42 protein-coding genes, 4 tRNA genes and 3 pseudogenes (1 of these 49 running past the window's edge) are annotated in these 57671 nt (G+C 42.1%); 29 read left to right on the top strand and 20 right to left on the bottom strand.

Translation table 11 applies throughout. The annotated features are described in order from the left end of the window. Positions 1-863, bottom strand: partial view of a bifunctional diaminohydroxyphosphoribosylaminopyrimidine deaminase/5-amino-6-(5-phosphoribosylamino)uracil reductase RibD gene (ribD, locus tag HMPREF1534_RS03335; RefSeq protein ID WP_005943775.1) — the 5' portion only. 199 nt of this gene lie to the left of the window's left edge; only the first 863 of its 1062 coding nucleotides appear in the window; the start codon lies at positions 861-863; the stop codon falls past the left edge of the window. A gap of 46 nt (positions 864-909) precedes the next feature. Here ribD and prmC point away from each other — a divergent pair, with 46 nt between their 5' ends. From prmC to HMPREF1534_RS03380, 9 genes are all read left to right on the top strand, one after another. After that, entirely contained in the window at positions 910-1746 is an 837-nt protein-coding gene (gene prmC, locus HMPREF1534_RS03340; RefSeq protein WP_005943773.1) for a peptide chain release factor N(5)-glutamine methyltransferase, read from the top strand. Then, positions 1743-2228 (top strand): regulatory protein RecX, encoded by a 486-nt coding sequence (locus HMPREF1534_RS03345; RefSeq protein ID WP_005943771.1) that lies wholly within the window; start codon positions 1743-1745, stop codon positions 2226-2228. Before prmC ends, HMPREF1534_RS03345 begins: the two co-directional genes overlap by 4 nt. Further along, positions 2209-2904, top strand: coding sequence for a ComF family protein (locus HMPREF1534_RS03350; protein ID WP_018452221.1), 696 nt, complete (start codon positions 2209-2211; stop codon positions 2902-2904). Before HMPREF1534_RS03345 ends, HMPREF1534_RS03350 begins: the two co-directional genes overlap by 20 nt. A 161-nt stretch (positions 2905-3065) precedes the next feature. Next, entirely contained in the window at positions 3066-3704 is a 639-nt protein-coding gene (pyrE, locus tag HMPREF1534_RS03355) for an orotate phosphoribosyltransferase (protein WP_005943767.1), read from the top strand. A gap of 92 nt (positions 3705-3796) precedes the next feature. After that, complete coding sequence (locus tag HMPREF1534_RS03360; protein WP_005943765.1) at positions 3797-4222, top strand: SRPBCC family protein; 426 nt, start codon at positions 3797-3799, stop codon at positions 4220-4222. A 12-nt stretch (positions 4223-4234) separates the two neighbouring features. Beyond that, positions 4235-5575, top strand: a complete 1341-nt coding sequence (gene argH, locus HMPREF1534_RS03365) for an argininosuccinate lyase (protein ID WP_005943761.1) — start codon at positions 4235-4237, stop codon at positions 5573-5575. Positions 5576-5586: 11 nt separating this feature from the next. Continuing rightward, positions 5587-6579, top strand: a complete 993-nt coding sequence (locus HMPREF1534_RS03370) for an aldo/keto reductase (RefSeq protein WP_005943758.1) — start codon at positions 5587-5589, stop codon at positions 6577-6579. A gap of 70 nt (positions 6580-6649) precedes the next feature. Next, positions 6650-6722, top strand: a tRNA-Gly gene (locus HMPREF1534_RS03375). 16 nt (positions 6723-6738) lie between these two features. Further along, a tRNA-Leu gene (locus tag HMPREF1534_RS03380) sits at positions 6739-6823 on the top strand. Between the two features lie 367 nt (positions 6824-7190). Here HMPREF1534_RS03380 and rhuM read toward each other — a convergent pair. The 4 genes from rhuM to HMPREF1534_RS03390 all read right to left on the bottom strand — a co-directional run bounded on the left by rhuM (position 7191) and on the right by HMPREF1534_RS03390 (position 11332). After that, a complete protein-coding gene (rhuM, locus tag HMPREF1534_RS03385; RefSeq protein ID WP_005943755.1) occupies positions 7191-8132 on the bottom strand; it encodes a virulence protein RhuM/Fic/DOC family protein in 942 nt (313 codons plus the stop codon). Between the two features lies 1 nt (position 8133). After that, a complete protein-coding gene (locus tag HMPREF1534_RS21060) occupies positions 8134-8541 on the bottom strand; it encodes a hypothetical protein (RefSeq protein WP_229031854.1) in 408 nt (135 codons plus the stop codon). After that, positions 8538-9452 (bottom strand): hypothetical protein, encoded by a 915-nt coding sequence (locus HMPREF1534_RS0119245; RefSeq protein ID WP_005943749.1) that lies wholly within the window; start codon positions 9450-9452, stop codon positions 8538-8540. The genes HMPREF1534_RS21060 and HMPREF1534_RS0119245 overlap by 4 nt, the downstream gene beginning before the upstream one ends. Before the next feature lie 134 nt (positions 9453-9586). Continuing rightward, positions 9587-11332 carry a VapE domain-containing protein gene (locus HMPREF1534_RS03390; RefSeq protein ID WP_005943747.1) on the bottom strand — a complete coding sequence of 582 codons (1746 nt, stop codon included), beginning with the start codon at positions 11330-11332 and terminating at the stop codon, positions 9587-9589. 1323 nt (positions 11333-12655) lie between these two features. Between HMPREF1534_RS03390 and HMPREF1534_RS03395 the strand changes: the two genes are divergently transcribed. The 6 genes from HMPREF1534_RS03395 to HMPREF1534_RS03420 all read left to right on the top strand — a co-directional run bounded on the left by HMPREF1534_RS03395 (position 12656) and on the right by HMPREF1534_RS03420 (position 23087). Next, positions 12656-13201, top strand: a complete 546-nt coding sequence (locus HMPREF1534_RS03395) for an RNA polymerase sigma factor (protein ID WP_005943742.1) — start codon at positions 12656-12658, stop codon at positions 13199-13201. A gap of 117 nt (positions 13202-13318) precedes the next feature. Continuing rightward, a complete protein-coding gene (locus HMPREF1534_RS03400) occupies positions 13319-14281 on the top strand; it encodes a FecR family protein (protein WP_005943739.1) in 963 nt (320 codons plus the stop codon). A gap of 144 nt (positions 14282-14425) precedes the next feature. Further along, positions 14426-17866: a TonB-dependent receptor gene (locus HMPREF1534_RS03405; protein ID WP_005943736.1), complete on the top strand. Its 3441-nt coding sequence runs from the start codon at positions 14426-14428 to the stop codon at positions 17864-17866. A 28-nt stretch (positions 17867-17894) separates the two neighbouring features. Beyond that, on the top strand, positions 17895-19643 hold the full coding sequence (locus tag HMPREF1534_RS03410) for a RagB/SusD family nutrient uptake outer membrane protein (protein ID WP_005943733.1): 1749 nt from the start codon (positions 17895-17897) through the stop codon (positions 19641-19643). Between the two features lie 179 nt (positions 19644-19822). Then, on the top strand, positions 19823-21607 hold the full coding sequence (locus tag HMPREF1534_RS03415; protein WP_005943731.1) for an alpha-1,3-galactosidase-related protein: 1785 nt from the start codon (positions 19823-19825) through the stop codon (positions 21605-21607). A 61-nt stretch (positions 21608-21668) separates the two neighbouring features. Continuing rightward, complete coding sequence (locus tag HMPREF1534_RS03420) at positions 21669-23087, top strand: Gfo/Idh/MocA family protein (RefSeq protein WP_005943728.1); 1419 nt, start codon at positions 21669-21671, stop codon at positions 23085-23087. A 96-nt stretch (positions 23088-23183) separates the two neighbouring features. Here HMPREF1534_RS03420 and HMPREF1534_RS03425 read toward each other — a convergent pair whose 3' ends face one another. Continuing rightward, positions 23184-24623, bottom strand: coding sequence for a bifunctional metallophosphatase/5'-nucleotidase (locus tag HMPREF1534_RS03425; protein ID WP_005943726.1), 1440 nt, complete (start codon positions 24621-24623; stop codon positions 23184-23186). Between the two features lie 269 nt (positions 24624-24892). Between HMPREF1534_RS03425 and HMPREF1534_RS03430 the strand changes: the two genes are divergently transcribed. From HMPREF1534_RS03430 to HMPREF1534_RS03440, 3 genes are read left to right on the top strand one after another with little or no spacing between them, the layout of a single operon-like run. Then, entirely contained in the window at positions 24893-27289 is a 2397-nt protein-coding gene (locus HMPREF1534_RS03430) for a TonB-dependent receptor (protein ID WP_005943723.1), read from the top strand. Between the two features lie 33 nt (positions 27290-27322). Continuing rightward, positions 27323-28708 carry a DUF4374 domain-containing protein gene (locus HMPREF1534_RS03435; RefSeq protein WP_005943720.1) on the top strand — a complete coding sequence of 462 codons (1386 nt, stop codon included), beginning with the start codon at positions 27323-27325 and terminating at the stop codon, positions 28706-28708. Beyond that, positions 28705-29820 (top strand): PepSY-associated TM helix domain-containing protein, encoded by a 1116-nt coding sequence (locus tag HMPREF1534_RS03440; RefSeq protein ID WP_005943717.1) that lies wholly within the window; start codon positions 28705-28707, stop codon positions 29818-29820. The genes HMPREF1534_RS03435 and HMPREF1534_RS03440 overlap by 4 nt, the downstream gene beginning before the upstream one ends. Before the next feature lie 83 nt (positions 29821-29903). Here the strand turns inward: HMPREF1534_RS03440 and HMPREF1534_RS03445 are convergent, their stop codons facing one another. Then, positions 29904-30827, bottom strand: a complete 924-nt coding sequence (locus HMPREF1534_RS03445; protein ID WP_005943714.1) for a magnesium transporter CorA family protein — start codon at positions 30825-30827, stop codon at positions 29904-29906. Between the two features lie 317 nt (positions 30828-31144). Here HMPREF1534_RS03445 and ahpC point away from each other — a divergent pair, with 317 nt between their 5' ends. After that, entirely contained in the window at positions 31145-31711 is a 567-nt protein-coding gene (gene ahpC, locus HMPREF1534_RS03450; RefSeq protein ID WP_005943710.1) for an alkyl hydroperoxide reductase subunit C, read from the top strand. Between the two features lie 16 nt (positions 31712-31727). Continuing rightward, positions 31728-31922 (top strand): annotated as a pseudogene (locus HMPREF1534_RS21055) (hypothetical protein); the annotation flags it as partial. A 169-nt stretch (positions 31923-32091) separates the two neighbouring features. Here the strand turns inward: HMPREF1534_RS21055 and HMPREF1534_RS03460 are convergent. Both HMPREF1534_RS03460 and HMPREF1534_RS20485 read right to left on the bottom strand, forming a co-directional pair. Next, complete coding sequence (locus HMPREF1534_RS03460; RefSeq protein WP_005936349.1) at positions 32092-33378, bottom strand: IS1380 family transposase; 1287 nt, start codon at positions 33376-33378, stop codon at positions 32092-32094. Between the two features lie 135 nt (positions 33379-33513). Further along, positions 33514-34011 (bottom strand): annotated as a pseudogene (locus HMPREF1534_RS20485) (transposase family protein); the annotation flags it as partial. A gap of 137 nt (positions 34012-34148) precedes the next feature. Between HMPREF1534_RS20485 and ahpF the strand changes: the two are divergent. Further along, positions 34149-35507: pseudogene (ahpF, locus tag HMPREF1534_RS03470) on the top strand (alkyl hydroperoxide reductase subunit F); the annotation flags it as partial. A 73-nt stretch (positions 35508-35580) separates the two neighbouring features. Here the strand turns inward: ahpF and HMPREF1534_RS03475 are convergent. Together HMPREF1534_RS03475 and HMPREF1534_RS03480 are read right to left on the bottom strand one after the other, a co-directional pair. After that, positions 35581-35654 (bottom strand) — tRNA-Asn (locus HMPREF1534_RS03475). Positions 35655-35674: 20 nt separating this feature from the next. Next, positions 35675-35748 (bottom strand) — tRNA-Asn (locus HMPREF1534_RS03480). Positions 35749-35828: 80 nt separating this feature from the next. Between HMPREF1534_RS03480 and HMPREF1534_RS03485 the strand changes: the two genes are divergently transcribed. The 5 genes from HMPREF1534_RS03485 to HMPREF1534_RS20480 all read left to right on the top strand — a co-directional run bounded on the left by HMPREF1534_RS03485 (position 35829) and on the right by HMPREF1534_RS20480 (position 43521). Beyond that, complete coding sequence (locus HMPREF1534_RS03485) at positions 35829-36815, top strand: adenosine kinase (protein WP_005943701.1); 987 nt, start codon at positions 35829-35831, stop codon at positions 36813-36815. 43 nt (positions 36816-36858) lie between these two features. Further along, a complete protein-coding gene (locus tag HMPREF1534_RS03490; protein ID WP_005943697.1) occupies positions 36859-38559 on the top strand; it encodes a S41 family peptidase in 1701 nt (566 codons plus the stop codon). A gap of 797 nt (positions 38560-39356) precedes the next feature. After that, the gene (locus tag HMPREF1534_RS03495) at positions 39357-39854 is read left to right on the top strand and encodes a helix-turn-helix domain-containing protein (protein WP_005943692.1); all 498 of its coding nucleotides are present in this window, start codon (positions 39357-39359) and stop codon (positions 39852-39854) included. A 44-nt stretch (positions 39855-39898) separates the two neighbouring features. Then, positions 39899-43156, top strand: a complete 3258-nt coding sequence (locus HMPREF1534_RS03500; RefSeq protein WP_005943687.1) for a coiled-coil domain-containing protein — start codon at positions 39899-39901, stop codon at positions 43154-43156. A 194-nt stretch (positions 43157-43350) separates the two neighbouring features. Further along, a complete protein-coding gene (locus HMPREF1534_RS20480) occupies positions 43351-43521 on the top strand; it encodes a hypothetical protein (RefSeq protein ID WP_154653395.1) in 171 nt (56 codons plus the stop codon). A gap of 268 nt (positions 43522-43789) precedes the next feature. Here the strand turns inward: HMPREF1534_RS20480 and HMPREF1534_RS03505 are convergent, their stop codons facing one another. The 7 genes from HMPREF1534_RS03505 to HMPREF1534_RS03535 form a co-directional block, all read right to left on the bottom strand. Beyond that, positions 43790-44704, bottom strand: a complete 915-nt coding sequence (locus tag HMPREF1534_RS03505; RefSeq protein WP_005943682.1) for a glutaminase — start codon at positions 44702-44704, stop codon at positions 43790-43792. Between the two features lie 12 nt (positions 44705-44716). Continuing rightward, positions 44717-46564 carry a 4-hydroxy-3-methylbut-2-en-1-yl diphosphate synthase gene (locus tag HMPREF1534_RS03510; protein ID WP_005943679.1) on the bottom strand — a complete coding sequence of 616 codons (1848 nt, stop codon included), beginning with the start codon at positions 46562-46564 and terminating at the stop codon, positions 44717-44719. Between the two features lie 143 nt (positions 46565-46707). Then, entirely contained in the window at positions 46708-47217 is a 510-nt protein-coding gene (purE, locus tag HMPREF1534_RS03515) for a 5-(carboxyamino)imidazole ribonucleotide mutase (protein ID WP_005943677.1), read from the bottom strand. Positions 47218-47236: 19 nt separating this feature from the next. Then, positions 47237-47617 carry a glycine cleavage system protein GcvH gene (gene gcvH / locus HMPREF1534_RS03520; protein ID WP_005943674.1) on the bottom strand — a complete coding sequence of 127 codons (381 nt, stop codon included), beginning with the start codon at positions 47615-47617 and terminating at the stop codon, positions 47237-47239. 40 nt (positions 47618-47657) lie between these two features. Further along, on the bottom strand, positions 47658-48314 hold the full coding sequence (locus tag HMPREF1534_RS03525) for a phosphatase PAP2 family protein (protein WP_005943671.1): 657 nt from the start codon (positions 48312-48314) through the stop codon (positions 47658-47660). Positions 48315-48318: 4 nt separating this feature from the next. Continuing rightward, positions 48319-49794 carry an RNA polymerase factor sigma-54 gene (gene rpoN / locus HMPREF1534_RS03530; protein ID WP_005943668.1) on the bottom strand — a complete coding sequence of 492 codons (1476 nt, stop codon included), beginning with the start codon at positions 49792-49794 and terminating at the stop codon, positions 48319-48321. A gap of 95 nt (positions 49795-49889) precedes the next feature. Next, positions 49890-51563 (bottom strand): nucleoside kinase, encoded by a 1674-nt coding sequence (locus HMPREF1534_RS03535; RefSeq protein ID WP_085929512.1) that lies wholly within the window; start codon positions 51561-51563, stop codon positions 49890-49892. Between the two features lie 82 nt (positions 51564-51645). On the opposite strand from HMPREF1534_RS03535, the gene HMPREF1534_RS03540 reads away from it, so the two are divergent. Beyond that, positions 51646-53337: a Na/Pi cotransporter family protein gene (locus tag HMPREF1534_RS03540; protein ID WP_005943662.1), complete on the top strand. Its 1692-nt coding sequence runs from the start codon at positions 51646-51648 to the stop codon at positions 53335-53337. Positions 53338-53422: 85 nt separating this feature from the next. After that, positions 53423-55111 carry a Na/Pi cotransporter family protein gene (locus HMPREF1534_RS03545; RefSeq protein WP_005943660.1) on the top strand — a complete coding sequence of 563 codons (1689 nt, stop codon included), beginning with the start codon at positions 53423-53425 and terminating at the stop codon, positions 55109-55111. 90 nt (positions 55112-55201) lie between these two features. Here the strand turns inward: HMPREF1534_RS03545 and HMPREF1534_RS03550 are convergent, their stop codons facing one another. After that, positions 55202-56062 carry an FKBP-type peptidyl-prolyl cis-trans isomerase N-terminal domain-containing protein gene (locus HMPREF1534_RS03550; protein WP_005943657.1) on the bottom strand — a complete coding sequence of 287 codons (861 nt, stop codon included), beginning with the start codon at positions 56060-56062 and terminating at the stop codon, positions 55202-55204. A gap of 20 nt (positions 56063-56082) precedes the next feature. Next, entirely contained in the window at positions 56083-56667 is a 585-nt protein-coding gene (locus HMPREF1534_RS03555; protein ID WP_005943654.1) for an FKBP-type peptidyl-prolyl cis-trans isomerase, read from the bottom strand. A gap of 127 nt (positions 56668-56794) precedes the next feature. On the opposite strand from HMPREF1534_RS03555, the gene HMPREF1534_RS03560 reads away from it, so the two are divergent. Then, on the top strand, positions 56795-57493 hold the full coding sequence (locus HMPREF1534_RS03560; RefSeq protein ID WP_005943652.1) for an SIR2 family NAD-dependent protein deacylase: 699 nt from the start codon (positions 56795-56797) through the stop codon (positions 57491-57493). Positions 57494-57671 lie beyond the last annotated feature (178 nt).

Genomic DNA, 57671 nt, shown 5'->3' with positions numbered 1-57671 from the left:
CCTCCTTCAACCAGTAGGGACTGGAGCTTTTTTTCGTATAGAAACTCCATTATTTGTGGCAGGATGTCGCACCCGAAGTTCAGGCATACGAATCCGGCATCGGAGTGGAGAGGCTCTTTTTGTGTGAATATGTAAGTCGGAGCTTCTTCATTGAACAATGAGAGATGGGAGGGAAGGGTTAAATCCTTGTCTATTACCAGACGGACGGGATTCTTGCCATACCAGTTGCGGGTAGTCAGAGAAGGATTGTCCAGCAGGGCTGTCCGGCGTCCTACCAAAATAGCATCATGTTCGGCTCTTTTTTTATGTACGACCATGCCGGTGAGGGGGCTTGACAAAACTATCGGCTTTCCTTCTGTACGGTTGATGTCGATAAAACCATCTGCAGACTCTGCCCATTTCAGGGTGATATAAGGACGTCTTTGCGTATTGAAAATAATAAAATGCTTGATGAGCCGGCGGCATTCTTCTTCTAAAACTCCGACTGTCACTTCTATTCCGGCTTGGCGCAATTTATCGATACCTCGTCCGGCAACTAAAGAGAAGGGGTCCATACATCCTACAACGACTTTGGGAATGCCTTTCTCTATAATAAGGTCGGCGCAAGGCGGTGTTTTCCCGTAATGAGAGCAAGGCTCGAGGCTCACATAAAGGGTTGATTCCTTTAAAAGACTTTCGTCTTTTACCGAACGGATGGCGTTTACTTCAGCATGGGATTCTCCGCACCGGATGTGGTAACCTTCACCTATAATAGTATCTTTGCGCACAATTACAGCTCCGACCATGGGGTTGGGGGCGGTAGTGCACAAACCATTGCGTGCCAGTTGTAGGCATCTGGATATATATTTTTCGTCTTTTGTCATAACCATACGGTTTAAATTTCTACTTTTGCATATAATTAAACAATCAATGAATCCTATTACATATTATATAAAGCAAGCTCTGGCAGATTATTATCCCGACTCCGAGGCTGCGTCTTTGGCAAAATTGTTGTTGACGCAAGTATTCGGATTCACTGTGATTGAACTGTATGGGGGCAAAGATAGAAGTTTTTCGGAATATGAGCAGAAACAATTGGATGATATTCTGATTCGTTTGCAAAAACACGAACCGGTTCAATATATTATCGGTATGGAAATGTTTTACGGGCTTTCATTTGAGGTTGATGAAAATGTGCTGATACCTCGTCCCGAAACAGAAGAATTGGTTGAGTGGATTCTGAAAGATAATAAGGAGGGCGGGCTTCGGGTGCTTGATATTGGCACAGGAAGCGGATGTATACCGATTACTCTCGCTAAGTTTTTGCTACATGCCGATATTGCTTCATGGGATATTTCTGATGGAGCTCTGGAGGTTGCGCGGCGTAATTGCAGACGAAACGATGTAAAGGTGAGGCTGGAACGAAAGGATGTCTTGCAAACCTCTTCTTCGGAAGAGCAGTTTGATATCATTGTCAGTAATCCACCTTATATTACAGAAAAAGAAAAGGCTGCTATGGAGGCCAATGTTTTAGAGTGGGAGCCTTCTGTCGCCTTGTTTGTCCCCGATGAACAGCCATTGTTATTTTATACAAAAATAGCTGAACTGGGACTTGAAATGTTGGTGTCGGGAGGCAGGCTTTATTTTGAAATCAATCGGGATTATGGTGCTGCTACGGTAGGTATGCTTGAAAGGTTGGGGTATCACCATGTAGAATTAAGAAAAGATTTATCCGGCAATGACCGGATGATAAAAGCAATAAGATGAAGAAAGAATGTAGCGAAAACGAAGTTCGCAATAAGGCGGAAGCCTATTGCTCGTCTGTGGAACGGTGCGTGTCCGAAGTAGAGGCAAAACTTGAACAATGGGGGGCGGATAATGGCATAAAAGAAAGAGTGATTGAACACTTGATAAAAGAAAAATATATCGACCAACAGCGCTATTGTGCAGCTTTTGTGCGCGATAAGTATCGGTTTAATCAATGGGGACGGATGAAAATAGTGCAGGCTTTACGCTTGAAGAAAATACCGGCAAATATGATAAGTCTAGGTTTGGAAGCAATTGATGAGAGCGAATATTTATCCATTCTTTCGGGGCTTATCGAGCAGAAAAAGAGAAGCGTCAAAGCAAATACGGACTATGAGCGCAATGGCAAGTTGATTCGTTTTGCTATTGGCCGGGGCTTTGAAATGGAAGAGATCCTTCGTTGTGTGAAACAGGTTGATGCCGATGTGGAGTATTTGGGCTGATTTATGGGACTTGTTTTTCCCCGAATGTTGTATCATTTGCGATGAACGTTTGATGAAGCATGAACACTTTTTGTGTTTCCGCTGTTTGGCGACTTTGCCGCATACGAATCTGCACTTACAAAGAAATAATGAGGTGGAACGTAACTTTTGGGGGAAGTTCCCGGTGGAACGTGCTGCTTCTTTTTTATATTATGCTAAAGGAAGTGTTGTCAGGCAGTTGTTGTATGAACTAAAATATTATGGAAATAAAGAGATAGGAGGGTTCTTGGGGAGATATATGGCGGCTGAGCTATTGCCTTCCGGTTTCTTTGAAGGCATAGATTATATTCTTCCGGTTCCACTTCACCGTAAAAAGGAGCGCTTGCGCGGTTATAATCAAAGTGAATGGCTCGCCAAAGGAGTAGGAAGCGTGACTTCCATCCCGGTACTTTCGGATGTAATGGAAAGGTGTAAGTATACAGAAACTCAAACGCATAAGGGGCTTTATGAACGGTGGGAAAATGTTTGTGACATTTTTGTTTGTAACACTCCGGCGATATTGCAGGGCAAGCATGTTTTACTGATAGACGACGTGCTTACCACCGGTGCTACCATCGTGTCTTGTTCCGATGCGCTGAAAGATGTTGCCGATATTCGTATCAGTGTACTTACCCTTGCATTGGCCGGTCAGGGGTAATTTATTGCATCGGTTGGCTATTGGAGCAAAGAAATGAAATCAGCCAATTAAAACCGCTACATCTCCTCCTTTTATTTTTTTGAAAAATACCTTGTTCCTTTTTTCTTTATCTCGATGTATTTCTATATTTTTGCAACATATTTATCAGATGTAGTTAAGTTATGAAGACTTTAGAAAAATTATTCGCAGAGAAATTACTGAAGATTAAGGCTATAAAATTGCAGCCGGCTAATCCTTTTACTTGGGCCTCCGGTTGGAAGTCGCCTTTCTATTGTGATAACCGCAAGACTCTTTCGTATCCTTCTCTTCGTAATTTTGTAAAACTTGAGATTAGCCGTATCGTGCTGGAGAAATTCGGCCAAGTAGATGCTATTGCCGGTGTTGCTACAGGGGCTATCCCTCAAGGAGCTTTGGTAGCAGATGAACTGAACCTTCCGTTTGTGTATGTTCGTTCTACCCCCAAAGACCATGGTTTGGAGAACCTGATTGAAGGTGAACTTCGTCCGGGTATGAAAGTCGTAGTTATCGAGGATCTTATTTCTACCGGTGGCAGCAGCTTGAAGGCTGTTGAGGCTATCCGTCGTGACGGTTGTGAAGTAATAGGTATGGTTGCAGCATTTACTTACGGATTCCCCGTTGCTATTGAAGCATTTAAGGAAGCAAAAGTAAATTTGGTGACTTTGACAAATTATGAAGCCGTTTTGGAAGCTGCATTGAAGACAGGATATATCAATGAAGAAGATGTTCCGGTTTTGGATGCATGGAGAAAAGACCCGGCTCATTGGGATGCAGGAAAGTAATTTATTATTTAAGATTAAAATATATTTAAGAGAGAACTGTTCGAAGAATTATTTCTTCGGACCGTTCTCTTTTTGTTTATAAATGTCGAGATATGGCTCAGTATGAAAGTAATGTGAAGCATGTTCCGTATAGTCAGGAGCGTGTATATGATAAGTTGTCCGATTTGAATAATTTGGCAGCGATACGTGAGAGAATGGATGAAATGCGTGAAAAAATTGGCGATAAGATTCAGGATATGACATTTGACCGTGACTCGCTGACACTTACCGTACAAGGAATGAATGTCACTTTGCGCATTATAGAACGTGAACCTTGCAAATGTATCAAGTTTGAAGGAGACAAATCTCCGATTCCTTTAAATCTGTGGATACAGATTTTACCGGTAAATGAAAATGAGGCTAAAATGAAAGTGACCATCCGCGCCGAAGTGAATATGTTTATGAAAGCAATGGTAGCGAAACCTTTGCAGGAAGGGGTGGAGAAGTTGGCTGATATGTTATCAATGATACCTTATTAATATAGAAAGAATATGGCTCAGAAACTATGGGAAAAGAGTGTCCGGGTAAATGATGAGATTGACCGTTTTACCGTAGGACGTGACCGTGAGATGGACCTTTATTTGGCAAAACATGATGTCTTGGGTTCTATGGCCCATATCACGATGCTGGAGAGTATCGGTTTGTTGACTGCCGGGGAGTTGCAGGCTCTGCTGGCCGAGATGAAGAATATTTATGTTTCTGCCGAAAAGGGTGAATTTGTTATAGAAGATGGCATAGAAGATGTACATTCGCAAGTGGAGCTGATGCTGACTCGCAAGTTGGGTGATGTGGGTAAGAAGATTCATAGCGGACGTTCGCGCAACGACCAGGTGCTGGTAGACTTGAAACTGTTCACTCGTACCCAACTCAAAGAGGTGGCCGAAGCGGTGGAACAATTGTTTCATGTACTGATTTCCCAAAGTAATAGATATAAAGATGTCTTGATGCCGGGATATACCCATTTGCAGATAGCAATGCCTTCTTCATTCGGTTTGTGGTTTGGAGCCTATGCCGAAAGTTTGGTGGATGATATGATGCTTTTGCAGGCAGCCTTTAAGATGTGCAACCGCAATCCGTTGGGCTCGGCAGCCGGATATGGTTCCTCTTTTCCTTTAAACAGAGAAATGACTACCCGTTTGCTGGGATTTGATTCGATGAATTATAATGTGGTCTATGCACAGATGGGGCGTGGCAAGATGGAGCGCAATGTGGCTTTTGCTCTTGCTTCTATTGCCGGAACAGTTTCCAAACTGGCTTTTGATGCCTGTATGTTTAGTAGTCAGAATTTCGGTTTTGTGAAGCTGCCCGATGAATGTACGACCGGTTCCAGTATCATGCCGCACAAAAAGAACCCGGATGTGTTTGAACTGACGCGTGCCAAATGTAATAAGATTCAAGCGCTTCCGCAACAGATTATGATGATTATGAATAATCTCCCTTCCGGCTATTTCCGTGATTTGCAGATTATCAAAGAAGTGTTCCTGCCCGCGTTCCAAGAGTTGAAGGACTGTTTGCAGATGACTACTTATATTATGGATAAAATAAAGGTGAACGAACATATCTTGGATGATGACCGTTACTTGTACATCTTTAGTGTGGAAGAGGTGAATCGTTTGGCTGCCGAAGGAATGCCGTTCCGCGATGCTTATAAGAAAGTGGGACTGGATATCGAAGCCGGTAAGTTCACCCACAACAAGCAAGTGCATCACACTCACGAAGGAAGCATCGGCAATCTATGTAACGACAAGATTATCCTGTTGATGGAAAAGGTGGTCGACGGATTTAACTTCTCTGCCATGGAACAGGCAGAAAAATCTCTGTTGGACAGATAAATAATAAAGACATGGAATATCAACCTTCAGTGGAACGCTATGACAGAATGCAGTATAAGAACTGTGGAAATAGTGGTCTGCTTTTGCCACGCATCTCGTTGGGATTGTGGCATAATTTTGGCAGTGTAGACGATTTCGGGATAGCTTCCGATATGATAAAGTATGCTTTTGACAATGGAGTTACTCATTTCGATTTGGCAAATAACTATGGTCCGGTTCCCGGTAGTGCGGAAACAAATTTTGGTAAGATTCTGAAAGAGAACTTTCGGGGCTATCGTGATGAGATGATAATCTCCTCTAAGGCAGGACATGAAATGTGGGCGGGACCTTACGGCGGCAACAGCTCACGCAAAAATCTGATGGCAAGTATAGAACAGAGTCTCCGTCGCACGGGTTTGGAATATTTTGATATCTTTTATAGTCACCGTTATGATGGGGTTACTCCGGTGGAAGAAACCGTTCAGGCATTGATTGATATGGTAAAGCAAGGAAAAACGCTGTATATCGGAATCTCAAAATATCCGCCTGAAAAGGCGAGGGTGGCTTATGAAATGATGAAGGCTGCCGGCACTCCTTGTTTGATAAGCCAGTATCGTTATAGTATGTTCGATCGGGCTGTCGAGGCAGAGTCTTTGGCATTGGCAGCACAATATGGATCCGGTTTCATTGCTTTCTCTCCGTTGGCGCAAGGGTTGTTGACAGACAAATATTTGCATGGTATTCCTGAAAATTCTCGTGCCGCTCGTGCCACCGGCTTCTTGAAAGCCGACCAAGTAACGGCTGATAAAGTGAGGAAAGCTGCCCGCCTGAATGAAATTGCTGTCCGTCGCGGGCAGACTTTGGCGGAAATGGCATTGGCATGGGTACTGAGAGATGAGCGTATGACTTCGGTTATTGTTGGTGCAAGTTCGGTCAAACAATTGAATGATAACCTTCATGCTTTGGAGAATTTGGCATTTTTAAATGACGAATTAGCAGAGATAGAAGGAATATTACGTTCTTAAATAAAAAAAACGGGTGCAAAATTTGGTAGATATTATAAAACTCCTTATCTTTGCACCCGTCAAACAAAACGCGGAAATAGCTCAGTTGGTAGAGCATAACCTTGCCAAGGTTAGGGTCGCGAGTTCGAGTCTCGTTTTCCGCTCTCTCTCGTCGAGGATGCTCGAATGGTGGAATCGGTAGACACGAGGGACTTAAAATCCCTTGGCCATTGCGGCTGTGCGGGTTCAAGTCCCGCTTCGAGTACAAGAGTAATCCTTTAATCGCCTGCAAATCAAAAAGTTGTAGGCGATTTTCTTTTTATTGCTGAAACTTTTTTCTTTGCTGAATAATAGCGGCTCAGCCGATTTTCCCGGTTGGCAAGCTTTCTTTTAAGCGTATAGCATAGCCGGCCTGAACATGAAGAATTTCACATCAGCCACTCCTCTTAACTGGTTTCGAAAAGCGGGGGATAGACAGATCATTTGTTTGATTACCGCCTGTGTATTATTTGCATGATAGGCAGATATAATTTTTATTTCCGTGTCAGACAATGATATGGCAAAATCAATGGCATATTGCCACATCTTTGTACAGATGATAAACAGATACAATGTACAGACAATATAAATTTTTAGATGCAGTTCATGATGATGCTGACCATCATCTCTTTTTCTTCCGTCCGTGATTCGGCAATCATAATGGTAAGTGCCACAAGGGTATGGTCGGCAATACGTTTGCTGCCGTCTTCATGATAGAGAATACCGTTCTTGTCAAGGAAATAGAGAAATACAGTAGCTGCAATACGCTTGTTTCCGTCACTGAAGCTATGATTTTTGGTGACGAAATAAAGAAGATTGGCCGCTTTTTCTTCAAGGGTAGGGTAAACATCCTTACCGCCGAAACTTTGGTAGATATTGCCGATGCTGCCTTTGAAGGAATCGTCTTTTTCATGTCCGAACAGGTCGGAATCTGCGCCAAAGCGCATTTGGTCTATCAGACCACGGCATTCTTTGTAACTTAGAACGTATGTTGCTTTACTTCCCTGCGGTCGTTTCATACATTGATGGTCGTAATCATCGAGCAGGGTAAGAGCGGTGTTGTAATTTTCAATCACACTAAGCACCTGTTTGGCATCAAGCTCGTTTTGGGTACGTTTCATGATGCGTATCACCTCTCCAAGCTGTTGCAGACGTTGGTCGTTGATGGCGTAGCCTTTGATGATATATTCCGTCAAGATAGAATTTGCCCATTTACGGAAAGCCACGCCTCTTTTAGATTTAACCCTGTAACCTACGGAAATAATCACATCGAGATTGTAATATTCTGTTTGTTTGGTTTGCGTTTTACCTTCCATAGCACCGTGCCGGGTGGTGGTCGCAAATTTTGCGACTACCACTTGCCCTTCCAGTTCTTCACGCATGGCATTGTTGATATGCTTACCAATGGTCTTTACATCCCTGTCGAACAGAACGGACATTTGTTGTCGGTTAAGCCATACTGTTTTTTCTTCGGTTGATACCGGAACTTCCAATATGGTTTCTGCATCTTTGAAAATAGCTATCTTGTTTTCCATATCATTTTTCTATTACATTCAGTTGTTTATATGCCGCACACATGAATATAAAGCGGTCTTTCAATATCAAGGATGAGTTGTGTTTTACTGCGCTACTACCTTCCTTGTGATGTCCGGAAACATACATATTGACTTGTACTTTAGTCAGCATATCCAAGTGAGTCTTACGACAAAGTTTGCTGCTTCCCATTGTGTAAAGGGCGTTATAAATATTATCGAAACTATCTTTATCAAAAATTTTCACTTCTCTATCTATTTGGTCAAGTAACTTTCTGATTTTTACATTATAGCCACTCTTACCGGTCACGTATTTTAGAATAGGGAAGTTAAACTGCCACTTTTTAATAATATCTAAAGCATATCGCATGATAGGTATTTCCACTTCGTCTTTATGCTCATTACTTTTCAATGTTTTCTGAGGCAGATAGCGTAAGTAAGGAATCCCCTCGGCACTGACAAAACTTTATCCATATTCAGTGAATTAAAATCATCAATATGGCTTCCGAAAGTGCATTGCAGAAGAAATGCTTCCTTGGCTTCCTGTAATAAATAGACAGGTGCATCGTAACTCTCTTTCATTACAACTTTTCTCCGGTTCTTATCTAGTTTTCTGAAAGCCGACACATCTATTTCATCACGGTCTTCCAATTCTGTATAGAATGCCTGCAATATTCTAAGTTTGATGGCAACAGTATTCTGTGCACGTTCTTTGGATGGAATACAACGCTCCTTGATTTCGCTATATAAAGCTGGGTATTTCTCAACATATTTATATTCTTCAAATAAGAAAAGCCGTAGTTTCATTAAGTCATCTGCCGAAAAACTCTTTGGAAGTACATTTAACTGGTTACGGATGGTCAAATATCGTTTCAACTCATTATATAATCCATTGTATTGAAGCATCCTCTTTTCTGCAAAAGTACCGTCTCTATATCCCTCCTTGATGAATCGGGTATATCTTTCCAATAGAGTTTCTTCTTTGGTTACGGCAATATAATTTTGGGGATGAAGATGCCTGCAGATTGTTTCTTCAAACAATGTAGCTGTAATGAGGCTTTTATCCATTTTAGCACAAAGTTCAATATAGGCGGTTTCAATGGCTGACATTTCTCGGTCTATCTTTTCTTTCAGTTCGTGATTGTAGATAGATACTTTAGGACGAAGTTCTCCAGCGTCTTCAAGCTTTGTTAAGTCTTTAATATCAGCCTTGGTTTCACTCTTGTGATATAAGTCCACCTCACGACCGTCTTTCAGGCGGAATCGCAATTTAATCATTCCCTCTGATTTGGTAGTCCTTCTGAATAGTGTTAATCCTTTCATTGATATTACCGTTTTTATCGTGGTGTAAATATACGGTTTTTGCACCACTGAATAACAATTCTGCATCATTTGTTTGCAATGCCTTGCAATAAATTATAATAATGTAATTATTTGAGCCTTTATATTATTTTTGTCTAGCATGCCACCACCCTATACACATTCCCCTTGGCGGTATGTACCCGCTCGCCCAGCTGTGGCAGGATGCGGCTCAGGCTGTAGGCGGTCATACCCCTCATGGCTGAAGGATGGGCAGACTTCATCCGCTCGAATAATTGGGTGGCGGAAAGGGTCAGCACTTCCTGCGGATGGTCCTCTTTCGTGGCAAAGCGGAAGCAAAGGCGGAACACCTCTTCTTCGGGTATGTGTTTGTAGAACAGGGCGTTGTGCTGCTGGATAGCCTGCTCTTCTTCCTTGTTGAACCAGCTGCGTTCACCGGACAGGAGTTCCGCTTTGAGCTGGGCGTACAGCTGTTCATGCTCCACAGGAGTGGTGCAGTCAATGGCGTGCTCCAAGCTGACACAGAGAAAGCGGCGTGAGCCGGTGCGGTCTACCAACAGGTCTTCCCGGTTGCTGGTGCCGATGAACGAGGCGATGCGGGGAAGTGCCGAAGCGCTGCGTTTGTAGGCCTTGCGGATGTTCAGTGCGGAGGCTTGCATCAGGTTCTTCAGCAGGGGCATTTTGGATGCACTGAGTTTGTCGAATTCATCCAGATTGATCAGCCCGCAGGCAGCTAACTTGGCTTCGGCGGATGCCGGGGAGCCGAGGTCGTAACTTTCTGTGTAATAGGCTTTCAGTGCATCGGGCATCAGCAGGCGGCAGAACGTACTTTTCCCCAGTCCTTGTCGGCTGCTCACCAGCAGGGGAGCCACGCTGTTGGCGCGGTTGATACTGTTAGCGCGGTTGGCGTTGTTGGTATCCGGATGGAACTGCATCCATTGGGCGGAGAGCCCCAGCATCCAGCGGTGGAAACCGTTCACCCATACCGGATTGTCGGACACCCGGCGGGCGAGTGTGGATACCCGGTCCTTTCCGTCCCATTCGGGGAGCTGCTCAAAGTAAGCGGTAAAGGGATGGTATTCGCTGATGCGGCGCGAGCGCACAAAGCGTTGGATGTCTCTGTCCCAGCAGTCTATGCCTGTTTCGATGGCCTCCATGCTGAGCGTGTTCATCCACCGTTCGTCCACCTTGGTGTAGCGCAGGTGGGTGTCGGGAATGTTGTTTGCCACGTCTGCTACTTCGGTTTCCTCGGTCAGTACGTTGAAGCGGAAACGGTAGCGGGAGGTGAGGAAAGCGGTCACTTCCTGCATCAGGGAGCATGATTTCGCTTTCTTGACTGCCTCTTTCGAGGGTACTAATCCGGCTTCCTTTTCAATGTTTTTCGAGAATACCGGCGCGGCTTCCTTTCGATTGCCTTCCGAAGATACCACCCCGACTTCCTTTTTAACATCTTTCGAGTGTATAGGATTTATAACCTTTCGAGCACCTCCCGATTGTGCGGCTTCTTTCTCCGTTTTTTCAATTAAGACTGTCGGGCATCCGGGAGCTTCGTTCCTGTTTTCCGATAAATTGCCCTTGCCGTTTTCAGCCGGAAGAACCTGTGACTTGCCCACTTCCTTCACTCCGTCTTCATCGGACACAATGTAATGGTAAACGCCCGCCAGCGCATTCCCGTCGGTACGCGGAGTCCAGTCCACCACCAGAGCCACCCGACCCTCGCGGATATCCACTGCCAGGTGCACACCGGGGATGGTCCGACAAAGCGGCATCAGTCCGTTGAGGGCGGATACGAAGTCACGGCGCGGCGTTCCGTCGGAGGGAACAGGAGCTGACAGGAATTTGCTTCCGAAGAAGACTGTTTTGAGGGTGGCGAATACATTCATGAGGCACTTTTTTTAGATTTGACGAACTACAAATATACAACATGAAAAAGCGTTTGTCAAGGGGGGGAGACAAATTAATCAAACCCGGGTACAGGATATGACGGAGCCTGACACAATGACATATATACGTGCAGGCTCATGCGTACGTACGTGTAGCTCGATACGTATATACGTGTGGCCTGATGCCACCGTATGTGTAGTCCGATGCGTACGTACACACTTTACAAACAGGGGGATGTGTCAAAATGTGGACAATGCTGTCTTTTGGTTCCTAGGGGCAGGGTTCGCCTGCCCGAAGACACAAAGCAAACTGTTTTCGGGCGAGCGGACCTCGCCCCTACAGCTGACGATGGGATAGGTCGGTTTAGTTTTGGCACACTCCCATGCTGCAAAAAGACCTTGATGTTTTCCAAAAAGATGGTGATGTTTCTTAAAAACATCACCATCTTTTTTAAAAAGCTCGGCATGTTTTTTATGTAAGGGAAGATGGAATCACCCTCACTAAGCCGGTCATTCCTTTTTTTTCGTTCATCCTTACAGCTTAACCAAAACACATTATCAATCAATCGGTTAACAATGACAGAACATCCCCTCATTCCCCTTTCAGTCATGCTTTCCAAGCTACTTTTAAACCAGCCTTCAGCATTTGTCCCGCCAGAAGAAGTTTTACAGATGAAAGGAGGCTGAAAAGATGATACGACATGTCCATTCACTACCGGAGCTCCCACAGGCAGGACATTTCAACGGTAGATGAAAGGAGGAAGGAAGAAACAATACAATTATTGGTAGATGTCGTGATTCGGGTAAGCATCTCTGCGATTCTATATTGTTGTCCTTCTTTAGTTCTTCTATCTTTGCAATATATAAAAACGAAACATTATGTCTTTAAAAAAGCACAGATTTAGGACCACTTGGGACTGTTAGTAGACTACCATTGTTCTATAGCTAATGTTTGCTGCGAGCAGCATGTCACTTTCGGGGATATGAGTTCTTGCATGTTCAAGCAGGGCTATAGCGTCAAACAAGCCAGGGAGAATGTGGTCCGTGATTGTTACGAAGAGACATAGTTGGGACTTTTTTAAAGAAGCTCTAGTTATATAATTTTCTTCATTAGAATAGAAAAAAAGAGGTGATGAAAGCTATGTATGATAAGCTCAAGTCTCTGAGGTGGTATATAATTTATAATTGGTCTGTTAAAGCTGCATTTGAATGGTTTCTAATGGGAGATGGAGAATGAAAGAATAGTAGATGTTAAAAAAATAATAGCATATTAGATTCTTTTCTTAACTATTAAGTAATATATTTGCGTATAATTAATAACAAATGACTGAAAAAGAGCTAATCATATTATTGAAAGAAGGAGACGAAAAAGCCTTTACTACTTTGTATAGAAGGTATTGGTCAAAGGTTTATAATTTTTCTCGCTTATACTTATCTTCTATTTTGGAGATTGAAGAGGTTGTGCAAGAGGTATTTGTTAAGGTTTGGGAGAGTCGCTCCTTGTTGCGTGAGGATGATAACTTTAAAGGATTCCTTTTTGTTATTACCCGTAATTTAGTTTTTAATCAATTTCGTAGGAGCTTTAATGAAAATGCGTATAAACTGACTGTATTAAGTAGTATTATGCCTTATTATAATCTTGAAGAAGAGCTGACTGCGGCAGATTTACAGGAATTTATAGAAAAAATGGTCAAAGAGCTTCCTCCGCGCCAACAGGAAGTATTCAATCTGAGCCGAAATGCTCATTTAACTTATAAGGAAATATCTATTCGCTTGAATATCAGTGAAAAAACTGTAGAGAGACATATTAATGAAGCTCTGAAGTTCTTGAAGAAGAATATAATGTTTTATCTTATTTTTATCTTTTAAATTATTTCATTTCTGATTTTCTCAAAAAAAAAGTGCTTTTGGCTGGGGGTACTTTATTAGTTATGCGTATTTATATTAAATGCGTATAAAATTATCTGTGCAAAAACAAAATGTAAAATGGACAAAAATAGGGATGATATAATAAGGAAGCTGTTTGAACGTTCTTTGGAACCTAAAGAAAGAGGGGAGTTGAATAATTATGAATTTATTAATGATGCTCTTCGCAAACAATGGGAAGAGGCACCTGCCATTGTTGATTCGGTAAGAGAAGAACGTATTTTGCATAGTGTATTGAAGAATGTTAAAAGAAAGACTAATTATTTCACTTACTCTTTCTATCGATATGGAATAGCTGTATCAGTAGCTATATGTATGTTGCTTTCGGCGTTATTATTTGTGGAGAGCGGCCGTCAGGAAGTGATTTATGTTGTGAATACTGGATATCAATCAATGGACTCAGTGAAATTAGCGGATGGTACAAAGGTGATGTTGGGTGCAGGTAGTAAGCTTACCTATCCTCAAAAATTTTCAGGATCTAATAGAGAGGTTAAATTGTCTGGACAAGCGTTTTTTAATGTGAGTCCAGATAAATCTCATCCGTTTATTGTGAAAACTAAAAAGATGGATGTAACGGTCATGGGAACCTCTTTTGAAATATTTAGTTACGATAACGATAAAGAGGTAGAGGCTGTTTTGTTGACAGGGAAAGTGAAAGTAGCGATTTCAGATAATAAAAAGTTGGAAGGCAAAATATATACTTTAGCTCCAAATGAAAAGTTGACTTATAGTGAAGAAAAGGGAGTGAATCTTACAAATATTGATGCAGATGCTTATTCCGGTTGGCGAAAGGGGAAGAGAATGAGTTTTAAGAATGAAACTTTGCAGATGATATTGAATAGATTAGAAAAGTGGTATGGGCAAAGGATAGAGTGTGATCCTCAATTAGCAGAATATTATCGTTTCACTTTTACTGTACATAGCGAACCGTTAGCTCTAATATTAAATTACATATCACATAGTGCTCCATTGACTTATAAAATGGTTGGCAATAATCATTATCTAATAGAACTAAAGCACTAAGACTGTTTGAACTTTAAAAATTGAAGCTTATGAGAAATACAAGACTATGATAAATATTTTTCTATAGAATTATTTGAGAAGGTTTATATTTCCACAAAAATGGAATTACTGTTAATTTTTTAATCTAATAAACAATTCAAATTTATGAAAAAAAGTAATCTGCGGTTGTTTTATCCGCAAAAAGTAAAACGACACCTTTTTTGTGCCTTAATGGCTTGTGCTACTTGTTCAATACCGGCAAATGCTTTTACTCAGGCCACTTTTATCTCGCTAAGTAAGTCGAATGTTTCCATGCACTCTGTGATGGAGGAAATAGAAAAACTTAGTGATTATACGTTTTTTTATAATGATAACCAAATCAAATTGGACAAAAAGATTTCTGTGAATGCCAAGAATGCTTCTATTGAACAAGTATTAAATCAGATGTTTAAAGATTCTGGTTATACTTATAAAATAGTAAATAACCAAATTCTTATTTCAACAGTAAAAGCTGTAAATGTAATAGAACATCAACAGCAGAAGAGCAGGACTATAACTGGTTGTGTAAAAGATGTGAATGGTGAACCTATTATTGGTGCTTCTGTTGTTGAAAAAGGGGTTGCTACAAATGGAACAGTTACAGATTTTGAAGGTAATTACACACTGACGATTTCTAGTGATGAGTTGCAAATTAGCTATATAGGTTATTTACCCCAAGTAGTAAAAGTTCACTCGGGTACTTCTTTTTATAATGTAACTTTAAAAGAAGATACGAAAACATTGGATGAAGTCGTAGTTATCGGCTATGGTACTCAAAAGAAGGTGAATTTAACAGGTTCTGTTGCTTCTGTTAGCTCAAGTGAAATTAAAGACCGGGTTCAAACTAATGTGCTTTCAGCTGTTCAAGGTACAGTACCTGGAGTGACTGTAATTTCTCGTCCGGGGTCTACTCCATCTATCAACTTTCGTGGACGTGGTAATTTAGGAACTTCAGAACCTCTTTATGTGATTGATGGTGCTATTGCAGATGCTGCGTTTTTTCAAAGTCTTAATCCGAACTCTATAGAAAGTATCTCCTTTTTGAAGGATGCTTCGTCTTCTGCTATTTATGGTTCTCGTGCAGCTTATGGTGTTGTTTTGGTAACTACCAAAAATGGTGAAAAGGGAAAAATGAATGTTTCATATAGTGGTTTGGTGGGTATGAAAACTCCTACTTATTTACCTAAAACTGTAGATTCATGGGAGTATGCTTCTATGTTGAATGAAGGTATGTATAACCGTAATGCGGCAAATGGTAAATATCAGGCATATTCACAAGAAGAAATTGATAAATTTAGAAATGGAACAGATCTTGACTATTACCCTAACACAAATTGGGCTGATTTGGTGTTGGATAAACATGTATTGACTACTCAACATTCTGTAAGTTTCAGTGGAGGAAGTGATAAAGTACGCTATTTTATGAATTTAGGGTATATGTATGATGATAAGCCTAATTTTATGTCAGGGCAGGACAAAACTCGTTATACATTGGATACTAATATAGCATCGGATATTACTAAATGGTTTACTGTTAAAGGTAGTATTAAATACATACGTAATGTGTCTGATACAGAACATGGACAACCTTGGATGGGAAACTTTTTATTGGTTCCATCTATTATGGTGGCTCAACAGTCAAATGGAGAATGGGGAAGTATTGCCGGTGGTAAACAGGCTACCCAATCTTTTATCACAGGCAATCCTCTTCGTGCTTTAAGTAATAAAAATTGGAGTAAATCCAAAACTGAAGAAACAATGTATGATTTAGGTTTTGATATAAAACCGGTTAAAGGATTGGTTATTAGTGGTCAAGGGGTATTCCGCGGACAAGAGTATAAAGGTAAGTCTTACACGGCTTTGCAAGATGAAGTGAAGACTTTCGAGACTGGTACACCTATTGGTGGTACTGGTACTTATACAAACTCTATGAGTATGAATTGGAGTAGTGTAACACGTATGTTGTATACTGGAACTATCAAATATGATTGGTCTAATTCTATACATAACATTACTGCATTAGCCGGTACTTCTTATGAGCACTATAAATATGAAGCATTGAGCGCAGGACGTAAAAACTTTCCATCTGATGCTTTGGAGGATTTGAACGGTGGTTCTAATGCTGGAAAAGATCTTTCCAATGGTGGTGGAATGACTGAATACAAAATTCTTTCGTACTTTGGTCGTATCAATTATTCATTAATGGATCGTTATTTATTAGAAGCTAATATTCGTGCAGATGCCTCTTCACGTTTTTATAAAGATAACCGTTGGGGATATTTTCCTTCATTCTCTGCCGGTTGGCGTATTAGCCAAGAAGAGTTTATGAAAAATATCTCTTGGATTAATAATTTGAAGATTAGAGCATCGTGGGGTACATTGGGTAATATTAATAATGTAGGGAATTATGATTATTTCCAAAATTATAATTTAGGTTCTGATTACAACTTCAATGATGAGGCTGTAAAAGGTATTCTAGAGTCTAAACCAGCCAATTTAGGCTTGGGCTGGGAAACGGTTGCTTTGACAGATTTTGGTGTGGATATTGATTTGTTTGATAATAAATTAAGCATTGTTGCCGATTATTATATTAAAAATACCAGTGATATTTTGTTGGGCTATAATGTGCCAGTAGAAACTGGTATTTGGAGCGCACCGTCTCAAAATATCGGAAAAGTGAAAAACACAGGTTTTGAGATGGCTCTTACATACAGAGGTAATGTCGGTGATTTGAAATATACAGTAACAGGTAACATTGCAACTAATAAAAATAAAGTTGTGGACTTAGCCGGTTCAGATGATATCATTAGTAATGGCGGGGATAAAATTCGTTTTATATTAAGAGAAGGTGAACCTATCGGTTCATTCTATGGATATAAGACTGATGGACTTTATACACAAGAAGAAATTGATGCAGGACGCTTCTATACTTTTGGTCGTATTCCTAATGCCGGTGATATCAAATACGTTCCTCAACGTGAGGATGTGAAGTATTATGGTGACTTGGAAGCGAATGAAGATAAATCTCATGCAGCTATTTCTGGTGAGGATCGTACAATCATTGGTAAGGATGTTCCTGATTTTACTTATGGAGTTAATTTGAATCTACAATGGAAAAATTTTGAATTATCTGTATTTGGTCAAGGTGTAAGTGGTACAATGACCGCTTTTGAATCAGAGCAAATATCTGCCTTTATGTTGAATGCTAATCCTCGTGAATTTCACCGGGGGCGTTGGACACAAGAAAATCCTAATCCGCGTGCCATCTATCCTCGTATTTATGGAGGACATAGTTTAGATGATTATAATCAGTATTTCTCTGATTATCAGTTGTTTGATTCGGATTATTTCCGTATTAAGAGCATCTCTTTAGGATATATGGTTCCTATAAATGTAGTGAAGAGTTGGGGATTGAGTAGTTTGAAGCTTTTTGTAACAGGGGAAAACTTATTTACATTACGTGCTGACGATAAAATGAAAGATTTTGATCCTGAGTCACCTTCAGGACGTGGCTTGAGCTATTTAGGTAGTAAATCTGTGGCGTTTGGTGTGAATGTTTCATTTTAATTGATAATCTTAAATAACGAATTGAATTATGAAAAATATAAAGAATTTAGCTATCCTAGGTTTATTTACAGTTGCTTTTGCTTCATGTGATATGGAAGTAGTACCGCCTTCAGAGATTGCAGCTGAAAATTTCTGGAAGACGGAAAAAGATGCATGGTATGGTCTGAATGCTTGTTATGCACAAATGGGTGGCATGGATATTTGGGATGAAATGTGTACAGATAATGCACATAGTCATAAACCGTGGGAAGGTCCCTATGAATTGATTCAACAAAATGGAGTAAGTTCTGAGAGTGATCGTGGTTATAGCTTTAGGACTATTCGCATTGTAAATAATTTCCTTGAAAAAGTTGATGGATGTGAGATGGACGCAGCTTTAAGGGAAAGAATGAAAGCTGAAGCACGCTATTTTCGTGCATCAGATTATTTGGATTTGACTACTAAGTTTGGTAAAGTTCCTTTAGTTACTACTGTGATGGAGTATGATGCACCTAATGTGAAACGTGATCCGGTGGAAACAGTTCAAGCATTTATTTTAAGTGAGTTGGCTGAAATAGCTGAGATATTACCAGATAGTTATCCTGGTGGAGAAGGTTATGAAAAAGGACGAATCACTCGGGCTGGAGCATTAGCCTTGCGCGCTCGTGCTGCGTTGTATTTTGGCAATTTCGCAGAAGCAGAAGCGTCTGCCGGAAAGATAATTCAGGAAGGACATCATAGTTTGTTCCGTGTGACATCTTTGAATGCAGCTCAGCAGAAAGAGGCTGATGAGATGGAACAATATATTGATTTTGAAGCAAAGAATATCGATAAGGATAAGTTTGTGAAAGGTATGTTCAGTTATGAATGTTTGTGGCATAAGGAGAATGCCAATCCTGATAATCCTGAGTATTTGGTGACACGGGGGTATATGGCAGATGATAATAACTATGATTGGACTCGCTATACTTATATTCGTCCTAGTCAATTGATTTCCGGTTATTCTTCATACGAACCGATGCAGGGATTGATTGATGCGTATTGGGATATTGACGGAAAAACGATACGTCCTGAGATTCCGGTAGCAACTCGTAAAGAGAATTTTGCTAAAATAACAGCTGTTGTTGAAGGAATGGATCAAACTACTTATATTAAAACTGTTCCTACTTTGAATTTGAAAGAATATGCCTATATGGATGAATTCCGTAATCGTGACAGCCGTCTTTATGCTTCTATGTTATTTCCTTTTAAAGGATGGCATGAAACAGATTTTGGAACTTTCTATTATCGCTGGAATCCGTCATGGGCTGGTTCGGATGGTAATGAATCATGGACAGGATATAGTTATAGAAAATTACTTTCTTTGACAGCTTATTCGGATTGGGCTAGTATGGAGGATTATCCGGTTATCCGTTATGCTGAGGTCTTGTTGACTTATGCTGAAGCGAGGATTCAAACTAAAGGTTGGGATGCTGAAGTTCAGAAAGCATTGAATGATTTACGTGATCGTTGTGGTATGCCTGATGTACCTACTGTAATGCCATCTAAGGAAGCTGCTTTGGACTTTGTGCGTAACGAACGTCGTATAGAATTGGCTGCTGAAGGACAACGTTATGATGATATACGTCGTTATGGGTCTGCATATTGCAACAAAGTAATGAATGGTACTGTTTATGCTCCTAATGGTTATGAGGTTGTGAATATGACATGGAGTGATCGTTTGATGTTAATGCCTATTCCTCAAGGAGCTATGGATTTAAATCCCTTATTGCGGGATGATCAGAATCCGGGATATTAGTTGAGATGAATTTTAGGTGTTAGGATTATGCACGGGGTGTGTATGGCATTTGTCTTCACATCCCGCTTTTTATCACTAATTTGTTAAAAAAGCGTAAGCAAATACTAGGTATATTGGGGAAACTTCCTTTCTTTGTATTTCAATACAGTGCATTGATTAATTTATTAAGTCTAATAAGTATGAAATTACTTTCGATTTTAGCGTTAGGTGCAATATTTGCACTCACTTCGATAAATATGTATGCTCAAAAAGTATATGATATTTCCACGTTTGGCTTAAAGCCTGATACTCATAAAAATGCTTCTCCTGTTTTGCAAAAAGCTTTGTCGAAAATAAAGGCTGAATGCAAGGATGGTGAAGCGGTTATTCTTCGTTTTTCTGAAGGCCGCTATGACTTCCATGAAAAAGGAGCTGCCGTACGCGAATATTATATCTCGAACCATGACCAAGACAATCCTAAGAAAGTAGGTATTGCACTGGAAGACATGAAAAACCTTACTCTTGACGGGCAGGGGGCACAGTTCGTCTTTCATGGGAGAATGTTGCCGGTGTCTCTTCTTCGGTCGGAGAATTGTAGCTTGAAGAATTTCAGTATTGATTTTGAGAATCCCCATATTGCACAAATAAAGATATTGGAGAATACTCCGCAAGAGGGAATCGTATTCGAACCGGCTTCATGGGTGAAATATCGTATAGCCAAAGATTCGATTTTTGAAGCTTATGGAGAAGGATGGACTTTAAAACATTCCTGGGGAATTGCTTTTGATGGGGATACCAAACATTTGGTATACAATACCAGCGATATCGGTTGTCCGACGAAAGGAGCAAGTGAGATAGCACCGCGGCGCATTCGTGCTCCCCATTGGAAAGATGCACGTCTTGTTCCCGGAACTGTTGTTGCCATGCGTGGCTGGGGACGCCCTACTCCCGGAATTTTCCTGTCACATGATTTAAATACGACATTGGAAAACATAAAAGTACATTATGCGGAAGGAATGGGATTGTTGGCACAATTCAGTGAAAATATTACGTTAGAGAAGTTCTGTGTTTGCTTGAAGGGTGATGATGATCCGCGTTATTTTACCACACAGGCAGATGCGACTCATTTTTCAGGTTGTAAAGGAAAGATAACTTCTTGCAATGGACTCTATGAAGGCATGATGGATGATGCCATTAATGTGCATGGAACATATCTGAAAGTGGTGAAAAGGATAGATGACCACACATTGGTCGGACGTTATATGCATGATCAGTCATGGGGATTTGAATGGGGACGCGCCGGAGATGAGGTGCAGTTCGTTCAATCCTCTACCATGGAGTTGATTGGCAATCAGAATAAGATTGCAAGCATCCGTCCGCATGATAAAGAACAAATAGACGGGGCACGCGAATTCATCATTACTTTTGATGAGGCGATAGATCCGGCTGTCAATGGGCAAAGCGGATTTGGCATCGAGAATCTTACCTGGACACCGGAAGTTTTGTTTGCCGGAAATACGATTCGTAATAATAGAGCGAGAGGTAGTCTGTTCAGTACTCCGCGTAAAACGGTTGTTGAGAATAACTTATTTGACCATACTTCAGGAGCTGCTATCTTGTTGTGTGGAGATTGTAACGGCTGGTTTGAAACCGGAGCATGCCGTAATGTGATTATTCGTAAGAATCGTTTTGTAAATGCACTTACCAATTTATTCCAGTTTACGAATGCAGTGATTTCGATTTATCCGGAGATACCCGACTTAAAGAACCAGCAGAAGTATTTTCATGGAGGACCGGAAGGGGGCATTGTGATAGAAGACAATGAGTTCGATACTTTTGATGCTCCTATCCTGTATGCCAAATCAGTGGATGGATTAATATTCCGCAATAATGTTATAAAGAAGAACACGGACTATAAGCCGTTCCATTCTAACCGGAACCGTTTCTGGCTGGAGCGGGTGACGAATGTGACGATTGCCGAATGAGGTGTTCGCTTATGAGCGATGAATACTAACTATTATATTTAAATATTTATTTTGAAAAGACATGAAGATTAAGAATCTATTGACTGTGATGACCGGCTTGGCATTGTTCTGTTTGGCCGGATGTGCTTCTCCTCAGAAAGAAGCTGTTGCAAAGGAGTATGCTCCTATTGAAGTCGCTGTTCCCGAACGTCCTGCCGGACAGCAAGATGTAATTCAACTGACTGCCCCGAAGCTGGATACAGTCCGTGTTGGTTTTATTGGTTTGGGTATGCGTGGTCCCGGTGCAGTTGCACGCTGGACTCATATCCCCGGTACAAAAATTGTAGCTTTGTGTGACCTTCGTCCCAAATGTGTAGAAAGAGCACAAGGTATTTTAGAGAAAGCCGGCCTTCCTAAAGCTGCTGAATATTCAGGTTCTGAAGATGCATGGAAGCAACTTTGCGAACGTGATGATATTGATGTGGTATATATTGCTTCAGACTGGAAGCATCATGCCGAAATGGGCGTTTATGCCATGGAACACGGCAAGCACGTTGCCATCGAAGTTCCGTCTGCTATGACATTGGATGAAATCTGGGCGTTAATCAATACTTCGGAAAAGACTCGCAAGCACTGTATGCAATTGGAAAACTGTGTATATGACTTCTTCGAACTGACTACACTGAACATGGCTCAACAGGGATTGTTCGGTGAAGTATTGCACGTAGAAGGTTCTTATATTCATAACCTCGAAGAGTTCTGGGGTGAATATTGGAATAACTGGCGCTTGGATTATAACAATGAATTCCGTGGTGACGTTTATGCCACTCACGGCCTTGGCCCGGCCTGCCAGTTGCTGGACATTCACCGTGGCGACCGCATGAAGACTTTGGTAGCTATGGATACTAAAGCTGTAACCGGTCCTGAACTGGGTAAGAGATATGGTTTGGCAAACGATTCTATCGAATTCCAGAACGGTGACCACACCATGACTTTCATCCGCACTGAAAACGGTAAAACTATCCATATTCAGCACGATGTAATGAATCCCCGTCCTTACAGCCGTATGTATCAGCTGACAGGTACTGATGGTTTTGCCAATAAATATCCTATCGAACAATACTGCTTGCGTCCTGATCAGGTTGATGCTAAAGAAGTGCCCAACCACGAAAATCTGAATATGCACGCTGCTGTTCCCGAAGACGTGAAAAAAGCTTTGATGCAGAAATACAAACACCCGATTCACCAGGAATTGGAAGAAACTGCCAAGAAGGTAGGCGGTCACGGTGGTATGGACTACATCATGGATTACCGTCTGGTTTACTGTCTGCGCAACGGTTTGCCTTTGGATATGGATGTATACGACTTGGCTGAATGGTGCTGCATGGCAGAACTTACCCGCCTTTCTATCGAAAACGGTAATGCTCCGGTAGCTGTACCCGACTTTACCCGCGGTAGCTGGAATAAGGTGAAAGGTTATCGTCACGCATTTGCTAAGTAATGTCTGCAAATATCATATTTTAATTCAGGTAATATAAAAACAGAAGAGGTTGTAGCCGGCATCGGTTACAACCTCTTTTTATTGTATATATTCTGTTTATTCTTCTACAATACTAGTACGTGGCTGTTGAGGCGTGATTTCTTTTTGCTGTTTCAGATATTCTATCAAAGCATCCGAAGAGGTGGCAGTCATTTCATGCCCCGGGTCGGCATGGTCGAATCGATAACTGGAGGCGATGTAGCTGTTCATACCTACTTTGTACTGTTTATTTTCGTCCAGCGGGTTGCCATTCATGTCTTTTATGGTGACACTCACGGCTTTGCCGTCACGGGTATGAATGGTGTAGGTCATGCCCGACACCAATAGATCGGCACGTTTGCTGGCTTTGCGGTAGGAGTTCATTAATAAAGTGCGAATCTCTGCCGGAGTCATTTGATAGACAACTACAGTATTGCCGAAGGGGTCCAACTGATAGATTTCGGCCATGGTGATTTCTCCTTTCGCCATTTGTCCGATGCGCACACCGCCGGCATTCTGGAAAGCAAAGTCGAGATTATGCACATCGGCTACGGCATCGGTCATCAGTGAGCCGAGTGGCTCTTTACCGTTGAACTGTGCTGTGGCATGTGCTATTACTTGGTCTAAGTGGCAATCCTTGCGGAATTTCTGAATAGACTGCTTGATATCTGTATCTTCGTCTTTGAGTTTTGCCATATTAATCAGCTCGAATTTCTTCTCTTTTACTTTATTATCCTCCAAGGTGATAGTAGTCTTGCCCAGATAATGAAGGTTGCTCTGTGCCTGACTTATCAAGACACCATTGACGACAATGGTAGAATCAATGCGTGTATGTGAGTGTCCCCCGATGATAACATCCAGTTCGGGCATCGCTTCGGCTATCTCACAATCTTTGTTATAACCGGTATGAGTGAGACCGACAAACAGGTTGCACCGGCTGCGTAAGTTCTTGTATTTAAGTGCGGTTGATACAGGCTCGGTGAATGTGATACCTTTCAGGCGTGCGGGATGGGTGGCGGGCAGCAGCTCGCCTGTTCTTCGCTTACTCACTTCGATAAGGCCCAGGATGCATATCTTGGTGTCACCGATTTGCAGAAAAGCGTATGGCTGAGGTTGTTTGATTCCGGCTGTTTCTTCATCAACAATCATGTTGGCACATAGGAATTGGAAGTTGGCTTGCTCCATTCGCCGGTTCAGTACCTCCTGTCCGTAGTCGAATTCATGGTTGCCGAATATTTCATACTGATATCCTATCCGGTTCATCAGGTCAATCATAGGAAAGCCTTTCTCAGGGTATTGGTCCACCATCGGATTACCCGAAAACATATCTCCCCCACTCAAAATCAGAATGTTGGGATTCTTGGCACGCTCTTTTTGTATATAACTTGCTATTTTGGCAAAGTTGTCGATACTGCCGTGCATGTCATTAGTCGAAAAGATGATGATTTGCGTTTCTTTTGCTGACAGTGAGCAGCATAGAAAGACGAATAACAATAGAAAACCAGATAGCTTTTTCATTTATTATTGGTGTTTAATAGGTTAGTTTAATGCTGCAAAGATAGGCTATAAATATTTTAAATTCCTTGCAACGTGCAAAAAAGTTTATTTCCGGTGCAAAGGAATATTTGCCTGCTCAATGGGGAGAATACTTATAAATAGTGATTGTATGAAAGAAATGACTGTTGAGGAAGGTTTCTAAATTACCTATAAAAAGCGATTGTGGCGCGTCAGTTTTATCAAGACCTTTGCATCCGAATAAAGAATGTAATTACTTAGAAGAAGAAAACGTGAAAACAGTAGTTCGGAAAGTGAATATTTTAATCATCGTTTTATTGACGGCTGTATCTGTATATGCACAGCAGCATAAAACCATGATTTCGGGTAAAGTCGTATCGAAGGAGAAAGAAATCATAGACTTGGCAACGGTGTATCTGAAAGGAACCAATTATGGTTGTATGACCAATGAGCAGGGAATATATCATTTGCATGCCCCCGCAGGGGAGTATACACTGGTCGTTTCTGCTGTCGGTTATGAAACGATAGAGAAGCCGGTGAAGCTCTTTCGAGGTGAGAGAGTAAAAATGAATGTAGTATTAGCTTCGTCTGTGACAGAGTTAGACGAGGTCGTTGTCGTGTCCAATGGGGTAGGTCGTGTGAAGCGTTCGGCTTTCAATGCCGTGGCTGTGGATACGGAGGAGTTGCAGAACTCGACGAAGAATTTGAGTGATGCTTTATCCAAACTGCCGGGTATGAAACTGCGGGAGGCAGGAGGTGTAGGTTCTGATACCCAACTCATGTTGGATGGGTTCAGTGGAAAGCACGTCAAAGTCTTTATTGACGGAGTGCCGCAGGAGGGGGTAGGCAGCTCTTTCGGGCTGAACAATATTCCGGTGAATTTTGCCGAGCGTATAGAAGTATATAAAGGAGTTGTACCGGTAGGATTCGGTACCGATGCTTTAGGAGGCGTCATCAATATTGTAACGAATAAGAAGAAGAGAAAATGGTTTTTGGATACTTCTTATTCTTATGGTTCGTTTAATACGCATAAGTCGTATGTCAATTTCGGACAGACTTTCAGAAGCGGATTGATGTATGAGATTAATGCATTTCAGAACTATTCCGACAATGATTATTATGTGGATACGTATGTCACTCATTTTTCTCCCGATGGCAATACCACCGACAAAAAGAAGATTGAGCATGTAAAACGTTTCAATGACACTTACCACAATGAGGCTGTCATCGGAAAAGTGGGTTGGGTGGGGAAACCCTTTGCCGACCGTCTGCTTTTCGGTTTTACTTATTCCAATATGTACAAGGAGATTCAGACAGGAGTGCGCCAAGAGGCAGTATTTGGAGAGAAACACCGCAAGGGACATTCGCTGATGCCCTCATTGGAGTATCATAAGCGGGATTTATTTACCAAAGGACTGGATGTTAGTTTGACGGCAAATTATAATTATAATCTGACTCAGAATATTGATACGGTGCCTTATCAATATAATTGGTATGGAGAAAAGCAATATACCGGTTCAAAAGGAGAGCAATCTTACCAGGACAATGAATCGAAGAATAAGAACTGGAATGGGACGTTCAAGGTTGATTATCGTCTCAGCAGGACGCAGACCTTTACACTGAGCCATGTACTGACGGTTTTCGAGCGCAGTAACCGTTCGGATGTGAATTCCACTTCGGCTGTTTCGGATTTTACCGTTCCCAAGAAGACAAGGAAGAATATCACCGGACTTTCTTATCGTCTGATGCCTGCTGAAAGGTGGAACTTCTCTGCCTTCGGAAAGTATTATAACCAGCATAGTTCGGGATTAGTCTCACAGAATGCCGATGGTATAGGGAACTATATTGATATGTCCAAGCACGTAAGCGCTCTGGGGTATGGAGCGGCAGGCACATATTGGATAATAAGGGATTTACAGGTAAAGCTCTCGTATGAGAAAGCTTATCGGTTGCCATCGAATGAAGAGTTGTTCGGTGATGAGGACTTGGAAGCGGGTAAGGCTGACCTGAATCCGGAGAACAGTGACAATATCAATTTGAACCTCAGTTATACGCACCGCTTGGGCAAGCATGAGCTCTATGTGGAAGGAAGTCTGATTTATCGTGATACGAAAGATTACATCGTCCGTACCATCAGCTCTTTTGGTGGTAAAAGTTATGGTTCCTATTATAATCACGGGCGTGTAAAGACGAAAGGTTTTAATGTGTCTGCACGTTACAGCTATTCGCACTGGCTCAGTGTGGGAGGTACTTATAGCAGCATGGATACGCGTGACAATGAAAAATATCTGGAGGGAGGCTCCCTGCAGGAAAGCCTGAAGTATAAACTTCGTATACCCAATCAGCCTTACCGTTATGCCAGCTTGGATGCTTCGCTCTATTGGCATGATTTGTTTGCAAAAGGAAATCGCTTGTCGCTCACGTATGACAGCTATTATCAGCACGAATTTCCGTTGAATTGGGAAACTATCGGAGAGGCTTCTTCCAAGAAACGTGTGCCGGAACAATTTTCACACAATCTGGGGATTACGTATAGTATCAAGAATGGACGCTATAACCTCTCGTTGGAATGCAAGAATTTCACGGATGAGAAATTGTATGATAATTATAGCCTGCAGAAAGCCGGGCGTGCATTCTACGGGAAGGTGAGGGTTTATTTCGGACAATAGAATATGAATCGATAAAATATAAATAGAAGAATGATGAATAGAAAATTTTTGTTTTGGTCTGTTGTCATGGCATGTTGTGCAGGCAGCGTGTTGACTTCATGCAGTGATGATACAGTACCTGAAAATTCAACGCCGGATGCTCCCGGTACCGGGGCAGGGACATACGTGGTTGCTGCCACAGTTGATGGGGTAAATTATCTCCTGACTGCCGAGTCTTTGGACGAAGGAAGCGTTACAGTAAAAAATAACGGTCTTGAAACAGAGACCGGTACGTATTGGGTGTTTCATAACAATGATTACCTCTTCCGCCTTGTGTATAATAAGGGAGGAGACGGAACCGGTTCTTCTTACATTCTGAACAGTAATAATAAGCTCGAAGAGCATCTGTCGTATGCTTTTAAACGCATCACCACGTATGGCACGTGGGGAGATAATGTGATTACCGCTTCTACCGGAGATACAGACCGGACGGATGCCGGCGGATATGCGGAGCAAGGTATTTTGGTCAACTATCTGAATTCACTGGACGGTACTACAAGTACCAAGACCTACCCGTGTGAAAACTACTTGGGTAATGGTGAGTATGTTACTTTTTCCGGGTTTGTACAGGCAAACGGCAAACTTTACACTTCAGTAATTCCGATGGGGATGAGCCAATATGGTGTAAAAGCGTTCCCGGACAAGGTGACCGATCCGCAACTTGTGGCAACCGTGGCGGGAGGCAGTGGCAGCGGTGCTTATAAAGAAGGTTCTATTCCTTCTACTCAGTATCCCGACCATGCATATGTGGCTATTTACAGCGGAAATGATTTCAGCAGTACTCCAACGATTGTTGCCACTGATAAAATCGGCTTTGCCAGCGGACGTATGCGTTCTCAATATTACCAGACTATTTGGGCGGCTGATAACGGCGATCTTTATGTTTTCTCACCCGGCTACGGACGACTTACCACTTCTTCGGATGACTTAAAGCGTGTGCAGGGAACACTTCCTTCGGGAGTGATGCGAATCAAGGCAGGAGAAACTTCGTTTGACGATACTTATTATGTCAATCTAGAAGAGCTTGGAAACAAGCATCCGATGTACAAATGCTGGCATATCACAGAAGATTATTTCCTGCTTCAGATGTATACTCGCGGGTTACAGTCGAAAGGGGAGTATACTACTGAACTGGCAGTCTTTAAAGGTGAAGACCGGACACTGAAACCGGTGACCGGATTGCCATCGGAAGATGTTCTGAGTGCTTATGGAAATATTCCTTATAACGAGAACGGTTACATATATATGCCGGTATCCACTACCGATGGCAGTACTCCGGCACTTTACAAGATTGACCCTCGGACTGCTACTGCCACAAAGGGGTTGACTATCATTGCGGAGTCTGTTAGTACTGTAGGTAAACTTACATCTCAGAAATGAAAAAGATATTTCGGACACTACATCTTTGGCTTTCTGTACCTTTCGGACTACTCGTCAGCCTGATATGCTTTTCGGGTGCCATGCTGGTTTTCGAGAACGAAATAACAGAATGGAGCCGTCCCGACCTTTATCAAGTGAAAGAGATAAAGGCGGAACCGCTGCCTGTGGAGATGCTTCTAGAACGAGTGGCGGAGACATTGCCCGATAGTGTATCTGTTGCCGGAGTGAGTATTCCTTCGGAGAAAGGGCGCACGTGGCAGGTAAATCTTTCCAAACCGCGCCGTGCATCAGTTTATATCGACCCTTATACGGGTGAAGTGAAAGGGAAATACGAACGTCCGGCTTTTTTCCTGACCATGTTTAAACTGCATCGCTGGCTGTTGGACAGTATGAAGCCTGATGGCGGTATTTTTTGGGGAAAGATGATAGTAGGAGTGAGTACACTGATGTTTGTTCTTATTCTGTTGACGGGTATCATTATTTGGTGGCCGCGTACACTGCAGGCGATGAAGAATAGTCTGAAGATAACGTCGCGGAAGGGGTTTCGCAGGTTCTGCTATGATTTTCATGTGGCGGGCGGTCTGTATGCGTTGTTGTTTTTGCTGGTGATGTCACTGACGGGGCTGACTTGGTCTTTCGCCTGGTACCGGACCGGATTCTATAAAATCTTTGGAGTAGAAACCCGGCAAGGAAGTGGGCATGCAGCTCATGGACAGGAAAAGAAGGGAAAGGAAAAATCACAGGCTCCGTATGCACATTGGGAACAGGTTTATCGACAGTTGAAGAATGAGAATCCCGATTGCAGACAGATTACCATATCCCGGGGTACTGCCAATGTCTCTTTCGACCGGTTGGGCAATCAGCGTGCGAGTGATCGTTATGAGTTTGACCCTCGTTCGGGTGAGATAACAAATGTATCTTTATATCAGAATGCTGAGCCATCGGGGAAGATTCGGGGATGGATATATTCAGTGCATGTGGGAAGTTGGGGCGGCATGTTTACCAAAATACTTGCCTTTGCTGCGGCTCTCATCGGAGCTTGTCTGCCACTGACCGGCTATTATCTGTGGATAAGGCGTAAGATAGGGCAAAGAAAGAGGAAATGCCGATAGAATTATGAATTTATTGTATCGTTATCTGTCGTGGCGGATATATTCCGACACGACAGCAAAACGATAGTAAAGTAATTTTCGGCTTAAAACCACTTTATCTTTTTGAAGATAACAAATGCCATGGCCGATAGCATGATAGATATTAATATGATGAGGCTGAAAGCATGCGGTAACTCATCTACATGTACATCTACGTTCATTCCATAAAAGCTGGCTATCAATGTAGGTACCATCAATATGATGGAGATGCTGGTCATGCGTTTCATGATGGTATTCACATTATTTGAAATAATGGAAGCGAAAGCATCCATTGTGCCTGTTAAGATGTCACTGTAAATATTTACTGTGTTATATGCTTGTTTCAATTCAATGACCACATCTTCTACCAAATCAGGGTTTTGGTAATCCTTTTCCTGAAAGATACTTTGCAATTTGCCTATCATCACCTCATTTCCACGTATCGAGGTGTTGAAATAGACTAATGTCTTTTGCAGCTTCATCAGTCGAAGTAAATCTTCGTTGCGGATGCTTTTCTCCAACTCTTTTTCGGCTGCCGTCACATCATTGTTTATTTGCTTCAGGTATTTCAGGAACCATACTGCAGAAGAGTAAATCAGCCGTAATATCAATTCAAACTTATTGCGCACCACTATTCCTTTTCGGCGTGTATGGTCGATAAAGTCGGGTATCATTTCAGTGGAATGATAGCAAATGGTGACAATAATCTCATTGTTTGTGATAATGCCTATGGGAATGGTTGTATATGGAATACTTCCTTGTTGCTGCAAAGGAATACGGATAATGGTCAGCAACCAGTTTTCCTCGGTGTCGGTACGCGGTCGTTCATCTACATCGGCAATGTCCTCTAAAAAAGATTCGGGGACTTTTAAATCTTTGGTCAGAAAGTCAAAATCGCTTTTATCAGGGCATTCTACATTTACCCAGCAGTTGGGCATCCACTGCGGCTTTTCCACAAAACCGTTTTCACAATAAAGATATTTTCTCATCTTATTGCCTCCTTTCGTTTGTTTTAATTCCGGGCAGAGGCATTGCAGGCGTGCTGTTTAGAGCCCTGCCGGATAAGTTAATACTATACTGTACGTTCGTGGGTTTGAATCGTCCATTTCTTGTTGTTTTTTATAAATTCCGAGGCAAAAGTACGTAAAAACTTTAAATACACCTAATCTTCTGTACCTATTTATGGTGATTGTTGTTCTATATTATCCTAATAACTAGGTATTGCAGAGGGAAACGCAGTGCACTACCTTTGTAAATGTAATAATTACAATTTAAAAATTAATTTCATTTTTAAAATAGAAAGTGTATGGAACCTATTATTAATTCACAAATACCTGAATTTAAAGTTCAGGCATTTCACAATGGAGAGTTTAAAACAGTGACTAACAAGGATATCGAAGGGAAATGGGCTATTTTCTTTTTCTATCCTGCCGACTTTACTTTCGTTTGCCCTACTGAGTTGGTAGACATGGCAGAGAAGTATGACCGATTCAAGGAAATGGGTGTAGAGGTATATTCTGTCAGCACAGATTCACATTTTGTTCATAAAGCATGGCATGATGCTTCCGAAAGCATTCGCAAAATCACTTATCCAATGTTGGCAGATCCTACCGGGGCTCTTTCTCGCGCATTCGGTGTGATGATTGAGGAAGATGGCATGGCTTATCGTGGTACCTTTGTGGTTAATCCTGAAGGTAGGATTAAATTGGCTGAAATTCAGGACAACAGCATCGGACGTAATGCCGATGAGTTACTTCGTAAAGTGGAGGCGGCTCAGTTTGTTGCCGGTCATGATGGGGAAGTTTGTCCCGCAAAGTGGAAAAAAGGTGCCGAGACACTGAAACCGAGCATTGACCTCGTAGGTAAAATTTAAAGCAATTGGGAAAAATATGTTGGATAGCGCAATAAAAGAACAGTTAAAGGGGCTATTTGCCCAACTGGATGCGCACTATACTTTCGACATCTTTGTCCACCCTCGGCATGAAAGCCGTGCCGAGTTGGTGGATTTGTTGGAAGAAGTGGCTTCTTGTTCTGAAAAACTCTCCTGTCGTTTGCAAGAGAGCGAAGGTTTGAAATTTATTCTTTCCTTAAATCCGCAACTCCATTCCCGAAGTGCTACCTACAAGAGAAATGGACTTTTGATTCGTAAGACAGCCATTAAGTCCTCGCGTCCGTTTCAATGCGCATACTATCCCCTTACCCCATAAAGCGACTTGAGGCAATACGCAATCAGTGGCCATCAAGTGACGTAAATCATCCGGAAGAAGTTTTGAAGGCTTCTGCATATGCATGGTTGTCGGTGTAGATGTTCAGCACACATTGCCTTGCGGTCTTAATCCACTTGGCAGGTACTGAAATGAATTTGAAGACAAACGTCTTGATACGGCTGGTTTCCTTGAGCCCGAACTTCTTCACTTCAATCCTTTGCATGATGGCCTTGTAAAAATTGCGTATCAGTGCCGTCAGGAGCAGGAACACGGTATTTTCCGCCATGAAGGATTTAGGCAGTCTGCCCCATCCAAACCCATTGTTCATGTCATCAAAGATGCGTTCCTTGCCTCCACGCATGTTATAGAACTCCACGATGTCGCTCATGGATGATTCGTAATCGTTGGTCAGGATGCAGCGGTATGTATATTCCCCCTCCCACAGGTCAAGTCCACTGCCCATGCGTCTCTGTCTCTGGATTATCAGGCGATACGGTTTGCCTTTCCACTTCTCAACGAGAATGGAGTTCAACTCAAACACAATGCCGTTTATTTCTTCCCTCTTCCACCCCCTGAGCGCGAAGATGTCATCATAGAGCGAGCAGCAGCGGTTGGCACGTATGTAGAATGTCCTGCAATGCTTCCTGACCTCATCCACAATGTCTTCAGAGCATGAGCCGCAGTCGGCCCTGAAGCGGTTGACTGCCATTTTCTTTTCTTCAAGTCTCCCCAAAATCCTCTTTAGCGTGTCACCCTGGTGAAAGCGTACATTGGTGTTGCCGTCGCTGTTCTCTATGCCGACAATCATGTCGCCGATAACGGCCACACCGGGCCTGTAACCAAGAAATTTCTTGTACGTGGGCTTTGCATCGTACTTCTCCGTCTCAATGAACTGGTGGTCAAAGTCAACGTCATACTCCCCGCCCTCTTTCAACTGCCCTGTGGCCAACAGGCAATTCAGGAGCAATGTGTTGAGTGTGTCTGCCGTATTGAAGTCATAGGACTTTCCGGCATCAGATGTGTATGAGATGTTTTCCCGGGCCAGTTCGTTTATTGCCCTGAGGATGGTGTCGGCGCTACAGGTGCGGAGTGTGGGGTGAAGGGAAAGATGACTCATTAAGTGGGCGGTGACATCCTCAACGCAAGAACCGCCGCAGAAGTAAACGCATAGGAGGGAGCGGATGATTTCGCTGTATTGATAACCATAGAGTTTGCATCTCAACCCAAGTGTTGAGTCAATTGTAGAGGAGAGAAGGGAGGTAAATTGCTCCATGATTGGAAATATGCCTCCAAAAGGAGTGAGTCTTTCGGATTTTATTGCTACATTTGCCATGCTTGTTACGGTTTTCTTTGTCTTTGGATTCGCAACACTAAGGTAAGTGAAAACGCTGACATGGCAAAAACCTGGGCAACAAAATGTTGCTCAGGAACTTATAAAAATAATTATCAATTATGTTGCGGAATTAAGGTAACCAAGAAATTTCTTGTACGTGGGCTTTGCATCGTACTTCTCCGTCTCAATGAACTGGTGGTCAAAGTCAACGTCATACTCCCCGCCCTCTTTCAACTGCCCTGTGGCCAACAGGCAATTCAGGAGCAATGTGTTGAGTGTGTCTGCCGTATTGAAGTCATAGGACTTTCCGGCATCAGATGTGTATGAGATGTTTTCCCGGGCCAGTTCGTTTATTGCCCTGAGGATGGTGTCGGCGCTACAGGTGCGGAGTGTGGGGTGAAGGGAAAGATGACTCATTAAGTGGGCGGTGACATCCTCAACGCAAGAACCGCCGCAGAAGTAAACGCATAGGAGGGAGCGGATGATTTCGCTGTATTGATAACCATAGAGTTTGCATCTCAACCCAAGTGTTGAGTCAATTGTAGAGGAGAGAAGGGAGGTAAATTGCTCCATGATTGGAAATATGCCTCCAAAAGGAGTGAGTCTTTCGGATTTTATTGCTACATTTGCCATGCTTGTTACGGTTTTCTTTGTCTTTGGATTCGCAACACTAAGGTAAGTGAAAACGCTGACATGGCAAAAACCTGGGCAACAAAATGTTGCTCAGGAACTTATAAAAATAATTATCAATTATGTTGCGGAATTAAGGTCTTTTAAAGGAAGGGGAAGATACGGGTATTACTTTCCGAGCCGTACCCGGCGGGCATGAATTTACTTCTTTGCTGATGGCGATACTTAATGCTGATGGCAAAGGTAAGAATTTTCCCGATGAGTTTATCACCCGGCGTATCCGTGCATTGCGCGGACCGATAAATCTGACTACATATTTATCGTTGGGCTGCACCAACTGTCCTGATGTAGTTCAGGCATTGAATTTGATGGTGGTGCTTAATCCTCAGATACGCCATGAAGCTGTAGACGGTGCTGTGAATGAAGAGGAGGTGAACCGCATGAAAGTGCAGGCTGTTCCTACAGTGTTTGCCGATGGCGAACAGATTCATGTGGGACGCGGTAATATCGGTGATTTGCTCGAAAAACTTGAAGTGCGTTATGGTGCATCGGTTTCGGAATCTTTTGAAACGAAAGAGTATGATGTGTTGGTAGCGGGAGGCGGTCCAGCCGGTGCTGCGGCTGCCATATATTCTGCTCGAAAAGGGCTGCGGGTGGCTGTAGTGGCTGAACGTATAGGTGGTCAGGTGAATGAGACCATGGGTATTGAGAATCTGATATCCGTGCCTCGGACTACCGGTAAAGAACTGGCACAGGACTTGAAAAGCCATTTGGCTGCTTACCATATTGATATACTTGAGAATCGCAGGATAGAAAAAGCCGAGGTAGTCGGGGAAATGAAAGTGCTGTCGGTTAAGGGTGGTGAAAGTTACAAGGCTCCTGTGCTGATTATTGCTACAGGTGCCAACTGGCGGAAGTTGAATGTTCCGGGCGAAGAGAAATATATTGGTCATGGAGTGGCATTCTGTCCGCATTGCGACGGACCGTTTTATAAAGGCAAGGAGGTAGCTGTTATCGGTGGTGGTAACTCCGGAGTGGAGGCGGCCATTGATTTGGCAGGTATTTGCTCTAAGGTGACGGTCTTCGAGTTTATGGAGACTCTGAAAGCAGATACCGTTTTGCAGGAGAAAGTCAGGAGTCTGCCTAATGTAGATATCTTTACTCACACCCAGACGGTTGAAGTATTGGGCGATGGGGATAAGGTGGTCGGTATGATTAAGAAAGACCGTTCTTCGGATAAAGAAGAAATCTTTGCTTTGGACGGCATTTTCGTTCAGATTGGTTTGACTGCCAATAGTGCTTTATTCAAGGATTTGGTAGAAACGAACCGTATGGGCGAAATCCTGACCGACAAAAATGGCCGCACTTCCGTGAAGGGTATTTATGCAGCAGGAGATGTAACGGATATATCCTATAAACAGGTTATCATTGCGATGGGTGAAGGGGCAAAGACCGCACTTGCCGCTTTCGAAGATCGTATGCGTGGTGAAGTCGGATGAGATATGGCTTGTTGCCGCTTTGGTACACAATTTATAAGAAATAAAAAAAGGTTCGCAGATGCGAACCTTTTTGCTCTTCCTCTTGGACTTGAACCAAGGACCCTCTGATTAACAGTCAGATGCTCTAACCGACTGAGCTAAGGAAGAATTTGCAATTAATTCTTTCGCTCTTCCTCTTGGACTTGAACCAAGGACCCTCTGATTAACAGTCAGATGCTCTAACCGACTGAGCTAAGGAAGAATGTTTTTTTCTTAATTGCGGTGCAAAGATAATAGGTTTTTTCGAAATATGCAATATCTTTGCAGAAAAATTTTAGGTAAATGGATAAAATAATTGGAATGGGCAATGCATTGGTTGACGTTCTTGTTACTTTGCAAGGTGATGCACTGTTGGATGAAATGAATTTGCCCAAAGGAAGTATGCAACTTATAGATGAGGCTAAGTTTTTGAAAATCAGAAATAAATTTGCTGATGTGAAGACTCATAAGGCAACGGGAGGCTCTGCCGGAAATACGGTCTTGGCGTTGGCCAACCTCGGAGCGCAGCCCGGCTTCATCGGAAAGATAGGAAAAGATGATTTTGGGCAATATTTTAAAAAGAATGGTTTGAAGCGTGGGATAGACATGAATTTGTTGGTCGGTGATTTGCCTACAGGAGTTGCTTCTACCTTTATATCTCCTGATGGGGAGCGCACTTTTGGTACTTATCTGGGAGCTGCGGCAACTATGAAAGCCGAAAATCTTACATTGGATATGTTTAAAGGATATGCCTATCTATATATAGAAGGTTATTTGGTGCAAGACCATGATTTGATTCTCCGTGCCATGCAGTTGGCCAAAGAAGCCGGTGCACAGATATGTCTGGATATGGCCAGCTATAATATTGTGGCGGAGGAACTGGACTTCTTTACCACTTTGATAAATAAGTATGTCGACATTGTTTTTGCCAATGAAGAAGAAGCGCGTGCTTACACAGGAAAAGATGCATGGGAAGCCATCAATGAAATTTCTGCCATGTGCAGTGTGGTGGTTGTGAAACTCGGTGCGCAAGGTTCCTGTATCAAGAAAGGGACGGAATGTATCAAACTGGAGATTCCGCCGGTGAAGAAAGTGGTAGACACCACCGGAGCAGGCGATTACTATGCTGCCGGATTTCTTTATGGACTCACGTGCGGTTATTCTTTGGAGAAATGTTCCATTATCGGCTCCATTTTGGCATCCAATGTGATACAAGTGGTGGGTACAACCTTATCAAAGAAAAAATGGGACGAAATAAAGTTAAATATAGAGGCGCTTCTGCAATCCTGATTAGAATAATGTATTAATTTGCGGTTAACAAATATATAAAAGAATGAAGTGGAATACTAAGAGTTTATTATTTATAGCGTGCGTCGGCTTGGCGGGAAGTGCTCTTTTCGGCTTTAGCAAAGGTGATGACCGTAATTTTCGGATAGCTAAAAACCTGGATGTCTTCAATGCGGTATTCAAGGAGCTGGATATGTTTTATGTGGATACGATTGACCCCGAGAAGGTAATTAATTATAGTATCGAGGCGATGCTTGCACAAACCGACCCTTATACGGAGTATTATCCCGAAGAGGATAATACACTGAAAGAAATGACCAGTGGAAAGTTTGGAGGTATCGGTTCTGTCATTCGTTACTACACTCCCCGCAAGCGTGTTGCCATTATAGAGCCGTCGGAAGGAAGTCCGGCTGCCGAAGCCGGTCTGCAGGCGGGCGATATCATTATGGAGATAAACGGTAAGGATATGGCACAGGGAGACAGGACACCCAACGAACTGACCTCTTATGTGAGCGATAATTTGCGTGGCGACCCCGGCACGACTTGTGTATTGAAATTGGAACGACCTACGGCAGACAGTACTTATATTCCTATGGAGCTGAAGATTACCCGCGGAACCATCCGCACCAATCCTGTTCCTTACTATGGAATGGTAGATAAGAACATCGGCTATATTGCCATCAGTACTTTTGCTATTGAAGGATGTTCCAAAGATATAAAGAAAGCATTGATTGAGTTGAAGCAGCAGGGAGCCACTTCTATCGTTCTTGATTTGCGCGGAAATGGTGGAGGACTATTGAGCGAAGCTGTGAATGTGGTGAACTTCTTTGTGCCGAAAGGAAAAGAAATAGTAGTGACCAAAGGTAAAATAAAGCAAGCCGGCAGTACTTATAAGACATCCAATGAGCCGATAGATATGGAAATTCCTTTGACCGTGTTGGTGGATGGCGCTACGGCATCGGCTGCCGAAATCGTTTCCGGTTCTTTGCAAGACCTCGACCGCGCTGTGATTGTGGGTAACCGCACCTATGGAAAAGGCTTGGTGCAAGTGCCGCGTGAACTCCCTTATAATAGTAGCATGAAGGTAACAACTGCCAAATATTACATTCCCAGCGGACGTTGTATTCAGGCCATCGATTATGCCAAACGCAATGCCGACGGTTCGGTGGCACGCATCCCCGACAGCCTGACTACTGTATTTCACACGGCAGCGGGACGTGAGGTGCGCGACGGCGGCGGCATCCGTCCCGATGTGGAAGTCAAGGCGGAGCGTTTCCCCAATATCATGTTCTATCTGCTGAATGATGATATGATTTTTGATTACGCCACCCAATACTGCATCAAGCATCCCAACATCGGTGAAGTGAAAGACTTCTCAGTGACGGATGCCGACTACGATGATTTCAAGCAAATGTTGAAGAAGCGTAATTTCACCTATGACCGTCAGAGTGAGAAGTCGCTGAAGAACTTGAAGGAGATTGCCGAATTTGAGGGATACATGGAAGGAGCATCCGAAGAGTTTGCAGCGCTGGAAAAGAAACTGACGCATAATCTTGACCATGAGTTGAACCGTTTCTCCAAACAGATAAGGAAAGCGATTGCTGAGGAAATAGTGAAACGTCATTATTTTCAGCGTGGCGTGATATTGGAACGCATGAAAGATGATGCAGATCTGACTAAGGCTATCGAAACATTAAAAGATAAAGAAGGATATACTAAAATTCTGTCTGTCCCGGCAGATAAGTAACAGATTCTTTCTTCGGAAAACCATAAACAAGGACGAAAAAGGTGGTGGCAGTACTTTCTTTCCTATTCGGAAAGAGTGCTGCCACCACTTTTTTTTCCGATATCTGTTTCATAGCATCAAGATTCAGTTTAAAAAATGGAGAATTTCGTTGAAGTTCTTATTCTCTCATGAAAACAAAACGCAAGTTTGCCATTGGAAGAAAAATAGCTTTCACACAGAACCCTCATGAATAGGAGATTTCAGTACCTGTTATGTGTGAAAGCAGATTGTTTCAACTTTCCTGACTGACGGAATTTCTCTCATCTGCATAATTCCATCTTCTTCTTAAAGACCTTGGTCTTTTTGAAAAAGACTTAATTCTTTTTCGGAAACTCTTTGGTCTTTTTTGAAAACTTCAAGGTCTTTTTATTATGATACATTGACATCTGTTAAGATTTTCAAGTTGGGTGTGAAACAAATGATTGACGGAACTTAATCTGTTGGGTATGTGGTGAATAAGATTTTAGGAGAAAGAAGAAAAAAAGTGTATCTCTTAGTAAGAGATACACTTTTCGCTGCAAATTTACACAAAGTTTTGATAATTAAAACTTTTTGAGAAGAAAAATCACAAGGCAAGTGCAAAAATATCTTTAGTCTTAAGTTATAGGACACTTTTTTATCGACTTAAATAATTAATAATAAAGCGGTTATGTGCGTTCGGTGTATCTCTTACTAAGAGATGCACCGAACGCAACTCTTTTTTAAGGGTTTGAAAAGTGAGTAATTATCTGAAATAGAGACGATAAAAAGAGAGTACAATGGACTACCTGTTCCTACATCGCGACAAGCGCACTTTTACTTCCGAAAGGCAGAAGAATCTGCTCTTCCGGGCTGCCCGGCTTTATTGGGAGCAGAAGTATGCGGACAACGAAGTGGTTCCGAAAAGAAAAGTTGATTGTGAGCTATATAAATATGTATTGTACTATTTGGAAGTTCGCCAGGTGTTTCTTGACCCGAAGCTCTCTTTGAAAAAACTGAGTGATATGATTGAGACGAACCAGACTTATCTGTCCAACGTGGTGAACCGCTACTTCGGTTGCCATCTGAAAGAGTTGGTGAACACATATCGGGTGGAATATGCCAAGGAACTGCTCCGTTCGGGCAAGTGTCTGCCGGAGGAGCTGCCTCAACGCTGCGGGTTCTTGTCGCGAAGTGCTTTTTATGCTGCTTTTAAAAAGGTGACGGGTGTTTCTCCCAAACGTTATATGAAATATGAAATGAGAGCACAGCACTCAGAATCAATAAATTATGTATAACCAATTTTAGTTTTTTAAATTTATAAATTTAAAGTTTTTCTATTATGAACAAAAAGTTTTTAAGTGCAATCCTGTTCGGAGCCTTAATGGTTTCGTCAACAGGAACATTCGTGTCTTGTAAAGACTATGATGACGACATCAAGGACTTGCAGGAGCAAATCGACAAGCAGAAGACTGACTTGAGCGATAAGGTCACTGCCATTGAATCTTCTATCGCCAGCCTGCAAACGGCTCAGACCGGCTTGGAAGCCAAAATAGCAGAAGTGAAAGATGCCGCTGAAAAGGCCGCTTTGGAAGCTCAGAAGGCTGCTATTGCTGCGGCTGCAGAAGAACTCGCCGGTGTAAAGGCAGAGTTGGAAGCTGCTATCACTAAATTGCAGACTGCAACCGATGAGGAAATTCAGGCTGTAAAAGGTGATATTACTGAAATCGAAGCTTCTATTGCTGAAGTAAACGGTAAAATCAATGCTTTGCAGGCATTTCAGACAACTACCGAAGAAACTTTAGCTGCTTTGGCTGAGGCTGATACTAAATTGGCAGGCACACTGACTGCATTGGATGCTGAAGTGAAAGCCAATAAGGTAGCTATCGGTAAAAATGAAGCTGCTATTGATGCTCAGAAAAAGGCTTTGGAAGCCTATATCTTGTCAAACGATGAGGCTGTAGCTGCCAATAAGACTGCCATTGAAGGTATTTTGGTTACATTGGGCGAACAACAGGAAATCTTGGATGGCCTGAAAGCATTCGATGTGAAAGAAACTCAGGATGCTATTGCGACTATCGAATCTAAACTGGCAACTATGGCTACTGAACTGACAACCTTGTCTAATCAGATTTCAGCAATCAACTCCAACTTGGATTTGGTTTGGGCTGCTATTGCCAAAGGTGTAACTCACGTTTCTCTGTATGCTTCGGCTAACGGTGCTATCATTAATGGTGAAAACGTGACACTTGGAGTAGCCGACATTGAATTACTTTCTGCCAAATCAATCGCTGACTGGACTTTCGGTGAAGGAATGCCGGGTGCTGTTAAATTCACTAAGGGTGAAAGAAGCAAACAGAGAGCTACCTTGGTTGTTCGCGTTTCTCCCGTTACTGCAACTTTAAATGCAGGAGACATTCACTTTATCAGTACTCAACTGGACGGTACTACTCCGGTAGACTTGGTTGAAAAAGGTTTGGTGAAAGTAACTGGTATAGAGCCTTATAAAGGTGAAGTGTTGTCACGTGCCGGTATTTCAGCAACAGGATTGTGGGCTGTAAACTTGGAAGTAGGAGATAACTATGATGAAACTGCTTATGACAAGGCAACAACCGTTGTTAAATCAGAAGAAGGATATGATTTTAGTGGAAAAGCCGATATGACTTTAGACACTAAAGAAAAGTCTATTTTATTTGCGGTGAAGGTTGCTGATACAGACAATGCTGCCAGAGCTGCAGTATCTGAATATGCTTTAGCGTTTACAAAAGACAATTCTGAAGCGAAGGCAAAACTTGATTTCAATGTATGGGCCGGAACTGATGGTTGGAAAGTTGAAAATCTGCACAACCGCTATAAACGTAGTGAAGAAGATGCTACTACTACTGCTCCTGCAGAATATAAGTGGGCAGGCATTCCTGCTGCCACTCCTATATATGAGGGTGCTTTGGCTAATGTAGCAAAAGACGCTTCAGACAACCGCCAGTCTAAATGCTTGAATACAGCTGGAACAGCAGTTGCAAAACCTGTTGTATCTTCTACTGCAAATTCATTCAAAGTGAAATTGGCAGATGACATGTTGGCATCAGCTACTCACTTCTATGTGGTATTGGATAAAGAACGTGCTTTGTCTTCAGACGATTCTGAAATCAAGACTTGGACAAAACTTTATGAACCGAACATTACCGGTATCAATACTGTATATGATGTGAAGACTACAGGTGGTGAGGCAACAATCGGTTTCACTATCAATGATATCAATGACGTTATTGGTTTCCGTGTTTACGCTGTAAACTCTAACGGTACTTTGGTTGACCCGGATGGTCGTGCATTCTATGTACGCGTAGGTGCTGTTGCAGATGTAATCTCTGCTAAGACCACTATCATTGCAGATGCTAATGTCACTTACGATAAGAACTTATCTGATAAGGCTGACGTTGCAGCTGAAATGAAGGATAAGTATGCTGAGGCAAAAGGTATAGTTGCCGGTGTTGACTTTGTAACTGATAAAGTTTATATCGCTTCTTATCCAAATTCTAAATCACCGGCATTTGAAGTTAAATTTGAAATGCAGGATGGTACTGTTAAGAGCATTGCTGACTTTAAGGGTAAGGAGTTGAAAGAACTTGCCAAGGTTAAGAGTATTTATACTACTCGTGCAAATGGAATAAATGTTACAGAATATGTTGACGACCAAGTTTATAACGGTACTATCAGCTTCAAGAATGATAAAGATGTAGCTATTGCCACTCTGAATGTATCTATGACTAAGGTTGTTCCGACTACATTGCCTGCAGGTACTGCATGGAAGGAAAATCAATTGCAAGCTGATAAGAAGACATACTTCTGCTATGTTCTTCCTAATGCATTTACTCCTGTAACTGCTACTGTTGCTACAATGAAGACTAATGAAATGTTCAATGTTGATGCCACTATCAGTGATGTTAATAAGTACACATTCTTCTTCACTACCAACGATCCGATTGTAAATAGAAAGGTCGACGGTTTCGGTAATACTGTTTTGAGTCTTGAAAAATCTAAGGATGAATTTGCAATGATTGATGATGTAACTCCTTATGATGTAGTTGTTAAGTACAACTATGGTAAGGTTTCATCTAAGACTCCTGATCAGGATATTGTAATAGATAATGCAGCAGATGGCTGGAAGGCTGTTTATAGCAATATTTATGGCAAGTCTTATACATTCGATTGGGCAAGTGAAGCTTATAAAAAAGCAGCACAATCCATTAAATATGGTGTAGACTTCAAATATACGTCTGGTACGACTACTGTACCTTTGGATAAAGTAATCAAAGGCAAGAGCTCTTATTACGCAATCTACGATGGATTGTTGGCTGATGCTGACGGCTTGAAGATTGTAAAAGAGAAATGCTCTTTCGTAACAGTTTCAACAGGAGAAGAATCTGAATACTTCGAGATTAATTGGAATAATGGTAAACCTGAATCTTTGAAAGCTCTTAAGAAGGATTCTAATATTACCGACAATGTTCCTTCTATATTGAAGATTACAGTTCTGGATTGCTTCGGCAATGAACGCGTAATTGAAATGAACATGACAGTTGTTCCTAACGTTGCAAAATAATAGTTTTTAGAACAGGTTTTAAAAACTATTCCTAATAAAGCTTACCCTCATCGCAAGTAATTGTGGTGAGGGTAAATTTTTTAGGGTCTCTTTGCTGAAAAGACTTATGAAAAGCTTGTTTAATTTTTTCTCAATAATCATCTTATAGTTGTCCATTTGGTCATTACGGTACCTGACACAAATGACATATAATTATGTGTAGGTTTATGTCACCGTATGTGAATACTACTAAGATTGTTTATAAGAATAATGAAGGTAATGTTCAGAAATTCACATTATGGATTCCGATGGAAATTACTTACTATTGGGGTACTTTGAAAGCTGTAGCCAAGTGTGATGTTGAATCAACAAAAGCAAACCAGTAATAGAACAGGTATTGAATTATTAGCAGTTGAATAGATGGAAGGTACGTTGTTGTTTCAGCGTACCTTTTATTATTGGTGGGCTAATCTTAATTGTATTGCAAATGAAAATGGATAAAATCGTTTTTGTTTTATTATTAGGTTGCTTGTCGTTTTAGTTTTTCCACTCAGGGATGTAATGAACTTAAATATAAGATTGAATTTGCAAAGATAGATGAAGAGAGAACTGATTCCGATAGAATGGATATTATTCTCTCTTCACTTTTATTTTTTAGAAAATAGACTCTTGTGTCTGTGTGGTCAGCAGCTCCAACGCCTTGATTCCCATAACCGAGTTTCCTTTCCGGTTTAATCTCGGGCTCCATACTGCTACCGAATAACGTAACGGATAAACAGCCGCTATGCCACCGCCCACACCACTTTTTCCGGGCAGACCCACAAGGTAAGAAAACTCTCCCGCTTCATCATAAAAGCCGCATGTCTGCATAATGGCATTAATACGCTTCACTTGCGACGCAGTAAGGTTGATATCCCCAAATGTGAATGGCTGTTTGTGGTTGGCAAAAGCCAGAAAAGCTTTGGATAAATCATAGCAACTCATTTCAACAGAACATTGGAGAAAATAGAAATGGAGAACGCGTTCGATGTCATTCTCTATATTATGATGATACTTCAGCAGATTGGCGATGGCTGCGTTCAGGTAACCTTTTTCACGTTCGGATACCGCTACTTCTTCATTGTAATTAATAGTATCGTTTCCACAAATATTACGGATAAAGTGGAGGAAATCTTCTTCGGGGTGTGACAGATGCTTTAAAAGTATATCTGCCAATACAATGGCACCGGCATTGATGAACGGATTGCGGGGAATTCCTTTTTCAACTTCTAACTGTACAAGGGAATTGAATGCAGTGCCCGATGGCTCTTTTCCCACTCTTTTCCATAGTTCGTCTCCCTCAAGGCTGAGGCATACGGCAAGTGAAAAGACTTTCGAAATACTCTGGATGGAGAAACGAGTGTCAGCTTGTCCCAGCATGAAAGTTTCTCCTTGAATGGTATTGATGCAAATGCCAAACTGATCCGGGTCTACTTTTGCCAATGCAGGAATATAGTCAGCCTGTTTGCCGATGCCGGCAAAAGGCTGTATCTCCTGATAAATATTTTCGAGTATCTGCTGATAATTCATGGTACAGATATTTTATATTTCAATATAATCGCCGTTCAGCTTAATCAGTTCAATCAGTTTCTCTACCGCCTGCTCTTCGGGGATATTTTTTTCGATGCATTCTTTTTTCTTATAAAGGCTGATTTTACCTCGTCCGGCTCCTACATAACCGTAATCGGCATCCGCCATTTCGCCCGGTCCGTTGACGATACAGCCCATGATGCCTATCTTTAAGCCTTTTAAATGAGAGGTGGCGGCTTTGATTCGGGCAATAGTCGATTCCAAGTCATATAAGGTGCGACCGCAACCGGGGCATGAGATGTATTCTGTCTTGCTGGTGCGGATACGTCCGGCTTGCAGGATACCGAAAGCGGTAGTATCTATTACGGTGTGTGGCAGTGAACCTTGATTATAAATGAAGATACCGTCACAGAAACCATCAAAAATCAATGCACCCATATCGGCGGCTGCCTTAATCTGTAAGTTCTCCGCTTCTTCTTCCTGATAGTATTGGAAGAATACAACAGGATTTTCCAGTCCTTCCGTCATCAGTTCATGCACCATGGCGCGGTATTCACCTAACCGGTTGGGGTGATTGCTTTGTGCAATGATAACCACTTCCGGGTGTAACTTGAGTGCGGCAATCACTTCTTCATTCATTGCCATATAAGGTAGGAACAGGAATTTTAACTCAGCCTGAGTATGATGTAGCTCTATCATTTGCTGATAGTTGAATGCAGGATACACATTCTTCTCTTCAGGGTTCCAGGCATCGGCATCTACCAGATAAGCTGTTTCCTTATTACGTAATTCAGGAACTGTTTGTCCACAATAAATGTAATCGGGCTTGAATTGTGGATTGACTTCGTTCTCTCCTTCCAAACGTTCGGCAATTACTACCGGAAGATTATCTCCGCCAATGTTGCGCACAGCTTTTGTTTTACGGCGTGAAGGGGAGAGATAATTGAATTCCGGCGATTCTTTTCCGGGAATGAAAGGGTGGTTTTCACGTGCCAGTATATAGTCGACCAGTTTACGAGCTACCGGAATTTCTGCTTCCGGGGCTTCGCTCAATGATACGCGGATGGTATCTCCCAAACCATCGGATAACAATGCACCGATGCCTAAAGCTGACTTGATACGTCCGTCTTCACCGTCGCCGGCTTCGGTTACACCCAGATGAAGTGGGAATGCCATGCCTTCTTTTTCCATTTCCGCTACCAGCAGACGAACAGTTTTTACCATGACAACCGTGTTGGAAGCCTTGATGGAAATTACGACATCGGTGAAATGTTCTTCTACGCAGATGCGGAGAAATTCCATGCACGATTCTACCATGCCTTCGGGGGTATCGCCATAACGTGACATGATGCGGTCTGACAGAGAACCGTGATTCACACCAATACGGATGGCGGTATGGTTCTCCTTACAAATATTCAGAAAAGGAACGAAGCGGGTACGTATCTTTTCTATTTCTTGCGCGTACTCTTCATCGGTGTATTCCAACTTCTTGAAAGTGCGTCCCGGGTCTACATAGTTGCCCGGATTGATACGTACCTTTTCTGCGTATTGTGCCGCTACATCGGCTACTTTGGGGTTAAAATGCACATCGGCTACCAAGGGGGTGTCATAGCCTTGTGAACGTAATCCGATATTTATATTTTTCAGGTTTTCGGCTTCGCGTACACCCTGTGTGGTGAGACGCACGTATTCACCGCCTGCATCGATAATCCGTTTGGCTTGTTCTATGCAAGCGTCGGTATCCATTGTTATGGTATTGGTCATACTTTGGATGCGGATGGGATTAGCACCGCCCATCGGAGTGGCTCCAATGTTTACTTCAGAGGCTTCCCGGCGTGAATAGTTGAATAAATCGGTCATGGTTAATTCCTTATCTTTAAAGAGGTTGTAAATGTTCGTTTTAAATTTTCGGGCAGAAAATATTCTTTCCTTCTAATCAGGATAGGATATTTTCTGCCCGTGTTTTTTATAGCGCAGCTTTTCAGCGATGCTTATGTAAAGAATCAATTCGTCTTATATTCGAACTTTACTTCTTTCAATTCTTCATTGGCTTTCACTATTTTCTTTTTCAAGCCGGTTTTGTAATCTGCAAATTTAGCTGCGAGCTCTGTATCACTCAAAGCCAACATCTGTACGGCCAGAATAGCGGCATTCATTGCACCGTTGATGGCAACTGTTGCAACCGGAATTCCGGGAGGCATCTGGATGATGGAATAGAGTGCGTCCACACCGTCGAGAACAGACCCTTTCACGGGGACACCAATGACTGGCAGTGTAGTGTTGGCGGCAATTACACCGGGCAATGCTGCGGCCATGCCTGCTGCAGCAATGATGACTTTAATGCCACGACCGGCAGCGTTCTTGGCAAACTCTTCCACTGCTTCGGGTGTACGGTGTGCCGATAGAGCGTTCATCTCGAAAGGTACGTGCATCTCGTCCAGTAGCTTGGCAGCCTTTTCCATGACAGGAAGGTCGGAGGTGCTGCCCATGATAATACTTACAATAGGTTCCATTGAATATTTCTTCTGTATTTTATTCGTTTACTAAAGCTTTGTAGGCTTCGGCATCCATCAAATCATTGATGTCATTTGCATCGTTAGGTTTGATTTTAACCAGCCAACCTTTGCCATAGGGATCTTGGTTGACCAGTTCGGGGTTGTCAGCCAATGCTTCGTTTTGTTCTAAAACTTCTCCTGCAACCGGAAGGAACAGGTCTGATATAGTCTTTACTACTTCGATAGTACCGAAAACTTCTCCTTTTTCCAAAGTCTCGCCTTCGGTAGTGATGTCTACGAAAACGATGTCGCCCAATTGTTCTTGTGCATAATCGCTAATGCCTACGTATGCGATATCACCTTCTACGCGTATCCATTCGTGTTCCTCGGTATACTTTACATTGTTTGGGAAATTCATAATGCTTTTAATTTATAAGGTTAATACTAAAATTTTTTTTTCAAATAAACAAAATTCCTATGACACCGCAAAACAATCCGACAATAAATCCTGCCAGAACTTCTAATAATGTGTGTTGCTTTACGATGATGCGTGCTGTCCCCAGCATTCCTGATAGCAAAATGAAAAAGCAAAGCCATGATACAGGATTGAAATTGAAGATCAGGCTGTATGACAACAGACCGCCTACCATCATGCCGCTACTGGCAACATGGGTGCTGATTTTCCATTTGAAGTTTATCACAATGCAGATGACCATGCAGATGAGTGTGGCTACAATGATGCCCGACATATAGCGTGGCAAATGAATCTTGTACATCGTAAGCAGGCAGGCTACATAGCTGACAATGGTTAGGGCGTATGGGACGAATCGTTTTTCACGATGACCCAGTTCATGGATACCCCAGCCGTTTATTTTCTGAAAAAGATAAATGGCAAGCATCGGCATCAAGATGGTAAAGCAATACACGATACCCAACACCACCAACTTATATTGGAGGGGCATGATGCGTAAATAGGTGAAAAAGAATAATAAGAAAAAGGCAAGAAATGGAACCATAAAAGGTGTGAATATGCCTGATATGATGCGTGAACCTATTTCTAACGGGTCACTTTTTCCAATCTCTTTTAAAGAACCGGTGGTTTCGTTTGCTTCCATATTTTTATCTTCTTAATCGTGCAACAGGAATATTTAACTGCTGGCGATATTTGGCCACGGTGCGGCGTGCAATGGGGTATCCCTTGACTTTCAGTATTTCGGCCAGTTCGTCGTCAGTATAGGGTTTTTCTTTGTCTTCGTTGTCTACACATTCCTTTAGTATGCGTTTTATTTCGCGAACGGATAATTCTTCACCATCTTCGGTGGTGTAGCCGTCACTGAAGAAGAACTTCAACGAATATATGCCGTAGTTTGTTTGCACATATTTGCTGTTGCTGACGCGTGAGATGGTAGAGATATCCAGTTTGGCGCGTTCTGCCACATCTTTTAATATCATCGGTTTCAATAGTGACTCGTCTCCTTCAAGGAAAAACGGACGCTGGATGTCGATGATAGTCTGCATGGTGGTGAGTAAAGTGTGTTGTCGTTGTTTTACGGCATTGATAAAACCTTGTGCGGCATCTACTTTCTGTTTTAAAAACATCAGAGCGTCTTTTGATTCTTTACTTTGATTCTCTTTGTTACGTGTATGTTCGTCCAGTAGTTCGGTAAACTCACGGCTGAGGCGCAGTTCGGGAACATTGCGGTTGTTCAGATTGAGGGTGATGGTACCGTCATCGAATGTTTCTACAATAAAATCGGGGATAATCTGCTGGAAATTACGCCCCATGGCTTCGCCCAATGAACTTCCCGGACGCGGGTTTAATTTGGTAAGTTCGGCCAATGCTTCGTTATATTGCTCTTCGGTGATGCCCAGTTTCTGAATTATTTTATCTTTGTTCTTACGGGTGAACTCATCGCAGCATTTTCCGATAATATCCAGTTCTATCTGTTTTAGTGGGGAATCTGCTTTACGGTTGATCTGAATGAGCAGACACTCTTGAAGGTTGCGTGCACCGATGCCGGCCGGGTCGAAATCCTGAATGATTTCGAGTATTTTGTTCAGTTCGTTCTCTGTGGTATAGATTCCACGATAAATGGCAAGCTCGTCCATGACGGATTCTATGCTTTTACGCAGGAGTCCGTCATCATCCAACGATCCGATCAGGTATTCGGCTATTTCGCGCTGTTCGTCAGTCAGGTCTTGCATGGCAAGCTGCTCTTTCAATATTTCGTAGAAGGAAACAGCATCCGAGAAAGGTATCTCTTCGGCTACTCCTTCGCGGCTGCGGTTGTGTTCCTGCAATTTATAGTCGGGGATGTCATCCTCGGTACGATAATCTCCCAGTGAAATGTCATCGTTGGGTTCCGAGTTATCGTTATTATCTTCATTTCCTTCAAAGTCAGTACTCTCTTCCCCGTTTTCGGGCGTTTCTCTTCCTTCCTCCAAGGCCGGATTGTCCAGTATCTCAGAATGAATACGTTCTTCCAGCTCCACGGTAGGCAATTCCAACAACTTCACAACAAGGATTTGTTGTGGTGACAGTGTCTGTACTTGTTGTTGGGCTTGTGTTTGTACTTGACGTGAGCCTTGTGCCATAATCTCTTTACTATTTTTGGGGGCAAAAGTAGCGATTTGTATCGTAATAATCTTCCTTTTTGCCGGGATAATTTTAGGGGTTCATCCTAATATTATTAATAATTGAAGCTGCTTCCGCCCAGAAATTCTCTTAATAAGGAGGTTGGAGGCAATTCTTTATCTTGCACAGATACGAAATATTCGAGGAACTTACGGAGGCGGTAGGCTTCCGAGTATTCCGGTCGGTTATTGGGCACTTTCCGCAGAATAGGTTCCAGATAATCTTTTAAAACAGCAAGCTCGAACAATAATGCAGAGTTGAACATGGCATCTGCATTTTCCTGATAAGGGAAAATCCATTTGTCTTCTCCGGCACGTACGCTGGGCCAACGGCTGATGGTGTCTTCTGCCGAATATCCACGATATTTGTAGTCACGGACAATGCGGCGCAACAGCCGGTTGTCGGTAGTAGGGATATAGTTATGGTTGTCCAATAAGATGGTTGTCAGGGCCGATACATATATTTTATATTTATTTTCAGCCGGGATATGCGGAGTCAGTTCAGGGTTCAGTGCGTGGATACCTTCCAAAATCAGTATCATATTATCATCTATCTTCAGATAGTCTCCTTTGAACTCACGTTGACCGGTGGAGAAATTAAAACGGGGCAGTTCGACTTGCTCTCCACGAAGCAAAGCCTCCAGTTGTTGATTAAAAAACTTCAAGTCCAAGGCATAGAGGGATTCATAGTCATAGTTGCCGCTCTCATCTTTAGGGGTATCTTCTCTATTTACGAAATAGTCATCCAACGAAATAGGATAAGGTCTCAGGCCATTGGCCATAAGCTGGATGCTGAGTCGTTTGCTGAATGTCGTTTTTCCTGATGAGGAGGGACCGGATATCAGAATCAGTTTGACTCCCCGGCCGTTTTTCCCACGATTATAGATTTCATCGGCGATGTTTGAAATCTTTTTTTCCTGCAAGGCTTCGGATACGTTGATTAAGTCGGTAGCATGACCATTGTTGCAGACTACATTGAAGTCGCCCACAGTGCCTATGCCTAAAATCTGATTCCAGCGACGGTGTTCCTTAAATACATCCAACATCTTTTCTTGTTTTACAACTTCCTCCAGTTTGTCGGGGTTTTGTCGGTTGGGAACACGAAGTAACAGTCCGTCATAGTATTTCACTATATCGAACAAGCGGATGTATCCGGTGCTGGGCAGCAGGCTGCCATAATAATAGTCTATAGTGTCTCCTAACGTATAATAAAAGGAGTAAAGATTGCCCGAAGTTTCCAGCAGTTTTACTTTATCCATCATTCCTTTTTTGCGGAACAACTCTACCACTTCGGTGGTTTGACATTCAAATCGATGGAAGGGAATATCTTCTTCAATGATTTCCTGCATACGTTTCTTGATGCGCTGTACATCGTCCAACCCTATTTCTCTGCCGATGTGTAAATCACAATAGTATCCTTTGGAGACGGGATGCTCCAGCACGATGCTTCCGTCGGGATAAAGATCTTCGACAGCTTTGCACAGCACAAAGCATAACGAGCGGACATAAGTACGCATGCCCGAGGAACTTAATATATTCAGGAATTCTACATCTTTATTATTATAGGCTCTGTAGTTGAGTCCTTCTACCTTATTATTAACCTTGGCACTGACAGGTCCGTAGGGGATATCTAAATTAAAACCATTATAAATATCCAAAAGTGAGCTTCCAATTGGGAAACTTTTAATAATATTGTTATTTTTGCAACATATTTGTAACATAATCGTAATGTTTATTACTAACGTAGTGAAATCGGCTGTTAATTTACCGAATAAAAGGGAGATAAGCCAATTCCTACCAAATTAATTGATGATGGAATATTCTTTTTATGATTTCTTAAAGCTGCTGGGTTCACTGGCGCTATTCCTTTACGGAATGAAAATCATGAGTGAGGGCCTGCAAAAGTTTGCAGGTGACAGGCTTCGTAAAATTCTCACGGCGATGACCACCAACCGGGTAACCGGAGTTCTAACAGGCGTGCTGATTACAGCATTAATCCAATCTTCTTCTGCCACTACCGTCATGGTAGTCAGCTTTGTGAATGCAGGGCTGCTGACATTATCCCAATCCATTGGAGTAATTATGGGAGCCAATATCGGTACTACCGTAACTGCATGGATTATATCAGCGTTGGGCTTTAAGGTAGATATCGCTGCAATGGCTCTCCCACTTTTAGCTGTTGGTGTGCCATTGTTATTTTCTGGAAAGAGTAACCGTAAATCCATAGGGGAGTTTATTTTCGGTTTCTCTTTTTTGTTTATGGGTCTTTCTTTACTCAAAACAAATGCACCGGACTTGAGTAAAAACCCGGAGATGTTGTCTTTTGTGCAGAATTATACAGACATGGGCTTTGGCTCTGTGATGCTGTTTGTATTGATAGGTACAATATTGACGATGATTGTGCAGGCATCGGCTGCAACAATGGCTATTACCCTGATTATGTGTGCCAATGGTTGGATTAGTTTTGAACTTGGTGCTGCTTTGGTATTAGGTGAGAATATTGGTACTACCATTACAGCTAATCTGGCTGCATTGACTGCAAATACGCAGGCCAGGAGGGCTGCCTTAGCTCACTTGGTATTTAATGTTTTCGGTGTTATCTGGGTGTTATGCCTGTTTAAGCCGTTCACAATGGGGGTGTCATGGTTTGTAGAAGATATAATGAAGACGCCGGATCCTGCTGTGGCTGTTTCTTTTAAATTATCGGCTTTTCATACGACATTTAATATATGCAATGTGTTGATTCTTATTTGGTTTGTGAAGTTGATAGAGAAAACCGTTTGCAAGATTATCCCTCAAAGAGAGCAGGATGAGGAATATCGTTTGCGTTTTATTACAGGCGGTATGCTTTCTACGGCAGAGCTTTCTATATTACAGGCGCGAAAAGAAATCAATCTGTTTGCCGAACGCACTCACCGTATGTTTGGTATGGTGCGCGATTTGTTGCATACAACGAATGAGAATGATTTCAATAAGCTGTTCAGCCGTGTAGAGAAGTATGAGAATATCAGTGATAGTATGGAGGTGGAGATAGCCAATTATCTGAATCAGGTTTCGGAAGGACGTTTGAGTTCTGAAAGTAAGCTTCAGATTCGTTCGATGCTTCGTGAGGTGACAGAAATAGAAAGTATAGGTGACAGTTGCTATAACTTGGCCCGTACCATCAACCGCAAGCATCGCAGTGAAATGGATTTTACACAGAAACAGTATGATCATATCGAACAGATGTTTAAGCTGACAGATGATGCATTGAGCCAAATGATTGCGTTGGTAGAAGATGAACATCATACTATTGATGTGAATAAGTCTTTCAATATCGAACACGAAATCAATAACTATCGCAATCAGTTAAAGAACCAGAATGTGCTGGATGTGAACAATAAGGAATATGATTATCAGATGGGAGTACACTATATGGATATTATTACCGAATGTGAAAAGTTGGGTGATTATGTAGTTAATGTAGTGGAAGCCGGCAGTAATGTGAAAGAAAAGAAAGCATAAGCCCGGATTCACACTCGTGATAGAATAGGTTGGATATAAAGTACACGGCAGACAAAATCGAGAGTTATATACTAAAAGTGAGATAATGTCTATATTTATTTTTCTGAAACTGATAGGGTCGCTGGCGCTTCTTATGTATGGCATGAAGACCATGAGTGAAGCTCTGCAGAAACTGACAGGTGGGCAACTTCGCCATTTTCTTGGAGCAATGACGACCAATCGGTTTACAGGACTGCTGACCGGGGCGTTTGTAACGGCTTCCGTACAGTCTTCTACTGCTACTACGGTGATGACCGTTAGTTTTGTTAATGCCGGATTACTGACATTGGCTCAAGCTATTTCTGTCATTATGGGAGCTAATATCGGTACAACGGTGACTGCATGGATTATGTCAGTGTTCGGTTTTCAGATAGACATGAATAACCTCATTTTCCCTCTTTTTGCTTTAGCCGTTCCTCTTATTTTTTCTAATAAAAGCCAGAAAAAGTCTTTTGGAGAATTTATATTTGGCTTTGCATTTATGTTCTTGGGATTGACGACATTGCGTGAAAATGCTATGCACATGGATTTGGAACATAATGCGGCAATCCTTGGTTTCATTACTTCTTGCAAAGAGTGGGGATTTTTGTCTATCCTGTTGTTCCTTTTGATTGGCAGTATCATAACTATGTGTGCCCAATCATCGGCGGCAGTAATGGCTATTACTTTGATTCTTTGTTCGAGTGGTGTGCTTGACTTGTATTTGGGTATAGCCTTGGTAATGGGTGAGAATATCGGTACGACCGTAACCTCGAATATTGCTGCATTGACAGCAAATGCTCAGGCGAGGCGTGCAGCATTGGCACACTTTATCTTTAACACGTTTGGTGTGATATGGATATTGTGTATCTTCCATCCGTTTGTCAATATGGTAAGTGATATGGTTGAACATCTTTTTCCCGGGGGGAATCCTGAGGTGGCTATTACTTATAAGCTTTCTGCCTTTCATACAGCATTCAATATTTGTAATGTGCTGATTCTTATTTGGTTTATTAAACCGATAGAGAAGATAGTGTGTTGGGTAATCAAACCTAAAGAAGATGAAGAAGAATTCCGACTGCGCTTTATTACCGGTGGACTGTTGTCGACGGCCGAACTTTCTATTGTTCAGGCTCGTAAAGAGATCAATTTATTTGCTGAACGTACCCGCCGTATGTTTGGTATGGTACGTGACTTGCTTCATACATCGAATGAAAATGATTTCAATAAGCTTTTCAGCCGCATTGAAAAGTATGAGAATATTAGTGATAATATGGAATTGGAGATTGCCAATTATTTGAATCAGGTGTCTGAAGGTCGCTTGAGTTCTGAAAGCAAATTGAAGATTCGTGCCATGTTGCGTGAGGTGACGGAGATAGAAAGTATTGGCGACAGTTGCTATAACCTTGCGCGTACCATTAACCATAAATATCGGGGTAATGAAGACTTTACCGAGAAACAGTATAGCCATATTCATCAGATGTTCCAACTGACTGATGATGCTTTGAATCAAATGGTGTCTTTGGTGGAGGATGAGGGGCATCAAGTGGATGTGAATAAATCTTTTAATCTTGAGAATGAGATAAACAACTATCGTAGCCAGCTGAAGAATCAGAATGTGCTGGATGTGAACAATAAGGAGTATGATTATCAGATGGGTGTGCACTATATGGATCTTATCGGTGAATGTGAAAAGCTGGGTGACTATATAGTTAATGTAGTTGAGGCACGGACAGATATGAAAGAGAAGAAATAGTGCTGTTCTTTTTATATCTCATTGTAGTGATATAAAAAGCGTGAGTATCTGTACGAACCCACGCTTTTTTATAGAATTATTTTTGGTTGATTACTTTTCGATATCAATCAATTCAACTTCGAAAATCAAAGCAGAGAAAGGTTTGATTTGGCCGGTACCATGTAAACCGTAAGCCAGTTCTTGCGGAATATAAAGTTCCCATTTTGAACCGACCGGCATCATAGTCAAGGCTTCTGTCCATCCTTTGATCACTTGGTTAGCACGAGTAGTGTAGGGTTCCTTGCGGTCGTATGAACTATCGAACTGAGTTCCGTCAATCAAAGTACCTTTATAGTTTACTTTTACAGTTGAAGAATCGGTAGGGATGGCACCTTTACCTTCTTTGATAACTTTGTATTGAAGACCGCTGGGAGTAGTTTTTACACCTTCTTTTTTTGCATTTTCAGCCAAGAATTTTTCTCCTGCGGCTTTGTTGTCTGCATATTTGGCTTCCGTAGCTTTTGCCTGAATAGCTTCTGCTTTAGTCTGAACAAACATGTTGGCTTCTTCTACAGGCATAACGTTCTGCTTTTTCAGAGTTGCGACAAAACCTGCCAGGAAATTTGCTTTATCCAAGCTTTGAGTAGAATCGTTGCCAAATAAGCGTTGGCTCATCATGTCAAACATACGTCCGCCTACTTGCTGTCCGACTTGCAGACCTACCATATATGCAACGTCTTTGGGACTTGTTTTGTTGGCTCCGTCTGTAACACCTTTAAGGAATTCTGCCATGTAAGTACTGTCAACGCCTTGTTGTTGAAGATACATATCCAATCCCTGTGTATTAGCAACACCCATCATATAAGAAAGTGAGTCTACATCATTCTTCATGTTTGCTTTTGGTGCCTGAGCTGTACAAGATGCTAAGCTGGCAGCGGCAGCGATAGCTACAAAAAAACTAATTTTTTTCATTTGCCTTAAATACTTTAATATTATAATACTTCAATTAATTCTACATCGAAAATCAATGTGCTGTGAGGAGGAATCATTTCGCCGGCTTGCTGTGCGCCATAGGCCAATTCCGAGGGAATGAATAATCTCCATTTAGAGCCTTCCGTCATTAGTTGCAAGGCTTCTACCCATCCTTTAATCACTTGATTAACACCGAATACAGCCGGTTCACCGCGTTTGATAGAACTATCGAACAATGTTCCGTCAATCAATGTACCTTCGTAATGACATTTCACACGGTCGGTAGCCCCCGGCTTTTTACCATTACCTTCTTTGATGATTTCATATTGCAAGCCGCTGGGGAGTGTTACTACTTCAGGTCTTTTAGCATTTTCTTCCAGGAAAGATTTGCCCTTTTCAATATTTGCTGCATTCATTTTAGCTTCCAGTTCTTCGAAATATTTGTTCACGATTTCGCGCGCTTCATTATGACTGATAGCTGTCTCTTTTCCATCTAATACGTCTTTAATTGCCTGAGCAAAGTCATTCACATTGATACCTTGAGCACCCATGCTCAGCAAATTTTGGCCGATTCCCAGGCCGATAGCGTAACTAAATTTATCCATAACTGTTTATTTTATAAGATGTTTTTCTACAAAACGCACAAAGGTAGGTCTTTTATTTGAATGATTATGATTTTAACAATTTAATTTTTCTTATTTTTGTGTGTCTAGTTTAAAGAGGAGGCTAAAAATGAAGAATTTAGTGATTCTGACCGGTGCCGGAATGAGTGCCGAGAGTGGTATTAGTACCTTTCGTGATGCGGGAGGACTATGGGATCAATATCCTGTGGAGCAGGTGGCTACTCCCGAAGGGTATGTTGCGAATCCTCAGTTGGTGATTCAGTTTTACAATGAGCGTCGTAAACAGTTGTTGCAGGTTAAGCCGAACCGGGGACATGAACTAGTAGCTGAACTGGAGAAGTATTTTAATGTAACTGTTATTACTCAAAATGTTGATAATCTACATGAACGGGCCGGTAGCAGTCATGTGATTCATTTACATGGCGAGTTAACGAAAGTTACTTCTACTTTGCAACCCAATAATCCTAACTATATAAAAGAATTGAAGCCGGAAGAATTTGAGGTAAAGATAGGAGACCTTGCTGCTGACGGCTCGCAATTTCGTCCTTTTATAGTGTGGTTCGGGGAGTCTGTACCCATGATTGAAAAGGCGATTGAGTATGTCGAAACGGCTGATGTTTTCTTGATTATAGGGACTTCTTTAAATGTATATCCAGCAGCCGGATTGTTAAATTATGTGCCCCGTGATGTCCCTGTCTATTTAATAGATCCCAAAGAAGTGCCTATAGCTTCGGACCGAAAAGTGTATGCCATACGCAAAGGCGCTTCGGACGGTATGGAGGAATTGAAAAAAATATTGGTGAGATAGCTTGTACATGAACAAATTCATAGTATATTTGTTATGTTAAGTTACGAAAAGAGTGTAATTTATTGGAAATGAGCGTAGGTTAATTGCTCATGATAGTAATAGGTTACGATTTAGTTAGTTATCTACTGCATCATCCTTCTGCGCATTGCGTAACCTTCAAAGAACTCTTCGTATGCAA

The organism is Phocaeicola massiliensis B84634 = Timone 84634 = DSM 17679 = JCM 13223 (assembly GCF_000382445.1).
GTDB lineage: Bacteria > Bacteroidota > Bacteroidia > Bacteroidales > Bacteroidaceae > Phocaeicola > Phocaeicola massiliensis.
The sequence above is the reverse complement of the archived record's forward strand: the minus strand, read 5'-3'. Positions and strand labels throughout refer to the sequence as shown.

Bases quoted from the DNA above. Each gene is read 5' to 3' on its own strand.
- prmC (WP_005943773.1), top strand. From the start codon at position 910: ATGAATCCTATTACATATTATATAAAGCAAGCTCTGGCAGATTATTAT.
- HMPREF1534_RS03345 (WP_005943771.1), top strand. From the start codon at position 1,743: ATGAAGAAAGAATGTAGCGAAAACGAAGTTCGCAATAAGGCGGAAGCC.
- HMPREF1534_RS03350 (WP_018452221.1), top strand. From the start codon at position 2,209: ATGTGGAGTATTTGGGCTGATTTATGGGACTTGTTTTTCCCCGAATGT.
- pyrE (WP_005943767.1), top strand. From the start codon at position 3,066: ATGAAGACTTTAGAAAAATTATTCGCAGAGAAATTACTGAAGATTAAG.
- HMPREF1534_RS03360 (WP_005943765.1), top strand. From the start codon at position 3,797: ATGGCTCAGTATGAAAGTAATGTGAAGCATGTTCCGTATAGTCAGGAG.
- argH (WP_005943761.1), top strand. From the start codon at position 4,235: ATGGCTCAGAAACTATGGGAAAAGAGTGTCCGGGTAAATGATGAGATT.
- HMPREF1534_RS03370 (WP_005943758.1), top strand. From the start codon at position 5,587: ATGGAATATCAACCTTCAGTGGAACGCTATGACAGAATGCAGTATAAG.
- rhuM (WP_005943755.1), bottom strand. From the start codon at position 8,132: ATGGAAAACAAGATAGCTATTTTCAAAGATGCAGAAACCATATTGGAA.
- HMPREF1534_RS0119245 (WP_005943749.1), bottom strand. From the start codon at position 9,452: ATGAAAGGATTAACACTATTCAGAAGGACTACCAAATCAGAGGGAATG.
- HMPREF1534_RS03390 (WP_005943747.1), bottom strand. From the start codon at position 11,332: ATGAATGTATTCGCCACCCTCAAAACAGTCTTCTTCGGAAGCAAATTC.
- HMPREF1534_RS03395 (WP_005943742.1), top strand. From the start codon at position 12,656: ATGACTGAAAAAGAGCTAATCATATTATTGAAAGAAGGAGACGAAAAA.
- HMPREF1534_RS03400 (WP_005943739.1), top strand. From the start codon at position 13,319: ATGGACAAAAATAGGGATGATATAATAAGGAAGCTGTTTGAACGTTCT.
- HMPREF1534_RS03405 (WP_005943736.1), top strand. From the start codon at position 14,426: ATGAAAAAAAGTAATCTGCGGTTGTTTTATCCGCAAAAAGTAAAACGA.
- HMPREF1534_RS03410 (WP_005943733.1), top strand. From the start codon at position 17,895: ATGAAAAATATAAAGAATTTAGCTATCCTAGGTTTATTTACAGTTGCT.
- HMPREF1534_RS03415 (WP_005943731.1), top strand. From the start codon at position 19,823: ATGAAATTACTTTCGATTTTAGCGTTAGGTGCAATATTTGCACTCACT.
- HMPREF1534_RS03420 (WP_005943728.1), top strand. From the start codon at position 21,669: ATGAAGATTAAGAATCTATTGACTGTGATGACCGGCTTGGCATTGTTC.
- HMPREF1534_RS03425 (WP_005943726.1), bottom strand. From the start codon at position 24,623: ATGAAAAAGCTATCTGGTTTTCTATTGTTATTCGTCTTTCTATGCTGC.
- HMPREF1534_RS03435 (WP_005943720.1), top strand. From the start codon at position 27,323: ATGAATAGAAAATTTTTGTTTTGGTCTGTTGTCATGGCATGTTGTGCA.
- HMPREF1534_RS03440 (WP_005943717.1), top strand. From the start codon at position 28,705: ATGAAAAAGATATTTCGGACACTACATCTTTGGCTTTCTGTACCTTTC.
- HMPREF1534_RS03445 (WP_005943714.1), bottom strand. From the start codon at position 30,827: ATGAGAAAATATCTTTATTGTGAAAACGGTTTTGTGGAAAAGCCGCAG.
- ahpC (WP_005943710.1), top strand. From the start codon at position 31,145: ATGGAACCTATTATTAATTCACAAATACCTGAATTTAAAGTTCAGGCA.
- HMPREF1534_RS03460 (WP_005936349.1), bottom strand. From the start codon at position 33,378: ATGGCAAATGTAGCAATAAAATCCGAAAGACTCACTCCTTTTGGAGGC.
- HMPREF1534_RS03485 (WP_005943701.1), top strand. From the start codon at position 35,829: ATGGATAAAATAATTGGAATGGGCAATGCATTGGTTGACGTTCTTGTT.
- HMPREF1534_RS03490 (WP_005943697.1), top strand. From the start codon at position 36,859: ATGAAGTGGAATACTAAGAGTTTATTATTTATAGCGTGCGTCGGCTTG.
- HMPREF1534_RS03495 (WP_005943692.1), top strand. From the start codon at position 39,357: ATGGACTACCTGTTCCTACATCGCGACAAGCGCACTTTTACTTCCGAA.
- HMPREF1534_RS03500 (WP_005943687.1), top strand. From the start codon at position 39,899: ATGAACAAAAAGTTTTTAAGTGCAATCCTGTTCGGAGCCTTAATGGTT.
- HMPREF1534_RS20480 (WP_154653395.1), top strand. From the start codon at position 43,351: ATGTGTAGGTTTATGTCACCGTATGTGAATACTACTAAGATTGTTTAT.
- HMPREF1534_RS03505 (WP_005943682.1), bottom strand. From the start codon at position 44,704: ATGAATTATCAGCAGATACTCGAAAATATTTATCAGGAGATACAGCCT.
- HMPREF1534_RS03510 (WP_005943679.1), bottom strand. From the start codon at position 46,564: ATGACCGATTTATTCAACTATTCACGCCGGGAAGCCTCTGAAGTAAAC.
- purE (WP_005943677.1), bottom strand. From the start codon at position 47,217: ATGGAACCTATTGTAAGTATTATCATGGGCAGCACCTCCGACCTTCCT.
- gcvH (WP_005943674.1), bottom strand. From the start codon at position 47,617: ATGAATTTCCCAAACAATGTAAAGTATACCGAGGAACACGAATGGATA.
- HMPREF1534_RS03525 (WP_005943671.1), bottom strand. From the start codon at position 48,314: ATGGAAGCAAACGAAACCACCGGTTCTTTAAAAGAGATTGGAAAAAGT.
- rpoN (WP_005943668.1), bottom strand. From the start codon at position 49,794: ATGGCACAAGGCTCACGTCAAGTACAAACACAAGCCCAACAACAAGTA.
- HMPREF1534_RS03540 (WP_005943662.1), top strand. From the start codon at position 51,646: ATGGAATATTCTTTTTATGATTTCTTAAAGCTGCTGGGTTCACTGGCG.
- HMPREF1534_RS03545 (WP_005943660.1), top strand. From the start codon at position 53,423: ATGTCTATATTTATTTTTCTGAAACTGATAGGGTCGCTGGCGCTTCTT.
- HMPREF1534_RS03550 (WP_005943657.1), bottom strand. From the start codon at position 56,062: ATGAAAAAAATTAGTTTTTTTGTAGCTATCGCTGCCGCTGCCAGCTTA.
- HMPREF1534_RS03555 (WP_005943654.1), bottom strand. From the start codon at position 56,667: ATGGATAAATTTAGTTACGCTATCGGCCTGGGAATCGGCCAAAATTTG.
- HMPREF1534_RS03560 (WP_005943652.1), top strand. From the start codon at position 56,795: ATGAAGAATTTAGTGATTCTGACCGGTGCCGGAATGAGTGCCGAGAGT.